This is a genomic window from Cognatundibacterium curvum, from assembly GCF_014284235.1.
In the GTDB taxonomy this organism is placed as follows: Bacteria; Pseudomonadota; Gammaproteobacteria; order Burkholderiales; family Burkholderiaceae_D; genus Undibacterium; species Undibacterium curvum.
In genome coordinates, this window is the sequence record NZ_JACOGD010000007.1 from 115,343 (window position 1) to 173,013 (window position 57,671).

Sequence of the window (57,671 nt, forward strand, 5' to 3'; positions counted from 1 at the left end):
GTTTTACGTGACCGCGCATGAGGTTGCCCATCAATGGTGGGCGCATCAGGTGATTTCAGCCAATACCCAGGGGGCTACCACGCTGGTGGAAACGCTGGCACAGTATTCAGCGCTGATGGTCATGAAGCAGACCTATGGTGAAGCGAAAATGCGTAAGTTCCTGAAGTATGAACTGGATGCCTATTTGCGTGGACGTGGTCAGGAAAGGAAAAAGGAGCAACCGCTGGCATTCAATGAAAACCAGCAGTACATCCACTACAACAAAGGCAGTCTGATCATGTATCTGATGCAGGATCAGTTAGGTGAAGAGCAGGTCAACCGTGCTTTACGTGAAGTGGTTGCACAGTACGCAAACCATGGCGCACCGTATCCGACCAGCCGTGTGCTGGTAGATGCCTTGCGTCGCGTAGCCCCGGCCGACAAGCAAGAGATGATCACCGATGCGTTTGAATCCATCATCCTGTATGAAAGCCGCGCACTGTCCGCTACCGCCAAAGCAATCGGCGCAGACCAGTATGAAATCACGCTCAAAGTCAGCAATAACAAACTGAAGGCGGACGAGTTCGGTGCGGAAAAAGAAGTTGCGCTGAACGACAGCATGGACATAGGCGTCGACGATAAAGATGGCAAACCCTTATTACGCGAACGCCATCTGATACGACAAAAATCCGGCGAGTACAAGTTAATCGTCAGCGGCAAACCGGCCAAAGCCGGGATAGACCCTGACAATAAGTACATCGATCGCAAACCGGACGACAACCTGATACAGATAGAGTTTCAGGATGGCGCTAAATAAGCAGTACACCGCTTAGTTTTTGGCAGCAAAAAGCCGCAAGCATCAAACAGAACACCGTTGATGCTTGCGGCTTTTTTTCGACTGCCAGCATGGACTGTCAGCATGTTCAGTCTATGTCGTCTTCATGGGTAGTCTGTGCAGCAAACAACAGCACAGGATAAACAGGAAAAATCCAAGACCTAAACCCGATGCGCTTCTCCAGCCAAAATGCGGCCAGCAGGCGCATGTATACTCAGTCATCCATTTCACTCAATGACAAAAGCTGACTCTTCGCCTGCGCCGGATTTCACAGTCCCAGTTGCTGCCAGATCTGATCGACCCGGGCTTTTACTTCGGGCGACATGGTGATGGTCGTGCCCCATTCACGATCGGTTTCGCCTGGCCATTTATTGGTCGCATCTATCCCCATTTTTCCGCCCAGACCACTGACAGGCGAGGCGAAATCCAGATAATCGATAGGCGTGTTATCGACCAGCGTGGTGTCCCGCACCGGATCAACGCGGGTGGTGATGGCCCAGATCACTTCTTTCCAGTCACGTACATTCACGTCTTCATCCACCACCACAATGAACTTGGTATACATGAACTGCCGCAGAAAACTCCAAACGCCAAACATCACGCGTTTGGCGTGACCGGGGTAGGCTTTCTTCATCTGCACAACGGCCATGCGGTAGCTGCAACCCTCAGGCGGCAGATAGAAATCGGTGATCTCTGTGAACTGCTTTTGTAGCAAAGGGATGAACACTTCATTGAGTGCCACACCCAATACCGCCGGCTCATCCGGTGGTTTACCGGTATAGGTGGAATGGTAAATCGGATCGCGCCGCATGGTAATGCGATCGATGGTGAATACCGGGAACCAGTCCTGCTCATTGTAATAGCCGGTATGGTCGCCATACGGCCCTTCCAATGCATGCTCATAGCCGGAAGGATGGTTTTCGTCCGGATAGATATGCCCTTCCAGCACAATTTCTGCCGATGCCGGTACCCGTAATTCACTGCCGATTGCCTTGACCAGCTCAGTGCGGCTGCCGCGCAGCAAACCGGCAAACTGGTATTCCGACAGACTGTCCGGCACCGGCGTGACTGCACCCAGAATCGTCGCCGGATCGGCACCCAGCGCCACTGCGATAGGATAAGGCTGGCCCTTGTTGATGATGGCATGTTCACGGAAATCCAGCGCACCGCCACGATGTGCGAGCCAGCGCATGATGACCTTATTCGGCCCCAAGACCTGCTGACGGTAAATACCCAGATTCTGGCGCTTTTTATTGGGACCCTTGGTAATCACCAGTCCCCAGGTAATCAGCGGCGCAATATCGCCCGGCCAGCAATGCTGTATCGGCAGCCGCGCCAAATCCACGTCCTGCCCTTCCCACACAATTTCCTGACATTTCGCGCCGCGTACTTCTTTCGGCGCCATATCCCATACTGCCTTGACCAGCGAGCCCATGCCGAGCAAGTCTTTAAAACCTTTCGGTGGCTCTGGCTCTTTGAGTGCGGATAGCACATGACCGATCTGGCGCAATTCACTCAGATCACTGGCTCCCATGCCCAGCGCCACGCGCTTAGGGGTACCGAATAAATTGCCTAATACCGGAATGCTGTGTCCGGTCGGATGGCGAAATAACAGTGCCGGACCTTCGGCGCGCAGGGTACGGTCACAGATTTCCGTCATCTCCAGATGCGGGGAAACCTGGACATCCACCACTTTTAGTTCATCCAATTGTTGCAACTGAGAAATAAAATCTCTCAAATCCGAATATTTCATCATTTTTCGCTTTTTTCTCTATCTGAATACGCTGGTCAAGCTAAATCCGCTAAGTGCTTGATTTTATTGTTTTTTGCTGCTTTGCAGCAGTTTTCATTATACCTATAAGTTATAGAAATCAATTTTGATAGTATTGACTCGATATAAAACCGCCCCTACAATTCGCCCAACTTGATGAAGAGCTTCTGGCCTACGATACGATTCTGGCACTTTCCATGCGAAGAAAGTTTAGCCACTAACGGTAACATCATTCACGGGGATCGGGCCCCACATAACATTGTAAGGATTGTTTTCGAAAGGCGTCTGCCTTCACCCGAAAAAAGTTGTTGATCACCGGATGCTCCGGTAGCAGGTCAGACAGACCACATGGATCAACAACTCCGGCGTCATCCGATCGCGCCTTGCGACGATGACGATGTTTCTGATACGCGGCTGTTTGAATTGCAGAGTATGAAGTCACTACCTGCGACGCGTAATTTCAGGAGGTAAAAAATGCTTCAACGTATTAACTTAGCTGTTCCTGGTAGTTCAGCTGCGGATGACCAGCGCCCTGCGCCGTCGGCCTCAGCATTCGCATCTGCTCCGGCATTGATGCACGCAGTACGTCAAATCCTGACGATTTCCGGTGTCATCGCGATGCTCGCGCTGGCAACCATGTTTTTCAAACCGGAGTTAGCAGATAAATTTAAAGATCTGTCTCCATTCGCGACCGCCGAAGAAGAAGTGGCCGAAGCGGAAGTGCCTCCCCCAAGCCTGGCGATGCTGATGCAAGCCCCGGGTCAGGCAAAACCGGAAGTTGCTGCACACAATGCGGTCTTTTCCGAAGAAGATGCCAAAATGCTGGGTAATCAACGCCAGCAACAATGGGTAACTAACTGGCTGTCCAAACGCTATCGCATCGCGACCGATGCAACCAATATGCTGGTCTCTGCGGCCTATCTGACCGCGAAAGAAATTAAACTCGACCCGCTGCTGATACTGTCAGTGATGGCGATAGAATCCGGCCTGAATCCTTTTGCTGAAAGCCCGGTCGGTGCTCAGGGCTTGATGCAAGTGATGTCCAAAGTCCATCATGAAAAATTCCAGGAAATGGGTGGCGTCAAAGCTGCTCTCAATCCGGTTGCCAACATCAAAGTCGGCGCACTGATCCTGAAAGACTATGTGTCACGCGGTGGCTCGGTCGAAGCTGGCTTGAAAATGTATGTGGGCGCTGGTGCCATGGATAGCGATTCTGGCTATGGCTCACGCGTACTGACTGAATACAAGCGTCTGAAAGACGTGTCGGCCGGTAAAAACGTTCCTACCGTATTCAGCAATCCTGCTCCGGCTGCCGTTCCTGTGATTCGCAACACAGAAACCGTACCTGTGATCCGTAATGAACAAAACGAAGCTAAGGTAAAAACCGAAGCCAAGGACCAGGTAGCCGCGCTGTAAGCGCAACGCAACAAAACATCCTTACACAAATAAGCCGCCTGCTGCTCATCGCACAGGCGGCTTATTTTTTAGGCTTATTTTTTTTCAGGGTGTAGAAAAGCCTTGAGACGACGCACCGCCTCTTGCAGATTTTCCAATGAATTGGCGTAAGACAAACGTACATAGCGGTGCGCGGTCGCAGGACCAAAATCCTTACCCGGCACGATCACCACCCCGGCTTCACGCAGTATTTGTTTAGCGAAGGCATCGGCATCGTCACTGAAGCGCGAGCAATCGGCATACACATAAAAGGCGCCATCCGGCGTCACTGGCACATCCAGACCTAATTCGCGCAAGGCGGGCACCAGATAATCCCGGCGACGCCGGAATTCTTCTTTACGCGCCGCATAGATTGCCAGGCTGTCCGGCGTAAAACAGGCCAGCGCCGCATGTTGCGCCACGGCCGACGCACAGATAAACAGGTTTTGCGCCAGTTTTTCGACAGCGGGTACGATACTTTCCGGCACCACCAGCCAGCCCAGACGCCAGCCCGTCATATTGAAATACTTACTAAAGCTATTGATCACCACCACGTCGCTATCCAGCGACAGCGCAGAAAACGGTGCACCTTCGTAACTCAGCCCCTGATAAATCTCGTCGACAATGGTGTAACCACCGCGTTGCTTAACAATGTCTATGATCTCGCGCAGCTCCGATTGCGGAATCGAGGTGCCGGTAGGATTCGATGGCGAGGCCAGCAATACCCCGGCAGTCTGTGCACCCCAATGCTCACGCACCATTTGTGCCGACAATTGAAAACGCTCAGCCGGGCCGGATGGGATCAGCCTGGCCTGCCCCTCGAAGGCCGCAACAAAATGGCGGTTACAAGGATAGCTGGGGTCAGGCATCAGCACTTCCTTGCCCGCCTCGACCAACGCTGCACAGGCCAGCAGCAAGGCGGCCGACGCACCGGCCGTGACGATAATCCGCTGCGCTGGCACATCCAGCCCGAACTGATCGCGGTAATGACGCGAAATAGCGCTGCGTAAGGCAGGCAAGCCCAGCGACGAGGTATATTGCAATTTACCCTCGGCCATCGCTGTGGCGGCGGCAGCAATCACATCCGGTGGCGCGGTAAAGTCAGGCTCACCGATACCCATATGTATCAGGTGTCGCCCTTCGGCTTCCAGCTCAGCCGCCATTTTCATGAGTTCCATCACGTGAAACGACGAAATATGGTCGAGCCGGGATGCGAGATGATGTTGCATAGTGTTTTATCCTGAAATGCTGAGCCAGAAAATGTTGGATGACCAGGGCGAGGCAAGCTCTGGTCTGAGCTGCAGTCAATGCTGCACGCTGGCGTGGTGAGCGCAGCGCTACGCGTCCAGTCACCACAAAAAAAAATCCGCCTGCTTCAGTCAGAAGTCAGGCGGACAGATCATACTGTGACCGATACCATCGATATCACTTCGGCAGGCAAATTATTTACCTGCAGCGATCTCGGCAGGACGCAGCTTGGCAGCCAGCTTGTCCAGCACACCATTGACGTATTTATGACCATCGAGACCACCAAATGACTTGGTCAGCTCAACAGCCTCATTAATCACAACGCGATAAGGAATTTCGATATGGTTTTTCAATTCATATGCGCCGATCAGCAGCACAGCGTGCTCAATCGGGGATAACTCAACCAGCGGACGATCAATCAGATCGCCGAAGGCTTCGCGCAACTGTATGGATTGATTAATCGCGCCGTGCAGCAGGATATCGAAGTGCTCGCGATCTGCTTTATCGAAGCCATGAGCCTGGCGGATATGGGCGTCGATCACGCCGGAATCTTCATTGTTCAGCAGCCATTGGTACAGGCCTTGCAAAGCGAATTCACGCGCACGGTGGCGCGGGGAGCGACTCTTACTTGGATTCGCGTGTATGGATTTTGTGGTCATTATTTTCTCTTACTCTTACTTTTACGTTCATTACTGCCGGACAGCGCTGCATGTGCAAAGGCTCACAAAAAGCCTGCGCCTTAAAATTCAAGCGACTGCGTCCCTGGTGCACGATGCCTGCAGGCAGCCGCAGCGGGACGATTATTCGTCGTCGTAGTCCAGATCTTCTGTGGCTTCAGCGAGTTCATCCAGAGCCAGGGTCAGATTCGCCATTTCAACGGCAACCCGCGCTGCGTCCGCACCTTTTTCTTGCATACGCACTTCGGCTTGCTCGTCATTTTCAGTGGTCAGAATTGCATTCGCAATCGGAATGCCCGCATCCAGACCGACGCGGGTGATACCGGCACCAGATTCATTCGAAACCAGTTCAAAGTGATAGGTTTCGCCACGAATCACCGCACCCAGCGCAATCAAGGCATCAAACTGATTGGTTTGCGCCATTTTCTTCAATGCCAGCGGCACTTCTAATGCACCCGGCACGGTCACGTGCAGGATGTCTTCGTCCATCACACCCAGGTTTTTCAATTCAGCCAGACAGGCGTTGAGCAAACCTGCACCCACATTGTCGTTAAAGCGGGCCTGAACGATACCAACGCGTACGCCTGCGCCATCCAGATTTGATTCGTAGTGTCCAACTGTCATGATCTTCCTTTTGCGCTGACGCGCTTAAAACTTATCGATTTGCACCCCGTAGTTACATGGGGTTCAGTGCTGCTTATGTATTGCTTATGTATTGCTTATGTATTGCTTATTTACCACTCATTTACTGCCGGTGAAACGACATTGCCGTGCAAGACACTGCCTGACTCACACCGCAGGCTTATCCAGATAGCCAGTGACTTCCAGGTTAAAGCCTGTCATCGACGGCATTTTACGTGGATTTGCCAGCAACTTCATTTTACCAACGCCGACATCCTTGAGGATTTGCGCGCCTATGCCATAGTTACGCAAATCCATTCTGGCAGCACGGCTGACCGGACGCGTCTCTGGCGTATTGAGTGCGGTGAACTGATCAAACAACTGTTCCGCGCTTTCTTCGCAATTGAGCAACACGATCACGCCGGATTCAGAGGATTTAATGGCCTGCATCGCCGCCGCGATATTCCATGAATGCGTCGTTGCCTGACTTTCCAGCAAATCCAGTATTGATACCGGCTGATGCACACGTACCAGGGCTTCTTTATCGGCAGCGAGTTCGCCGTGAATCAGCGCCAGATGGGCAGAACCGCTGGGTTTGTCACGATAAACGATGGTTCTGAAGCTGCCATGCGCAGTATGCATAGCGCGTTCTGCAACCCGGTCAACGATGCTTTCGGTCTGGCTGCGATAGTGAATCAGATCAGCGATAGTGCCGATTTTGAGCTGATGTTCCTGCGCGAACGCAATCAGATCAGGCAGACGCGCCATGGTGCCGTCGTCTTTCATGATTTCGCAAATCACAGAAGCCGGTGTCAGTCCGGCCAGCTCAGCCAGATCGCAACCTGCCTCAGTATGACCGGCACGCATCAGTACACCACCCTTTTGTGCCTTGAGCGGGAAAACATGGCCAGGCTGCACGATGTCATGCGCCGTGGTTTTTTTATCCACCGCCACACGTACAGTACGCGCGCGGTCAGCCGCTGAAATGCCGGTGGTCACGCCTTCCGCTGCCTCAATCGAGACAGTGAAATTGGTGCCATAGGCAGTGCCGTTACGGCTGGTCATCATCGCCAGATTCAGCTGTTCGCAACGTTCTTCCGTCAGCGTCAGGCAAATCAGGCCACGGCCAAACTTAGCCATAAAATTAATAGCTTCCGGTGTCACGAATTCAGCGGCCATTACCAGGTCGCCTTCGTTTTCACGGTCTTCTTCGTCGACCAGGATCACCATGCGACCGGCACGTAATTCTGCAACGATTTCCTGGGTAGTAGAGATACTCATAGGGAGATAGTCCTGATGCGGCATGGCTGCTGATACTGTATGACCAGAATGACAGCGCAGCCTGCACAAGCTGCAATTGAAAAGAATCCCGCTATTTTAAAGGATTTCGCCTTACTCTTCCTGCGCTTTCTGCGCTTTAGACTGGATTTTCCTCAAATTTGAATGCGGCCACGGCCGATTTCTATGACTTTGCCACCGACCCGTATCTTTTCCTGCCCGGAAATATCCAGATACAAGACGCTGGGACGTCCCATCTGTACACCTTGCTCAACACAGTATTGTTGTTGCGACAGCATATTCTGGTGCCTGAGCCAGGCACCCAGGTTGGCGCAGGCCGAGCCGGTCGCCGGATCTTCACCGACACCACCATCTGCACGTTCGAAGAAATAGCGCGCCTGAATTACAGCCTGCCCTTGCACGCTATGGTCGCTGTTATTTTCCATATAAAAAACAAAGACAGTGCGGCGTCCGAGGCTGCTGCGCGGCCAGCGCGCCAGCAACTCAGCGCGGAATCCCGCCTGCTGCAAAGCAGTTGCGCTGTTCACGGCTATCAGCAACTGATCCGAGCCGGTATTCACCCATAAGGGTTCAGCTACGATATCCTCGGCCCGCAAGCCCAATACCGGCGCCAGTTCTGCCGCACTGAGCGGGCAAGGCGTAATTTGCGCTGCCTTAGGCGCAACGAAAGACCAGACTGCTTCATTGCGCTGCAGAGGAACTATCCCGGCGCGGCACGACAAACTGAGCTGACTACCGGTCTGCAGTAAGTCGCTGACGACTGCTGCAGAACCGACACTGGGATGACCTGCAAACGCCATCTCTGTGCCCGGCGTAAAAATACGCATATGCCTATCCGCCTGATCAGACGGCAGCAAAAACACGGTTTCAGACAAATTAAACTGCCGCGCCAGCGCCTGCATCTCGGCATCAGACAAGCCGCGCCCATCTTCGAACACACAAAGGGGATTGCCGCCAAAAGTCGCTTCGGCAAATACATTCAATAAACGATAGGCATAGTCACGCATAGATTTGAATATTTGGAGTCCATGCCAGCAGTGTAATGGATGGTCTGCGGCCAGAGAGAGAACTTTATGGCAAGTGCAAGGGAATACAGCGCTAATCGCTACAGACGCGGCAATCAGGCATCCTGCGCCAGCCGTGAATACATCAGAAAATCGCCCGCCACACCGCGCACCTGCCGGAAAGAACGCAATAAGCCCTCGCGCTCGAAACCCAGTTTTTCCAACACCCGTATCGAGGCTAAATTTGATGGCAAGACTGTGGCCTGTATGCGCACCCAGCCCATCTGGCTGTAGGCCCATACCAGCAAGGCGCGTGCCGCACTGGCTACGATGCCCTGCCCCCAGTAAGCCGGGTCCAGATCATAGGATAATTCGGCACTGCGATTTGGCACCGATATAGTATGAAAACCTATCGTCCCCAGCAGTCTCCCATCGCGCTCATCGGCGATTGCGAGGCGTATCTGTGATCCTGCCTCTGCGGATGCGAAGAGGTCGAACTGCGGCAGCAAATCCTGCAGATCACGCAAATTCCAGCTGGTGTGCTCTATGGTTTGCGGCAGCTGCAAATAGGCGTACCAGGCAGGGGCATCACTGCGCTGTAAATCGCGCAGAATGATGTGCGGCTGGTCGGTGTGCAATTGCAGATAGGTACGCATAATGTCTTAGCGCGGTGAAGCGTGGATATGCAGCGCCAGCAACTGACAGCTTTGCGCTGAGGCGGCCGAAGTCTGAATCTGCACTGCGCCCAGCTTCTGCGATACCGCATCCGCCCAACTGGCGCTATGCGCATACGAAGCAGGCAAGCCATCTGCCTGCACAGACAGCCGGACACTGCTACCGGATCGCGGTCTGGTCGCCGCTGCGATACCGTCCAGCGTACCCAACTCAATCGCGAGCTTACTGAGTGCCGCCGCAGTGTTCGGGGACGGCGTGTTGAACCAGGTAGCCAGCTCTGTCGCTTTTCCCTGCGCCAGCAGCTGCGCCGCGCGGACCGCGCAGGAAGACTCAGCCAAGGCAGGCAAGGCAGTTGTGAGTAGCAAGGTGAAAATCAGGCGTTTTTTCATACTTTATTTATTGGTCTATTAAAAACCTACCGCTATCAAATATTGAACGATGGATAAAGAGGCAGTCTAACCGACACATCAAAAATTACAAAGATAGTCATAAAAAACGGGGAAGTAACTTCTGAAACTTCCATGTCAACACAAGTCTATGACATGTAACACCGCAAGCCATTCCGGCATGTAGCCACTCACCGCCACTCTGACGGAAGTCGGCGAAAAGCTGATTTCGTACTGGCACAGCATTTGCAATCAGTACCAAGTGTCCGGCTGCCTCGCAGTTGGATGATGTGCGGTAGCCGGGAACCTGTTCAACATCCCGGGGCGATATTCCGAAAAGCCTGACGAGTAGGAAATTCCATTACGATTATGAGGTTATGATGACTACAGCAACATCCCCTATCATCGGCGCTTACCTGGTTAAAGGCACGATCGGCAACACCCAGTTATTAGGCGCTCCGCTGGTCACTTACGCACTGGTCGTGGTACCGGGCCAGCATCATGTATCCGGTCATGTCAATGTGACGCAAGCGACTGAAAACGGCAACTACAGCGGCAATGTGACTGGCAAAATTTTTGCAACGGGTTATGGCAATGTGACCCAAGTGGTCAGCCTGCATGGCCTGATCCACCCGGATGCACCTATGCCACTGGAAATCCCATTCGAGGCCCACCTGGCGATCAATGGTGAATGGGTAGGCACGGGTGGCTTCAGCTATGGCAATGTGCATGTTGAGCATGTACCGGTCAAACATCTGGCTGGCTGATTTCCTGAATCAGATTTACTGAATGTAGCCTTGCGCATGGCTGCCGCGTGCGCAAGGCTGTATTTTTTTCACCTGTCATGCCCGCAGAATCGCTTACACTGACTGATCTTCCTGATAACAAGGCACCTCATGTCAGCTACTGCTCTGCGTCCCCAACATCTGCTGACCGCGCTGGTCGTGGTGGTCTTATGGGGTATGAATTTTGTTGTAATTAAAATCGGCCTGAAAGGCATACCGCCTTTTCTGATGGGCGCGCTGCGCTTCATACTGGTGGCCTTCCCTGCGATACTGTTTCTGCCCCGCCCCAAGGTTCCGCTTCGCCTGTTACTGGCCTATGCACTGACCATCAGCCTGGGGCAATTTGCCTTTTTGTTTTCTGCTATGGCAGTCGGCATGCCGGCTGGACTGGCTTCGCTGGTATTGCAATCGCAGGCATTTTTTACAGTGGCCTTATCGGCTTTGGTGTTTGGGGACAAACTGCATTTGAGTAATCTGTGTGGCATGCTGGTCGCAGCACTGGGTTTATTTATCCTGGGTAGCGCCAGCTTGCAGGGTAGCGCACAACAGGTGACACTGGCCGGTTTCGCCTTGACGATATGCGCTGCTTTTTCCTGGGCCAGCGGCAATGTGATTAATAAAAAAATTGGCCCGACTGCGGTGCTGAGTCTGGTTTCCTGGAGCGCACTGATTCCCATCCTGCCCTTCTTTGCGCTGTCATTCCTGTTCGAAGGCCGCGATAACATCGTTCACAGCCTGACGCATATGTCGCTGTCTTCTGCGCTGACTATCGTTTATCTGGCGGTAGCGGCAACACTGATTGGTTACACGCTGTGGGGACGATTATTGTCCAGCCTTCCTACTCATATGGTGGCACCGATGACGCTGATGGTGCCGGTGATAGGCTTGAGCGCCGCCTGGCTATTATTGGGTGAGGCACTGAGTCAGCTGCAAATCATCGGCGCGCTGACGGTGATGGGTGGCTTGCTGATCAATGTGTTTGGCGCCCGCCTGCTCGCTGCCTGGAATGCACGTTCGCCTGCCGCCTGACCCTTGCTGACCATAAGAAAACGGCGCTGTCTCTGGATCAGAGACAGCGCCGTTTTCTTTTTATGCTTAGTCGCTTACAGGCCGGTATGTTCGGCGATATAGGCTTTCATTGCTTCGACTTGCGGCTGCATCACAATAAAGCGCTGCGGCAGCGCTTCGATCTGTTCAAATCCGGCCGGACGCTGCGCATCTTCACCCAGTGCTTCGCGTATGGTTTCATTGAATTTGGCAGGTAAGGCAGTTTCCAGCACGATCATAGGCACGCCAGGCTGCCAGTGTTCGCGTGCGACCTTAATGCCGTCGGCAGTATGGGTATCGACCGTCAGGCCGTATTGCGCCCTGACCTGGCGTATGGTCTGAATACGGTCTGCATGTACCGATTTACCGGAGACAAAACCAAACTGCTCCACTTTGCTGAATTCGTCACCATCACTGCCTGGCGCGCCGGACAAATCAAAACCGCCTTTGCTTTCGACCTGTGCAAACAAGTGTTTAACGCGCACCGCATCACCATCAAGCAAATCGTAAATGAAACGCTCAAAGTTAGAGGCCTTGGAAATATCCATAGACGGGCTGGTGGTATGCCAGGTCTCGGCGGAAGCACGCACGCGGTAGATACCGGTACGAAAAAACTCATCCAGCACATCATTTTCATTGGTCGCCACTACCAGCTGGGCAATAGGCAAGCCCATCATTCTGGCGATATGACCAGCGCAGATATTGCCGAAATTACCGGATGGCACAGTGAAGGAAACCTGTTGTTCATTGCTGGTGGTCGCGCTCAGATAGCCACGGAAGTAGTACACCACCTGTGCCACTACTCTGGCCCAGTTAATCGAATTCACAGTACCGATGCGCTGCTGCTGTTTAAAGGCGAGATCATTCGACACTGCCTTGACCATGTCCTGACAGTCATCGAATACACCTTCGACCGCAATATTGAAAATATTCGGGTCCTGCAGACTGAACATCTGCGCGGTCTGGAAGGCGCTCATTTTCTGGTGCGGCGACAGCATGAAGACACGGATGCCGCGTTTGCCACGCATCGCATACTCAGCCGCACTGCCGGTATCACCGGAAGTCGCGCCAAAAATATTGAGTTCAGCCTGATTTTTTGCCAGCGCATATTCAAACAGATTGCCGAGCAGCTGCATCGCCATATCTTTGAACGCCAGCGTAGGGCCATTCGACAAGGCTTGCAGGATCAGCTTGCGACCTGCGCCATCTTCCTGCAACACGCGCAAAGGCGTAATCTGTGCCGCATCTTCACCCTCACGCGCATTGCGATAGACCTCAGCGGTATAGGTTTTGGCTGTCATGGCACGCAAATCTGCTTCCGGAATATCGGTGGCGAATTTGCGCAAGACTTCAAATGCAAGCTCGGCATAGCTTAGCTGGCGCCAGGCATTCAGCTCTGCTGCTGTGACCTGAGGATAAGTAGCAGGCAAATATAAGCCGCCGTCCGGGGCCAGCCCACCTAACAGGATTTCGGAAAAACTTTGCGACGCGGCATGTCCGCGGGTTGAGGCGTAATGCATACTTTGAGCAAGGATAGAGAGTCGATGAGGTAAATTTTCACCCCATTATATCGCCCTTACCACCAAATAACCTGCACAAATTTGGCAAAAACTCAGATTTTCTTTCTTATATTCAGATGCATCTAAGGATATATCTTTATTGCATATATTCAGGTCTGGCGCTCACGGCCAGCACCATCATGATCAGGCATCAGGCAGCAAGACTGTTTCGGGATGGGTGTAGATCACCAGTCCGCTTTGCCGCGCAAATCCTATCAGGCAGATACCTGCCTCCTGCGCCATTTGCAAGGCCAGCGCGGTCGGGGCTGACAGACAGACCATGAGACGGATATTGGCGACTGCCGCTTTTTGCACCAGCTCATAGCTGGCGCGGCTGCTCAACAGCAAAAAGCCATCTGGCCGCTGTGCATGCCGCCACTGTTGCGCCAGTGCACCCGTCAGCTTATCGAGTGCATTGTGACGACCCACATCCTCTCGCAACACTGAAATTTTCCCATCCAGATTGGCATAGGCCGCCGCATGCAGCGCACCGGTGACTGCATTTTGTAGCTGCAGCGCCGGCATTTGCCCGAGCGCGGCCTGGATCGCGGCCAGCGGGATGGATGGTCCGGCGCTGACCTGCGCACAGGACTGCGGCAAGGCATCCAGGCTGGCGATGCCACACAGACCGCAACCGGTACGTCCGGCCAGCTGGCGCTTCTGTCGTTTGAGCCGGTCAAAACATTCGGCCGCAATCTGTATCTCCAGCACCAGACCAGCAGGCTGATGCTGCTGCATTATGCGGATATCGTAAATCTGCTGCACCTGGCTGACCACGCCCTCAGACAAACTGAAGCCACGTGCGAAATCCTCGAGATCGGCCGGACTGGCCATCATCACGGCATGCGATATGCCGTTATAGACCAGCGCCACCGGCACTTCCTGCGCCACCTGGTCGGTAACAGCCTGCATACCGGGTTCGCCATAACGTACACGCTGCACCGTCACGGCCAGGCTCAGCGGCAGACTGTCCACGTCTTCTGTGACTGGCTGATCCGGCTTCATCGCGACCTCACCATGATGCGCATGCCGCCAGACCGGTCGCCGTCAGGTTGAGCAGCAGGCGTTCGCCTTGCTGTTCGCTGTGCACCCAGCCTAATCCGGCTTGTCCTGCAATATCCTTCTCACCCAGATAGGCGAGGCAGCGCAGCAAGGTACTCATACGCACATTTAAGCGTTTGCACAGCTTTTGCGCCGATAACGGCTGCGCCTCCTGCCGCAAGGCCAGCATCAGCGCCTCTATCTGCGCCAGCATAGTCAGATCGGCCTGCTCTGCTTCGGGAGCTGTGGTCTCCATCGTCATATGGGTCAGGCCTGATGCGCGGCCAGTGTGACCGGAATCGATTTGGAAGTCGGTGTACGCGCATGGTCGGCCACACTGGACAAGGCCACCAGGCCATTGGTCTCAGGGAAGTAAGCCGCCAGACAGCCACGCGGTATATTGTATTCAACCAGCATGAAGCGTTTGACGCTGCGTTCTGCTTTATCTTCTGAAATGCTGGTGATATCCACCCAGTCACCGGCACTAAAGCCCAATGCACGTATATCTTCTGCATGAATGAACAGCACGCGGCGCTCGCCGAACACCCCCCGATAGCGGTCATTCATGCCATAGATGGTGGTGTTGTACTGATCATGCGAACGTATCGTCGCCAGATTAAATACGGTTTGCTGTTGCGCGCTTCTGGCCTGATGGATAGGCAGATCGGTCGGTACCGCATGCGCAAAGAAGTTGGCCTTACCGCTTGCAGTACGCCATTCCAGTTCACGTGCACTGTTACGCAAATGGAAGCCACCCGGCACCCGCACCCTTGTATTGAAACTGGCAAAGTCGTCAAACACCTCTGCGATTTTGTCGCGGATACGGTCGTAATCGGCGACCAGTCCCATCCAGTCTATGCGAGTTCTGTCCTGCAAGGTCGCCACTGCCATGCGTGCAACAATCGCTGGCTCAGACAATAAATCAGGCGAGGCCGGGACATTCATGCCCGAAGACAGATGCACCATGCTCATAGAATCTTCCACTGTCACCGCCTGCGGGCCTGTGGCCTGCATATCAATTTCAGTACGGCCCAGACAAGGCAGGATCAGCGCATCACGGCCACAGACCAGATGGCTGCGGTTTAACTTGGTTGCCACATGCACCGTGAGTGCACAATTGCGTAAGGCACGGTGCGTGAGTTCGGTATCCGGCGTCGCGGTCGCAAAATTACCGCCCATTGCGAAAAAAACTTTATCCGGTGACGCCAGCATGGCTTCTATCGCGCCCACCGTATCATAGCCGTGCTCACGCGGCACTTCAAAACCAAACACTTGCTGCAATCTGTCGAGGAAGGCCGCTGCCGGTTTTTCATTGATGCCCATGGTGCGGTCGCCCTGCACATTGCTGTGCCCACGCACCGGACAGGCACCGGCACCGGGACGCCCCAGATGGCCACGCAATAACAACAGATTCACAATCATCTGTATCGTTGCGACCGAATGTTTATGCTGAGTGATGCCCATGCCCCAGCAGGCAATCACGCTACGCGCATGCAAATAGGTTTGTGCCGTGCGCTCAATCTGGCTGCGTTCCAGGCCGGATTCACGCACGATGGTATCCCAGGACTCTAGCCCGACTTCATCAGCAAATGCCTCAAAATTTGCAGTGTGCTGCGCAATGAAATCCACATCAATCAAACGTGCCTGGCCCTGCTGCTGCGCCAGCGCATCCGCTTCCAGCACATATTTGATGATGCCTTTGACCGCAGCCAGATCGCCACCTATCTTCAGTTGCAGGTAATCAGAGGAAATGGTGCTGCCATCACCCGATAACATTTCCAACGCATCCTGCGGGTCCTGGAATTTTTCCAGCCCACGCTCACGCAAGGGGTTGAAAGACACGATGGCCGCGCCACGCTTGGACGCGGCCCGCAATTCACCCAGCATACGCGGATGATTAGTACCGGGATTTTGGCCGAAAATGAAGATTGCATCGGCCTGCTGAAAATCTGACAGCAGCACCGTACCCTTACCTATCCCTATCGCTTCGCGCATGGCAAGACCGGATGGCTCGTGGCACATATTCGAACAATCCGGAAAATTATTGGTACCGAATTCACGTACAAATAACTGATACAGAAACGCTGCCTCATTACTGGTGCGGCCTGAGGTATAGAAAATCGCATCATCGGGCCGTGCTAAAGCGCGTAAATGCTGCGCGATCAAGGCAAAGGCTTCATCCCAGGAAACCGCTACATAGCGATCCGTCGCGGTATCGTAGCGCACAGGATGGGTCAGCCTGCCCTGATCTTCCAGCCAGTGATCGCTGTGACGACTCAGTTCCGCCAGCGTATGCGAGGCGAACAAAGCTGGGGTAGCGCGTCTGGCCGTCGATTCCGCCGCTACCGCCTTGGCGCCGTTTTCACAGAATTCAAAAGTCGAGGTATGGTCGGAATCCGGCCAGGCACAACCCGGGCAATCGAAGCCATCCGGCTGATTCGCCGACAGCAAAGTCCGTGCGCCCTTACCCGGTATGCCCTGATTCAACAATTGCTGTGCAACGCTTTTCAATGCGCCCCAGCCACCGGCGGGCCGGTTGTAGACCTGAATCACTTTCTTACTCATGCTTTCCCCTGCAAATTCTGTATTTCCTGTTCCGACAGCATCACCAAGGCCTGCTAGCGCAGCTGACTGCGCTGATCAGCGATGTATGACCACCAGCAAAGCTTTGGCTTCAGTCTTACCGGTATTCCGGATTGCGTGATTTTTATCGGCATCGTAGCGCGCGGTGGCGCCAATTTTGACTTTCTTTTTATGGCCTTCGACTTCGACCTCGATCTGACCGCTCAAAACCGTCAGATGCTCGGATGCGCCCGGGTCATGTGAATTTGACACCAAAGCCCCACCCGCTGCGAGTGTGAGTTCATACCATTCGTACTTGCCTGCCAGCTCCATCGGCCCCAGGATGCGCAACACATATCCGGCATGCTCACCCGGCAAGGTCGGCGTTTCGTGCGCTTCCAGCAAACGTATACTCTCTGCGGCAGGCAATTCAGAAGAGAGCAATTCTGCCATCGTCACTCCCAGCGCATTGGCGAGGCGCCAGGCAACTGCGATGGTCGGATTAGCTTTTTCGCGCTCTATCTGCGACAGCATAGACTTAGAAACGCCGGCAGTTCTGGATAAATCTTCTAAAGTAAGACCACGCTCCAGACGCATTTTCTGCAAAGTCGCACCGACTTCCGGCGGCGTATTCGACAAAACTTTTTTCATAAAGCCTATTGCACCACTAAAAAAGTATGATTAATATTCGATATATTGAACTTTAGTTCTAAATATTGGATTTTTTAAGATTTATTTAACCCGATGTACCTGATTTTTGCGGTCAGCGTATTTGCGAATTGCTTAAACTTATACAGTTTCTTGATTTAGCAGTGTAACAGCTAGCCACTCAGAAACGCCAAAAGAGCATGACAAATATGCTGCAACAATATGATGCAAATCGCAGACTGCAGCAAGATTTTCTCAGGTGCATCAATACACGATGACCCTACACTGGACAGCACCAGATCAAACGGAGACCAGCATGACCCAGAATACTTCCAGACTCGCCTTTATCGATAAACTGGCGGGCAACCTGAACGGCTTACGCGAACAAGGCCTGTTCAAACCTGAGCGTGTGATCGCTTCGCGTCAAGGCGCGGTGGTGACTTGCGACGATGGCCGCGAGCTGATCAATCTGTGCGCGAACAACTATCTGGGTCTGTCTGGTGATGAATCTATGGTGCAGGCATCGATCGCCGCGACCGAGCAATTCGGCTATGGCTTGTCCTCGGTACGTTTTATCTGCGGCACGCAAACTGTCCACAAACAATTAGAAAAAGCGATTGCCGAATTTCTGGGTACCGAAGACTGCATCCTGTATGCAGCCGCCTTCGACGCCAATGGCGGCGTGTTTGAGCCTTTGTTCGATGAAAACGATGCCATCATCTCTGACGCATTGAACCATGCTTCCATCATCGACGGCATCCGTTTATGTAAAGCCGCACGCTATCGCTATGCGCACAATGATATGGTGGATCTGGAAAAACAATTGCAGGCCGCTGCCGACAAACGTCACCGCATCATCGTAACGGACGGTGTGTTCTCTATGGACGGCACCATCGCCCAGCTCGATAAAATCTGCGAACTGGCAGACAAATACGATGCACTGGTGATGATCGATGAATGCCATGCTTCCGGCTTCATGGGCCAGACTGGTCGCGGCACGCACGAACATCACAATGTGCTCGGACGCATAGACATTATTACTGGCACCCTGGGCAAGGCACTGGGCGGTGCGATGGGTGGATTTACTGCCGGACGTAAAGAAGTGATCGATACCCTGCGTCAAAAATCCCGCCCTTACCTGTTTTCTAACACACTGGCACCGTCAATCGCTGGCGCCTCTTTATCGGTATTGCAAAGATTATCTGCGTCTACCGAATTGCGTGATCGCCTGCATGCCAATACTGAACACTTCCGTCGCGAAATCGTCAAACTCGGCTTCACCATTAAGCCAGGTACGCATCCTGTGGTTCCGGTCATGCTGTTCGATGCGCCGGTAGCGCAGAAATTCGCCGCCCGCCTGTATGAACTGGGCGTATTTGTGACCGGCTTCTTCTACCCTGTGGTGCCAATGGGACAAGCCCGGGTCAGGGTGCAACTGTCCGCTGCGCACAGCACAGAACAACTCGATACCGCGCTCGCTGCTTTCGCTCAGGCGGGTCGCGAACTGGGACTGATACAGTAATTCAGCACTGACGAAAACTGAGGCCAGCGTATCAGCCAGCTATCAATTTGCGGCACACTGACTGAACCTGAGTTTTACGTCGATTTAGCTATCTATTCTTAATCTGGAAACAAACATGGAAAAAATTCTTGTAATTGGTGCTAACGGTCAGATCGGCAGCGAACTGGTGGAAGCCCTGGCAGCACAGCATGGTGCAAACAATGTGATTGCAGCGGATATCAGCCCGGCCAGCCTGTATGGCGCGGCCATCTATGAAATCATCGACGTACTGAATGCGGCACGCATTACCGAAGTCATCGAACAATATCAGGTCACGCAGGTGTATCAGCTGGCAGCACTGCTGTCCGCAACTGGCGAAAAAGCGCCGCTGAAGGCCTGGGAACTGAATATGGATGGCTTGCTCAACATCCTGGAAATCGCGCGCATACGCGGCGAAGCTGACAAACCGTTGAAAGTGTTCTGGCCGTCTTCTATTGCTGCGTTTGGCCCAAATACGCCACCGGTCAATACGCCGCAATACACGGTGATGGACCCAAGCACGATTTACGGTATCAGCAAACTGGCTGGCGAACGTCTGTGCGAATACTATTTCGAAAAATATGGCGTGGATGTACGCAGCATACGCTACCCTGGCATCATCAGCTTCAAGTCGCCACCAGGCGGCGGCACCACTGACTATGCAATCGCGATTTTCCATTCTGCTCTGCGTGGTGAAGCATACAGCTGCTTCCTGGAAGCGGAAACAACTTTACCGATGATCTATATGCCGGACGCGATCCGCGCCACGATTTCGCTGATGGATGCAGACGCCGCCAAACTTTCTGTGCGTTCCTCGTATAATGTCGCCGGTTTAAGTTTTAACCCGCGCGAATTAGCAGCTGCAATCAAACAAAATTTGCCTGCATTTGACATACACTACGCTCCCGACAGCCGCCAGGCGATCGCAGCTTCCTGGCCGCAAAGCCTGGATGATGCACAAGCCCGCACAGACTGGGGCTGGCAGGCTCAGGTGGGCTTGCAGGATCTGGTCACCGACATGCTGAAAAATATCCATGTCGATGGCAAGGAGTTAGCAGCATAATTTAATTTCATAATTTCATAATTAGCGCAAAAAAATTCAGGTACCAACATCGCAATGAGCGCATCATGCCTCATTGCGACCAGACTTAGCCTGAGTCATTTTGCGCACACCAAATAAGAGACAAAGAGGTCATACGATGGACATGCGTGTATTCGATTTATTTAAAATAGGCGTGGGTCCATCCAGTTCCCATACCGTAGGCCCCATGCTGGCTGCAAGACGCTTTTTGCTGGAAGCTGGCAATCTGCAGCAAGTCAGTAAGGTTCAGGCTGCGCTGTATGGCTCGCTGGCTCTCACCGGCAGCGGCCATGCGACAGATACCGCTGTATTGCTGGGCCTGATGGGTGAAACACCGCAGGACCTGGCACCGGAAAGCGTGGCCGACAAACTGGCACAATTACACAGCAGCCAGCAACTGCATTTACTCGGCGAATATCCGGTTGCGTTTGATGCTGCCCAGGATATCCTTTGGTTTAAACAGGAAGTCTTGCCCGGCCATCCGAATGGCATGAAATTCATCCTGACCCGTCAGGATGGCAGTACAGAAGAAAAAACTTTTTACTCTACCGGTGGCGGCTTTATCTATTCAGCTGAAGAACTGTCACAACCCGCCTCAGCAGAAACCGCTACAGATAAAGCCGTACCCTATCCTTTTGCCACCATGGCTGAATTGCTGGCACATGGCAAACGTACCGGCCTGAGCGTGACTGCCATGTTGCGCGCCAACGAACTGGTGCATTGTTCCGAACAGGAACTGGATGAAGGCCTTGATAAAATCTGGTCGGTGATGAAAGCCTGTATCTCGCGTGGCCTGCAACTGAGCGGCGAACTGCCGGGCGGCTTACAAGTACAACGCCGCGCCGCCAAGCTGTGGCGTACCGCGAATGAGACGACCGATGTCTTGCCGCACGACGGCATGCACCGTGTGAGTTTATATGCGATGGCTGTGAATGAAGAAAATGCGGCCGGTGGCCGTGTTGTGACAGCACCGACGAATGGCGCCGCCGGAATTATCCCCGCCGTATTACGCTATTACGCCGAAGACTGCAAACCGAGCAACCCAGAACAAGGCGTACGCAGCTTCCTGCTGGCAGCCTCTGCAATCGGCATGCTGTGCAAGAAAAACGCTTCGATTTCCGGCGCTGAGATTGGTTGCCAGGGTGAAGTCGGGGTAGCCTGCGCTATGGCTGCAGCTGGTCTGACAGCAGCACTGGGTGGCACCAATGAACAGATAGAAGCTGCGGCAGAAATCGGTATCGAACACCATCTGGGTATGACTTGCGATCCTATCGGTGGTCTGGTGCAGATCCCCTGCATAGAACGCAATGGCATGGGTGCGGTGAAGGCCATCACCGCAGCTTCTCTGTCACTGCGCAGCGATGGTACGCATAAAGTTACACTGGACGATGCGATAGAAACCATGCGTCAGACTGGCGCCGACATGCAGGCCAAGTACAAAGAAACCTCACTCGGCGGCCTGGCTATCCATGTCGTCAGCGTGAACTACGCTGCCTGCTGATACGTAAATAGTTGAATACGCAGCTCAGGCAGATGCTAACGGGGCGCCAGCGCAAAACGCGGCAGCCCCGCCTTCCATAGAAAAAATGCCCAGGCATTGGCCTTCCACTCCGCGTCATCCATGGTTTTGTCAGCCGATAAGCTAATCAATACCGGTGCCTGCGGGCTACCCGATAATAGCTGCAAAGCCGCAGCCAGCTTGGCTGTCATCACAAAACCCTGCTCTGACTTCGCCTTATCAGCTAACAGCAATACCGGCGGATGCTGCAACCCTTGCTGCAGACGCGATTGAAATGGCAAACGGTCGAGATCGCTGGTGACAGCCGCTTCTGCCTGCTTGCCCTTAGCTTTCACAGGCGCTGCCGTATCCAGCCGCAAATTGCGCAGCGCCACGCCACCAAACAAAGCAGGCCTTTGCAAGGCGGCCTGCATCAGTGCTGCATCACCACTTCCAGTATCGAATAAGAATATTTTGCCCGCTGAGGAAATCGATGTGCTGACCAGATACTCCGCTGCCGCAATCAGGCTATCGGCGGCGCGTTCTTTACCCGACGCTGGCAATACCAGCGTCGCGACTATCGCATCCTGCTCCAGCCAGGCTTGAAACCCGCCAGTAAAACTTTCTGGACGCGCCAGTTCCGGCGCTAACATCAGTAACACCGGGCGTTTGCCATCGACTTCGGCACCACGCGGATACAACAATGTGACCGCACCCGCCTGCCCTGGCAAAGCATGGATAGCGGCACGTTGCTGTAGCGCCGACACGCTGTCTGAGCGTTCTCTTAACAAGGGTGAAAACTCCGTGCCGTCTTGCGCCATATACCAGGCATGCTGGCGATCGGCAGCCTCTATATCGAGCAAAATCCCTTTGCCCTCGCTCGCCAGGCTCAACTGACGCACGCGTCCGGCAAATGGTAACGGTACTTGCTCTGCTTTGGTTTTGCTAAGGATCTGCAGCAATTGATGCGCACCATCACGATAGGCCAGCACAAATACAGCGTCGTTACGCACAGCCAGCCGCTGCAAGTCCAGCTTATCATCCTGATATTCCAGCTTTGCATTGCTGAATTGCGGCGCATTCAGGGGCAGTCTGTATATTGCACTCTGGGCACTCGGAGCACCCTGCTTAGGTGATCCCGCCTGCTTTGCAACTGGCTTAGAGACTTTAGCGCCCGGCTTGCTATCAGCAATCAGTAGCAAGTCCTTACCCTGCAGCGCCAGATCTTTACATTGTTCAGGCAGGCCAGTTAGCACTTGCCAGCGCGCTGAGTTTTTATCGAGTTCAGACCGTCGCGCAACAGCCAGCTGCGTAATTTTCTGCTGTGCATCCCGGCTCACCAGCAGCACTGCATCAGCCTGATCAGCAAACAAGAGCTGCAGGCGTTCATGCGCGCGCAATTGCACGCCTTTGCCACTGCGCAGCGCAGCCTTATCGAGCTGGACTGGCTGCCCAAGCTGGTGCTGCCATAACTCTGTCATCGGCCCCAATGTCGGTTGATAGTAAAGTACCCGACTGTCAGCACGCCAACTCAGCCCGCTGCCAGGCGCGATACGGAGCTCCGGCTCTGACTTCAAATCTTCGAGCCGGATCACCATGGCGAACTCCTGCTCAGACTGACTGACCTGAAGCGCAATCGCGCTGCGGTCTGGTGCCAGCAATAACTGCCGGATACCTGCCTCTGGCGCTGAGACATAGAGCACACGCTCGGCACCCGTCTCCGGATTTTTCTGCAACACCCGCGCGCGGCGATCCGCCCCGCGCTCAGTCCAGATCAGGCCGACCGCACTGCTGAGCGCCGCAGATTCTGGCTCTGGCGCAGGCCCAGTTTTTTGCACTGTTTTCTGCCAGTCTGCCAATTGACTGTAGCGTTGCAGGAATTGCTGGTTTAAAGCATTTTGACGACGCATCCAGAGCTGTACCTGAGGGTCATTACCTTGCTCCAATATGGCCAGCGGATCTGCGACTGAGCCTTCATTTAGCACGGGTAACTTAGGATAGCTGCCCCAGGCCGCCAGCTGCGCCCACGCCGGTGCCGCCATCAAAGCCATCTGCATAACGATAAGCATCAGCAATTGCAAACACCTGATTTGAACGGCAGAGCCGCTCAGAATAGGAAGTAAAACCGTTTGATTCATGGTATCCGCTTTATTTGGGCAAAGTATTTGCCATTCATTTCAAGTTTTTTGAAGTTCATCCCAGACTTTCTGCAATTCATCGCATTTCAATCGTGCAATCTGTGCATTTTATCTACAGTGTTGACATCGCCCCAACAACAGGAAAACCTATCATGTCTAACCAGAAGCTCTCCAAGTTACAATCCATTAGTCTGCTGACACTGGCCAGCCTGAGTGCAGCCACACTGGTAACGCTGGCATTTCTCTCTCCCAAGCCACAAGCAGCAGTACCCAGCGTGATCATTTCAGCACAAAAAATGACAGTTGAACAAAAAATTGCTTACGACATGGAACAATTTCATCCCCAGATGCAAACCGTGGTGATTTCTGCCAAGGCAATGACACTGGCTGAGAAAGCAGCCAGCGATCAACAAGCACGTCAAAAACCTCAGAACACGGTAAAACTCAGAAAAATACCTGCGATTCTTGCTTAAATTGATTTAATTTGGCTTGACCGCGATCGGCTTAGTGTCAGACAATGACCGTTTGCATCGATCACTGGATTCACCAGTAGTTCCGGGAATTGAATGAGCAGTTTGTCTCACCTTACTCTATCAGCAGGCAATCATGTTAAAAAAACCTCTACTCTTTTGTTTGCTTTCAGCAACATTTGTGTCTGGTGCAGTGATCGGAGCTAATGCGTCAGCGATGACCTCCTCTATCGCGATACAACAGAATCAGCAAGAAAAAAATCTGAACGAAAGCGTGCAGGAATCAAGTTCTGCCAGCGCCAGTGCCAGTGTGCAGGCTCAGACTCCTCTGGATCGCAGCGGCCTGGATCGCGCATCTGTGCATTTGCAAATTCTGCAACAGTCTAGCACCCACTTCTCTGAGTCCAACGCAGCAACTGCAGCCAAAAAGACTAATGGCTTTGACAAAAAAGCCCAGCTCAACAGCAAAGCCGGCTCAAGCGCAGGTATCTGAGCACCGCTTCCAAGCCAAATCGGGCGCGCAGCAACCTGCTTGCGCGCTGATTAGCACACTGCCAGATCCGCCATCCCTCAGATAGCGCCACGGTCTATGCGCTTACTCAAAATAATCGAGGTCGCAGTCTGACGTACCCCATCCATCGCACCAATCTGATCCAGTAAGCGATCCAAAGTATCCGTAGAATCGCAACGCAGCGTCAGCATATAGTCTATCGTTCCGCTGACCGCACACAAAGTCTCAGCCTCAGGCAATTGCTGCAGGTATTTAATCAAAGTACTGGCAAACTTCGCATCCACCGACAAACCCACGTAGGCACGTACAGCAGGTTGCACCAGCTTGTGACTCAGGCGCACCCCATAACCGGCAATAATGCCGCGCTTTTCGAGTGCCGCTATCCTGGCAATCACCGTAGTACGCGCAATCCCCACCTGCTTAGCGATACTGGTAACCGGCAACCTGGCGTTATCCATTAACAAGGCCAGTACTTTATTGTCCACTTCATCGAGTTCGGGTCTCATATCGTCATTTTGTTATAAATTTTAGTCAAAATGTATCAGACTCCTGCAGTCTGACGATAATTTTCCCTCTATTATCTGACAAAACTCAGGCTTAGACTCTCTGCGTAAACCTATAAACAACAAACCGGAGACAAAATCATGACAACCAAACTCATCCTGCTGGGCGCTGGCAAAATCGGTGACGCGATCTTAAATTTGCTGTCTCATACCGGCGACTATGAAATCACCGTGGCAGACCGCGATGCTGAGCGCCTCAAATATGTAGAACAGGCAGGCTTCCCTAACACCCGTATCGTACAAGCCGATCTGAGCGACAAAGCTGCCGTCACAGAATTAATCCGTGGACACAAAGTGACCATGTCCGCCTGCCCGTACTTCCTGACACCTATCATCGCCGGTGCAGCTAAAGCGGCCAATTCGCATTACTTTGATCTGACTGAAGACGTGGAAAGTACACGCATCGTCAAACAACTGGCAGAAAACGCCGATTGCGCCTTCGTGCCGCAATGCGGACTGGCGCCGGGCTTTATTTCTATCGTTGCCAACGATGTGGCGAAACGCTTTGAGACCCTGCGCGATGTCAGCATGCGGGTCGGCGCTTTACCGACCTTCCCAAATAATGCACTGAAATACAATCTGACCTGGAGTACCGATGGTCTGATCAATGAATACTGTAATCCCTGCGAGGCGATTGTGGACGGCGAATTGCGCGAAACTGCGGCGTTGGAAGAAATTGAACACTTCTCGCTGGATGGTATCGACTACGAGGCATTCAATACCTCAGGCGGCCTCGGCACGCTGTGCGAAAGCTTGCAAGGCAAGGTACAAAATCTGAACTATAAAACTGTCCGTTATCCTGGTCACCGCGACATCGTCAAAATGCTGATCCGCGATCTGCAACTGGGTAAACTGGAACGCCGTCCTATCCTGAAAGAAGTGATGGAAACAGCGATTCCTATGACCAAGCAAGACGTGGTACTGGTCTTCGTCAGCGTGGTTGGCATGCGCGATGGTCGCCTGGAACAGGAATCTTATGCTAAGAAAATCTATGCGCAGGAAGTGAATGGCCAGTTACTGTCCGCTATCCAGCTGACAACTGCATCCGGCATTTGCGCCATGGTGGATCTGGTAGTAACAGGAAAACTGCCACAGCACGGACTGGTACGTCAGGAACAGACGCTGCTGTCTGACTTCCTGGCGAACCGCTTCGGCCGCTACTATGCAATCTAAGCGCAATTTGAGCACAATTTAGCGCGACCTGATCCGGCGTCAGGCTGACACAGGCACCTCGCTTGTGTCACACTGACGCCGTTTCTGCCTGCCACGCAGGATGAGGATAGCATCACACTCACCCTGCCGATTAACCTATCAAGAGCACATTATGACAAGCCCAACTATTCAAGCACTGCTGAGTGAACTCGGCGTTCAACTTGCCGACTATCAGGGTGAAGCCATTCACAGTATTTCCCCAATAGATGGCAAACCTCTGGCCAGCCTGCGTGCGGATTCTGCCAGCGAAGTGCAGGCACGTATCACTAAAGCGCATGCAGCCTACCTGCAATGGCGTAGCATTCCGGCACCACGCCGTGGCGAACTGGTACGCCTGTTTGGCGAGGAACTGCGCACCCACAAAGCAGCACTCGGTCAGTTAGTCACGATGGAAGCAGGCAAAATCCTGCAAGAAGGCTTAGGCGAAGTACAGGAAATGATCGACATCTGCGATTTCGCAGTCGGTTTGTCGCGCCAGTTATACGGCCTGACGATTGCATCGGAACGTCCAGGCCACCGCATGATGGAACAATGGCATCCGGTCGGTGTGGTTGGCGTCATTTCCGCATTCAACTTCCCGGTCGCAGTGTGGGCGTGGAATGCCGCGCTGGCCTTTGTCTGCGGCGACAGCGTGGTCTGGAAACCGTCTGAAAAAACCCCGTTGACCGCGATTGCGACCCACGCCTTATTCATGAAAGCAGTTGCACGCTTTGGTAGCGACGCACCGGACGGACTGGCCGAAATCATCATAGGCGGCCGCGACAGCGGAGCGCAAATGGTTGAGGATAAACGCATCGCGTTAGTCAGCGCCACCGGCAGCACCCGCATGGGCAAACAAGTAGCTGAAGTTTGCGCACGTCGCCTGACCCGTACCATCCTTGAACTGGGCGGCAATAACGCGATGATCGTGGCACCGAGTGCAGACCTGGAAATGGCCGTACGCGCCATCACCTTCTCTGCAGTTGGCACAGCCGGTCAGCGCTGCACCACCCTGCGTCGACTGTTCGTGCACGACAGCATTTACGACACCCTGGTGCCACGCCTGAAAAAAATCTACGCCGGTCTGCCAGTCGGCAATCCGCTGGAAAAAACTACCCTAGTCGGCCCGCTGGTCGATGCCAGTTCCTACGATGCGATGCAAAGCAGCCTGGCGGTCGCCAAATCGGAACAAGGTCAGGTATTCGGCGGTGACCGTGTGAATGTTGCAGGCTGTGAAGCGGCTTATTATGTGCGTCCGGCACTGGTTGAAATGCCGACCCAGACCACAACCATGCATCATGAAACCTTCGCGCCCATCATGTACATCGTGCGCTACAGCGACCTGGATCAGGCGATAGACTGGAATAACGAAGTACCGCAAGGCTTATCTTCATCTATCTTCACTACCGATATGCGTGAAGCGGAGCGCTTTGTGTCAGCTACAGGCAGCGATTGCGGCATTGCCAACGTCAACATCGGCCCGTCCGGTGCTGAGATTGGTGGCGCATTCGGCGGTGAAAAAGATACCGGCGGTGGCCGTGAATCCGGTTCCGACGCCTGGAAAGCCTATATGCGCCGCACGACAAATACCTTCAATTACAGCCATGCGCTGCCACTGGCTCAGGGCATCAGCTTCGATATCTAAGCAACAAAATACTAATAAAAACGACACTACACAAGTTCAGCCCCCCCCAGGGGGCTTTTTCTTTTTTAGAACCCTGAGATTCTGCATGGACCGCACAAAGCCTCATTGCACGCACACCATCCCGGCGGTATCATGCGACTCCGAAAAAATCAGGGAAGTTTATGCCCAATAACAGCCTCGATGGCATCACACTTGAACAGTTGCTGGTCCGGTTACAGGCGCGCTATGGCTGGCCCGGTCTGGCTCAACATGTGCCCATACGCTGCTTCCAATCTGAGCCCAGCATCAGCTCCAGTCTGAAATTTCTGCGTAAAACGCCCTGGGCCAGAACCAAAGTAGAACAGTTATTTCTGGATACGGACTGGACATAAAGCGCAGACCGAGACCTCTTGCAGAGGTAACTCCACATCCGCGCCGGGGCACTTCGGGTTTTGAGGGCATTCCTGACAGAATCACTCAAGTTTGTTATACTTGATCAAATTGCTCAACAACTCAGGTTATTAGCACGAATGCCTTAGGGCACACCCGGAGCCACATTATGCGCCTCACCACCAAAGGACGATTTGCCGTCACCGCCATGATAGATCTGGCTCTGCGCCAGGACAAAGGACCGGTGACGCTTGCTGCCATCAGTCAGCGGCAAGATATCTCCTTATCCTATCTCGAGCAATTGTTTGGTAAGTTACGCCGCCATGAAATTGTCGAGTCTGTGCGCGGCCCCGGTGGCGGCTATAATCTTGCCCGGAAAGCCCAGCATGTGACCGTCGCCGATATCATCATCGCCGTCGATGAGCCGCTGGATGCCACCCAGTGTGGTGGCAAAGGCAACTGCCACGGCAGTGATCATGCCAATGGCCTGCATTGTATGACCCATGATTTATGGGCAACACTGAATGCAAAAATGGTTGATTACCTCGATTCGGTCTCCTTGCAGGATCTGGTGAATCAGCAAAAACAAAAAACCTCGGAAAACCAAGTCGTTGTCATGCACAGCCAGCATGTCAGCCATACTGCACCCTGATATTTGGAGTCTTGAATGAACGCCCCTCTGGAACAAAGTCTGCTGGACACGCTGAAGTCACCGCACTTCCCTATTTACATGGACTACTCGGCGACCACGCCGGTTGATCCGCGCGTAGCCGATAAGATGATTCCTTTCCTGCGTGCGCAGTTTGGTAATCCGGCTTCACGCAGCCATATGTATGGCTGGGATGCGGAAGCGGCAGTGGAAGAAGCACGTGGCAATGTCGCCGCGCTGGTCAATGCTGATCCGCGTGAAATCATCTGGACGTCGGGCGCAACCGAAAGTAATAACCTGGCGATCAAGGGTGCTGCGCACTTCTACAAAGCCAAGGGCAAGCACATCATTACCGTCAAAACCGAACACAAAGCAGTACTCGATACTGTACGTGAACTGGAACGTCAAGGTTTTGAAGCGACTTATCTGCAACCGCAGGATAACGGCCTGATCACAATAGAACAGTTGAAAGCCGCGATCCGTCCTGACACTATCCTGATCTCGGTCATGTGGGTCAACAACGAGATCGGCGTGATTCAGCCTATCGCAGAAATTGGTGAACTGTGCCGTGAAAAAGGCATCGTATTCCACTCTGACGCGGCGCAGGCAACTGGCAAAGTCGAAATCGACCTCGAAAAAGTCAAAGTCGATCTGGTGTCTTTCTCTGCACATAAATCATATGGCCCGAAAGGCATAGGCGCTTTGTACATACGCCGCAAACCACGTGTGCGCCTGGAAGCGCAAATGCATGGTGGCGGTCATGAACGCGGCTTCCGCTCCGGCACACTGGCACCGCATCAATGCGTAGGCATGGGCGAAGCTTTCCGCATCGCTAAAGAAGAAATGCAAAGCGAACTGGCTCACATCCGCACTATGCGTGACCGCCTGGCAAAAGGCTTGCAACAGATTGAAGAGACTTATGTGAATGGTGATATGGATCACCGCGTACCGCACAATCTGAACGTCAGCTTCAATTACGTAGAAGGCGAATCACTGATCATGGCGATCAAGGATATCGCGGTATCGTCCGGTTCTGCATGTACTTCGGCCAGCCTGGAACCGTCATATGTACTGCGCGCACTGGGCCGCAGCGATGAACTGGCGCACAGCTCTATCCGTTTCACGATAGGCCGCTTCACCACTGAAGAAGACATCGACTTCGCGATTAATCTGCTGAAAACCAAAGTAGAAAAATTGCGTGAATTGTCGCCTTTGTGGGACATGTACAAAGATGGCATCGACATCTCAACCATACAATGGGCCGCGCATTAATGCTCAACCCAGCTACTGACGGGTACGCCCGTCAGGTCTAACGTCAGGAATAAAGGAATAGCATCATGGCTTACTCAGATAAAGTTTTAGATCACTACGAAAATCCACGTAACGTCGGCGCTTTTGAAAAAGGTGACGACAGTGTAGGCACCGGCATGGTTGGTGCACCTGCCTGCGGCGACGTGATGAAATTGCAGATCAAGGTTGGCGCTAACGGCGTGATCGAAGATGCCAAGTTCAAAACCTATGGCTGCGGCTCTGCTATCGCCTCTTCTTCTCTGGTGACAGAGTGGGTCAAGGGTAAAACGCTGGATCAGGCACTGGAAATTAAAAATACTGCGATTGCTGAAGAACTGGCCTTACCACCAGTGAAAATCCATTGCTCCATCCTGGCTGAAGACGCAATCAAAGCTGCGGTCCTGGATTACAAGAACAAGCACAGCGCCGAATAAGTTACGCGGGCAAACCTGGGTTCAGGCTTGCCCCCGCTACGGCATCAGTTACACCTCAGGATAAGAAGCAGTAAAGACGGAAATCACCATGGCTATCACACTCACTGAAAAAGCAGCAAAGCATGTCATTCGTTATATGGAACGCCGTGGCAAAGGCCTGGGCCTGCGCTTTGGCGTACGCACGACCGGCTGCTCCGGCATGGCTTATAAGCTTGAATACGTGGATGAAATGAGTGGTGAAGATCAGGTATTTGAGTCCCATGGTGTGAAGGTTTTTGTCGATGCCAAAAGCCTGCCTTATATCGATGGCACAGAACTCGACTTCGCGCGCGAAGGCCTGAACGAAGGCTTTAAATTCTACAATCCTAACGTGAAAGATGAATGCGGTTGCGGCGAAAGCTTCCGTATCTGAGCCTGGCCAGACTGAATCCTATGCAAAATCATTTTGAGCTGTTTCAGTTGGCGCCGCGCTTTTCGCTGGATATGGCACAACTCGATGCGGCCTATCGCGAAGTCCAGAGCCAGGTGCATCCGGATAAGTTCGTGCAGGCCAGCGAAGCAGAAAAACGGGTTGCCATGCAATGGGCGACGCGTGCCAATGAAGCCTACCAGACCCTGAAAAAGCCCTTGAAGCGTGCCAGCTATCTGTGCGAAATACATGGCGTCGATCTGGAAACAGAATCCAATACCAGTATGCCAGCTGCCTTCCTGATGCAACAAATGGAATGGCGCGAAGCCTTTGATGATGCGCGCCACGGCCAGAATAGCGCAGCGTTGCTGCAGCTGGAAACCGAGTTGCGCAATACGCTCAGACAGCAACTGACTCAGGTTGGTCTCGCACTCGATAACGAACAATATCGCGAAGCGGCCGGACTGATACGTACCTGCATGTTCCTGGAAAAATTTCTGGCTGATATCGCCGCGCTGGATGACTGACGCAGCCGGCTACCGAATAACCGGCGCCACAGCGCGCCACTTTGTTGATGGCCTCCATCCTTAGACACCATGGCATTACTGCAAATTTCTGAACCGGGCATGTCCACCGCACCTCACCAGCACCGGCTGGCGGTAGGCATCGATCTGGGCACGACTAACTCTCTGGTTGCCACAGTACGCAACAGTATTCCTGAAGTGCTCAACGATGAAGAAGGCCGGCCTTTGCTGCCGTCTGTGGTGCGCTATCTGCCGAACGGCCATGCCCATATCGGCTTCAAGGCACAGGCCGAACAAAGTAATGATCCGAAAAATACCATCGCCTCGGTAAAACGCTTCATGGGTCGCGGCCTGAAAGATATCGCCTATGCCGAAAATCTGCCTTACGATTTCCACGATGAACCTGGCATGGTGCAGTTAAAAACCATCGCTGGCATCAAGAGTCCGGTTGAAGTTTCAGCCCAGATTTTGGCCACGCTGCGCCAGCAGGCGGAAGATGCACTCGGCGATGATTTGGTCGGCGCGGTGATTACTGTTCCTGCATATTTCGATGATGCTCAACGCCAGGCCACTAAAGACGCCGCCAAACTGGCAGGCCTGAACGTATTGCGCCTGCTGAACGAACCGACTGCAGCTGCTATCGCCTACGGATTGGATAATGCTTCGGAAGGCACTTACGCCGTGTACGATCTCGGCGGTGGCACCTTTGACATTTCCATACTCAAAATGAGTAAGGGTGTGTTTGAAGTATTATCTACCGGCGGCGATTCTGCACTCGGTGGCGACGACTTTGATCACCGTTTGTTTTGCTGGATCTTGCAGGAAGCCAAATTAGCACCTCTGTCAGACGAAGATACCAGCATGCTGATGATGAAGGCGCGCGAAGCCAAGGAAATTTTATCCAGCAAGCCCAGTACTTTTATCGACGCAAAACTCAATTCCGGCGAAGCCGTGCATCTGCAACTGAGCGCCAGCCAGTTTGCTGAAATGACGCAGAATCTGGTACTCAAAACCATCACACCTTGCCGCAAAGCCTTGCGCGACGCGGACTTATCCGCTGACGACATTGACGGCGTGGTATTGGTGGGTGGCGCGACCCGCATGCCACATGTACGCAAAGCGGTCGGCGAATTTTTCCAGACCACGCCACTCGCAAATATCGACCCTGACAAAGTGGTTGCTCTGGGTGCCGCGATTCAGGCCAATCTGCTGGCAGGTAATCGTGCTCCCGGTGATGACTGGCTGTTACTAGACGTCATCCCATTGTCATTGGGTGTAGAAACCATGGGTGGGCTGGCTGAAAAAGTCATCCCGCGCAATTCCACCATCCCTTGCGCACGCGCCCAGGAATTCACCACTTTCAAAGATGGACAAACCGCGATGGCTATCCATGTGGTACAGGGTGAACGTGAGCTGGTCAGCGATTGCCGTTCCCTGGCGCGCTTTGAATTACGTGGCATTCCGGCGATGGCGGCAGGCGCTGCGAGAATCCGGATTACTTATCAGGTCGATGCCGATGGTTTGCTGTCCGTGTCGGCACGCGAATTACGTTCAGGCGTTGAAGCCAGTATCACGGTCAAACCTTCTTACGGTCTAGCCGACGATGACATCACGCGCATGTTGCAGGATTCGTTTGGCGCCGCCGATGCCGATATGCAGCAACGCGCTTTGCTCGAGGAGCAGGTAGAAGCCGAGCGTATACTGCTGGCGACACAATCTGCTTTTGACGCCGACAGTCAGTTGCTGTCTGCGGCAGAAACAGAAACTATTCAACAATTAATGCAACAAGTCAGGTTGATGATGGCAGGTAGCGACCATCAGGGCTTACATGCTGCCATCAGCGCACTGGCTGAAGGCACTGAAGAATTCGCGGCCCGTCGCATGGATCAGAGTGTACGCTCAGCTCTGGCCGGAAAAAAATTGGACGACATCGCTTAAACTCACCGAATCGGAAATACCATGCCACAAATTATCGTTCTGCCCCACCCTGAACTTTGCCCGGAAGGGACTGTGATTGACGCACCGGAAGGCAAATCACTGTGCGAAGCACTGGTCGAAAGCGATGTAGAAATCGAACATGCCTGTGAAATGTCCTGTGCCTGCACCACTTGCCATGTAGTGATACGTGAAGGATTTCAGTCGTTGAATGCATCGACTGATGATGAAGAAGACTTGCTCGATGCCGCCTGGGGCCTGGAATCGACTTCACGCCTCTCTTGCCAGGTCAAACTCGGCAAGCAAGACATTACGATAGAAATCCCTAAATACACGATCAATCATGCGCGCGAACACCATTGATTGACTGTATCACCTGAAAATTCAATAAAAACAGCTCAGCATACGAATTCCGTTGCCGGGCTGTTTTTACATTTTCGCGACAAATCCTCAGACTACACATTGTTTTTTGTTGCTAACAATAACTAAACTTGCCCTAATGAAAAAAAGCTTTTAGTATGATTGGGCTGCCAATGTAAGGTTAGGGTTAGACTTACGCAAAACCGCCCCAGCGGCGTTATGGCTCCTTGTCGTACTATGCGTACTGCCTGCGTCGCCATGCCTTGCTGGGACAATTTTGAGTAAGTCCTATAGGGAACTGAAATTGCTTTGATTAATGGCATTGCTGATTGGCGCAAGTTGCAACAATAGCAACAAATTCAAATAAAGTAATGCTCACAGGAAGAACAATGAGGTTTCAACAATTGCTTGCCGCGCTACGCAGTCGCATTTCCCTCAGACTGGCCATCATCCTTGCGGTGATATTCGGACTAACTGTACCTGCTGCAGTTCTGGTTCCGTATCAACTCAATACGATAGAGGAAGCGGTACGCAGCAAAAACAAAGACGACCATGAACGCCTGGTTGGCATCCTGTCTGTCATTCTGTCCGAGCCATTGTGGCAAATCACTCCGGAAATTGCCAATATTTCCAGCGAGGTGGTGTACTCCGATCCACGGGTTGCCAGCATAGAAGTCATTACCCTGCCCGACCGCAAAGAATTCATCAAAAACGATACCCGTCGCCACACCCAAAAAGGCCCATTCACCAGCAAAACACGTGAAATCACGCATGGTGGCCAGGTGATCGGCGAAGTCAGACTGACACTGGCAGAGGATCTGCTACAGGAAAGCCTGCGCTCAGATTTTCGCCGCTATATGACGACCGCGGCGCTATCACTGATATTGGCGATTATCTTTATCTTGATGGTATTGCAATGGCGTCTGGTCAAACCGGTCAAAATCCTGATGGAAAAATCAGACCGCCTGGCAAATGGCGAGTTGAATGAACCGATTGCATTAAATCGTGAAGATGAGCTTGGCCATCTGGCCAACAGCCTGGAAGCGACACGTCAGGCTTTGCAACACTCTTTCGGCGAACTGGAAATAAAAAATCAGCAGTTGCTGGAATACTCGGGCACACTGGAATCCAAGGTGCGGCAACGCACCCAGGAGCTGGAAAGCGTGAACCAGAATCTGGAAGCTGCACTCCATAACGTGAACAATGCACAGGCTGAGCTGGCAAGGGTGGAGCGCATGGCAGCACTGGGGTCTATGGTGGCTGGTGTGGCGCATGAACTCAACACGCCTTTAGGTAACTGCCTGCTGGTTGCCAGCACCCTGGAAGAAGAAACCCGCCGTTTGCTGAAAATGGTGGAAGAAGGCCAGATACGCCGTTCAGACCTGACGCGTTATGCGGAAACAGCACTGGATTCAACCAAGTTACTGCTGCGTGGATTACAACAGTCTGCGCATCTGGTCGGCGATTTCAAACAGGTTGCGGTCGATCAGTCCAGCGCGCAAAGGCGCCGCTTCGGCCTACTGGTGATGCTACAGGAACTCAGTGCGCTGTTACACTCCAGCCTGCGCAAGACGCCATTCACACTGGAGCTGGACATACCTGCCGATATAGAAATGGACAGCTATCCTGGTCCTTTAGGCCAGGTATTTACCAACCTGGTCAATAATTCTGTGATTCATGGCCTGGAAGGCAGAAGCTCAGGACTGATGCGCTGCAGTGCAGAGAGAATGGGCGATTACGTGATGCTGATTTTCAGCGATAACGGAAAAGGTATCCCACAAGACATCGTTAACCGTATTTTTGAACCCTTCTTCACGACCAAGTTCGGACAGGGTGGCAGCGGCCTGGGACTGAGTATCACCTTCAATATGATTACCAATGTATTGGGTGGCAACATCAACGTGTCCAGCATTCCGGATAAAGGTACACAATTCGAAATCCGCCTGCCACTGATAGCACCCGGCGACAAAGAAAGTAAAGATCCCTTGCTTAACCCTGATTGAGCAAGGATAGCGGGGAATGCGGGGCGATTTCGGGTGCATTCGGGTGTATACTAGCTCCTCGATTTTTCCTCACATTTTGACTGACTATGCGCCAATACCTCGACTTCATGCGTCATGTGCGTGATCATGGGACCACAAAGACAGACCGGACCGGCACCGGCACTGTTTCGGTGTTTGGCTATCAGATGCGGTTCGACCTGAATCAGGGCTTCCCGCTCGTTACCACCAAAAAGCTACACCTGAAATCCATCGTGCATGAACTGATCTGGTTCCTGCAAGGCTCCACCAATATTCGCTATCTCAAAGAAAATGGCGTATCGATCTGGGATGAATGGGCCGATGAGAACGGTGATCTGGGCCCGGTATACGGCTCGCAATGGCGTAGCTGGCCGACACCGGATGGTCAGCATATCGACCAGATACAGCAACTGCTGGATCAGATTAAAAATAATCCTGATTCGCGTCGGCTGATCGTCTCGGCCTGGAATGTGGCCGATATCCCGCAAATGAAACTGCCACCATGCCACGCGCTGTTCCAGTTTTACGTCGCCGATGGCAAATTGTCGTGTCAGCTGTATCAGCGCAGTGCTGACATCTTCCTGGGTGTGCCGTTCAATATCGCGTCCTATGCATTGCTGACCCATATGGTGGCGCAGCAATGCGGCCTGGGCGTGGGTGACTTTATCTGGACCGGTGGCGACTGCCACTTATATTCCAACCACATGGAGCAGGTAGAGCTGCAGTTATCGCGTGATACCCTGCCCTTGCCACAGCTGGTCATTAAACGACAAGCTGAGTCACTGTTTGATTATCAGTTTGATGACTTCGAATTCAGGGATTATCAATTCCATCCAGCGATCAAAGCACCGGTCGCTGTTTAAAGCTTCTAAGGATTCATTCTCATGTCATCTTTGACTGTTATCGTTGCAACCGATCAGCAATCGGGTATAGGCATCAACAATACCTTGCCCTGGCATTTGCCTGAAGATCTGGCACACTTCAAGAAAACCACCAGTGGTCACCCGATTATCATGGGCCGCAAGACCTTCGAATCAATAGGCCGTCCACTGCCGAACCGACGTAACATCGTCATTTCCGGCAATCCTGAATGGCAGCATGCCGGAGTGGAAGTCTTCGCATCACTGGGACGCGCGCGCGATGCCATAGGCGCAGCGCAGGCTTTCGTGATAGGCGGCTCGCAGATTTATCAGCAAGTGCTGGAGCTCGGGCTGGCTGACAAACTGATCGTTACAGAAATACAATCCAGTTTTCAGTGCGACGCTTTTTTTCCCGTCATAGACAAGCAAACATGGAAAGAAACTGCGCGCGAAAACCACTACTCAGAAACCCAGCAATTGCATTATGCTTTTGTTACTTACGAAAAAAATCAGGCTTGATGCATGGTGAGACCGGCAATATGATCAGCCGCAGCGCACAGAAGCACTAGCCCATATTAAAAAAGGAACGAATATGTCCGGACACGGTTTTCATGTACATGGTCCACATGACCATGAAATTGAACACGTCGCCCAGCATGGCAGCGACGATTTTGCCAGCCGCATCGCAGTGATGACTGCTATTATGGCAACAGTAGGCGCACTGTTTGGCTATGAAGGCGGAGCTACCCAGAATGATGCGGCTATGTTTAAAAACAACGCTGCCATCAAAAAGACTGAGGCTTCCAATCAATGGAATTTTTATCAGTCAAAAAGCAACAAACAAAACCTCGCCGAGCTTGCACTTGTGATCCCTGGCGCCGATACTGAGAAGTACAAAGCAGAAGTCGCACGCTACAAAGCGGAAAAAGAAGAGATTAAAAAGAAAGCCGAGGAATTGGAAGCCGAATCCCATAAGTGGGAAGATGCGTCTGAAAATGCGCTGCACCAGCACCATCGCTGGGCACAAGCCATGACAGCAGTACAGATTGCAATCTCACTGGCAGCGATTACTTTGTTGACCAGGAAAAAATGGCTGCAATTTACTTCTTATGGTGCGGCTGGCATTGGTGTGGTACTGGCAGGCTTAGCCTGGATGCATATTTAAAGAGAACATAATGAAAAAATTACTATGTGCATTGCTACTCGCAGCAGCACTGCCCGCAGTACAGGCACAAACTTCGGAGTTCGTGCAAACCATCCCCGAGTTCTATCTGCCTAAAGATATCAACTACTCGCTGGGAACAGTAGCCTTATCGGTTCCTAAATACCATGGTTCGGATGAGCGTCGTTACGCGCTTTACCCTATGTTTGATGTGCAGTGGAAAAGCGGCGCTTTCTTCAGCTCTGTGAATGGTCTGGGCTATAACTTCTCCAAGAATGCAGCAATGCAGTATGGCTTGCGCATGTCGCTGGAAGCGGCGCGTGATGAATCGCGCTCATCCAAGCTGCGTGGCCTGGGTGATGTGAATACCGCCATTGAGCCTGGTGCGTTTTTTAATTTCTCACTGAGCGAACAATACACCCTGCTGTCTTCTGTGCGTTATGGCTCGGGTGTGGACCATAATGGTGTACAAGTCAGCTTAGGTGGCCGCATTTCGACTGCGATCAACCCTCAGCACAGACTCAGTGCCTCGTTGCGCGCCAACTGGGCTAATAACAGCTATATGCAGTCCTACTATGGCGTGACGCCACAACAGTCGCAGGCCAGCGGTTACGCAACTTTCACACCAAATGCAGGTGTGTCCGATATCAAACTTGGTGCCAGCTGGCACTGGACTATCGATACTAACTGGTCACTGACTACCGGTACCTCCTACAGCCGTTTGTCTGGCGATGCGGCTAAGAGCCCGTTTGTTATAGACAAAAATGCAGTCTCGGTATTTTCTGCGGCGAGCTATCGCTTCTGATCGTCACTCAGGCTACAGGCAAGTTCAAAAATGGGTATCTGAGCATACCCATTTTTCATTTCCGCCACCAAAATTAAGCTACCCAGTGCACAGAGCGTCTCTGGATTTCATGACAGACTCATGAAATTGGTACAGAGCGCAGAAAATGCAACTATTTTTTACATGAGCGGCCTCATATCTGAGAGAATTCGCTTCTTTGAATTTTTCGGCGCGCAAGCGGTTACCAAACTTGCCCAGGCGTCTCCCTTGTAACAAGCTTTTTTGGAGACCTCCATGAAATTCCGCTTCCCCATCGTCATCATCGACGAAGATTTCCGTTCTGAAAACACCTCCGGTCTCGGCATCCGCGCTTTAGCGGAGGCAATCGAGTCTGAAGGCATGGAAGTCCTGGGCGTTACCAGCTATGGTGACTTATCTCAATTCGCACAACAGCAATCGCGTGCCTCGGCGTTCATCCTCTCTATCGATGATGAAGAATTCGGCGATGGCACTGATGAAGAAACCGATCACGCACTGAAGTCCCTGCGTGCCTTCGTCGAAGAGATACGCTACAAAAACGCGGACATCCCGATTTACCTGTACGGTGAAACCCGTACCTCACGTCATATCCCTAACGATATTCTGCGCGAACTGCATGGCTTCATTCATATGTTTGAAGATACGCCGGAGTTTGTGGCACGCCATATCATCCGTGAAGCCAAGTCTTATTTGGACAGCCTGGCGCCGCCGTTTTTCCGCGCGCTGGTGCATTATGCCAATGACGGCTCTTACTCCTGGCACTGCCCTGGTCACTCGGGTGGCGTAGCGTTCCTGAAGTCGCCCATCGGTCAGATGTTCCACCAGTTTTTTGGTGAAAACATGCTGCGCGCCGACGTTTGTAATGCGGTAGAAGAACTCGGTCAGTTGCTCGACCATACCGGTCCGGTTGCGGCATCTGAGCGCAATGCAGCACGTATTTTCAATGCAGATCACTGCTACTTCGTGACCAACGGCACCTCTACCTCGAATAAGATGGTATGGCACTCTACCGTTGCGCCTGGCGATATCGTCGTGGTTGACCGTAACTGCCACAAATCGATTCTGCATTCCATCATCATGTGTGGTGCGATCCCGGTTTTCCTGATGCCTACGCGAAATCACCTGGGCATCATCGGTCCTATCCCGCTGGAAGAATTCAGCATGGAGAGCATACAAAAGAAAATCGAGGCGAATCCGTTTGCACGTGAAGCCAAGAACAAAAAACCACGCATCCTGACCATTACCCAATCGACCTACGACGGCGTGCTGTACAACGTTGAAGTGTTGAAGGATTTGCTGGATGGCGAAATTGACACCCTGCATTTCGATGAGGCCTGGCTGCCACATGCGACTTTCCATGACTTTTACAAAGACATGCATGCGATAGGCAAAGATCGCCCACGCGCTAAAGAGTCGATGATTTTCTCTACGCAATCCACCCATAAACTGTTGGCCGGTATTTCTCAGGCTTCGCAGATTTTGGTGCGTGAATCGGAATCACGCAAACTGGATAAAGACAGCTTCAATGAAGCTTACCTGATGCATACCTCGACCTCGCCGCAGTATTCGATTATCGCTTCCTGCGATATCGCGGCTGCGATGATGGAAGCGCCAGGCGGTACCGCACTGGTCGAGGAATCCATCCTGGAAGCGCTGGACTTCCGCCGCGCCATGCGCAAGGTTGACCAGGAATGGGGTAAAGACTGGTGGTTCCAAGTCTGGGGACCAGAAGAATTTGCCGATGACGGCATAGGCTCACGCGAAGACTGGATCATCCGTGCCGAAGACAACTGGCATGGTTTCGGCAAGCTGGCGAGTGGCTTCAATATGCTCGACCCGATCAAAGCTACTATCGTTACGCCTGGCCTGTCGCTGGAAGGTAAATTCGGTGAAACCGGTATCCCGGCTTCTATCGTGACCAAATACCTGGCTGAACACGGCGTTATCGTTGAAAAATGCGGCCTGTACTCCTTCTTCATCATGTTCACCATCGGCATTACCAAAGGCCGTTGGAATACCTTGCTGACCGCCTTACAGCAATTCAAGGACGATTACGACAAGAACCAGCCTATGTGGCGCATACTGCCGGAATTTGCAGCAGCAAATCCACGCTATGAAGGCATAGGCTTGAAGGATCTGTGCCAGGGCATACATGAAGCGTACAAAGCGCATGATGTGGCGCGCCTGACCACAGAAATGTATTTGTCTGATATGCAGCCAGCGATGAAGCCATCGGACGCATTTGCCATGATGGCCCACCGTGAAATTGAGCGCGTGTCTATCGATGAGCTGGAAGGCCGTGTCACAGCCATTCTGCTCACGCCTTATCCACCTGGCATTCCGCTGTTGATTCCTGGCGAACGCTTCAACCGTACGATCGTTGACTATCTGCGCTTTGTACGTGACTTCAATGAAAAATTCCCTGGCTTCGAAACCGATTGCCATGGCTTGGTGAAAGCTGAAGTCGATGGTAAACGTGGCTATTATGTCGATTGCGTCAAGTCGGACGCAGCGATCAGTAAATAAACACAGCTGCAGTTAGGGCCTGTTAACATTTAAATTACGTGTGCGAAAGGGGTAAAACAGTTGCAGGGCTAGGCGCAGCCCGCGCAGCAGTGTAATCACTGTCAGCGGGATGCAACAACGCCATGCGGCTGTTTTACCCCTTTCCCTCCGGGTTCAAGCCAGAACGCGCGCTGGACTGCGTTGCGTGTCTTGTCAGGGGCACCAGCCCTGACTGCGACACACGCCTTGCCAGCCCACGTTTTGGCTTGAACGCATCTCGCAATTTAAAGGTTAACAGGCCCTAGTCCTGTTGCAAAAGCACCTGCAGTCTGACAAGGACTACAGGTGCTTTTTGCATTTTCGGTGTGTTTTCAGTGCACCTTCAAGTTAAATAAATTATCATTGCACAATTATCTGCGAGTCTAATGCGTCGTTTTCTTTGAAAGTTTTTGCTTAACTAATCGAGTGGAACCATTACATGGGTGATGTACAAGGCCTGATGTCGCTGAAACATGCGGAAATTACTGTGGGTCAGACCCTGGCCTGGCCTGTTTACAATCAGGATGGCGACATGTTGTCTGAAGCAGGCTTACACATAGACAGCCAGCAGCAGCTTGATCACTTACTGGAAGTGGGCTACTGCAGTGCAGACTTTCTTTGGGATAGCATTCCAGCCAAATTGAGCGATCCGCTTACACCTGCCACGGCTACCGTGAGCGCTGCAGCAAGTACTTTGTCTGCTACTGCTGAGCCAGCACTGGCAACTCCTCCTCCGAATCTGCCAGGCAATCCGCCTAAACAAGAAGAGCTGAACAAAGAAAGCGTGATAGAGCTCGACAGTGTACGCTGGCACGTCGGAGAGGTTTTTTTCCTGCAAACTCAGGACAATGTCGGCACACGCTACACAGTCAGGCTGATAGGTTACGCCAAAAACAAATCATTGATGCTGACCGCACCCATGATGGATGGCAGAGCAGCCCTGATACGCGAAGGCCAGGGCTTTATCGTGCGTGCTTTTCCCGGCAAAAAGGCCTATGCATTCACCAGCTCGCTGATCAAATATGTGTACTCGCCCTTCCCTTACCTGCATCTGGCTTACCCAAGAGAAGTTCGCGCCACCACGATACGACAAGCGGCACGCGCGACCGTAAAAATCATTGCCTCTGTGACGGTAGGCAATCCTGAGCAAACGGCTGCTGCAACCCTGGGCGACCTGAGTATGGGCGGCACATCCGGCATCATCAAACGTCAGCTGGGACGCAAAGGCGATACTGGCACCGTGAAATTTCGCGTCAACGCAGCGGGTAGCGATGAGTATCTGTCGCTCAATGTCATCCTGCGCTCAGTGGCACCGACCGAGAACGGTTTGGAATTCCGCCACGGCTTCGAGTTCGTTGACCTGAGCCCACAGGCACGCCTGATACTGTCAGCGTTTGTCCATCAGACGCTGGCTGAAATGGATTGATCCAGAGACGACACAAACATTGGCAGCAAAAAAAATCCCGGTCTGTGCAAGCCGGGATTTTTTATTGAACGCAGAATGAAAATCAGGTCTTAGGCAAAGTCACACCATGCTGGCCCTGATATTTGCCACCGCGATCTTTATAGGAAGTCTCGCACACTTCATCGCTTTCAAAGAACAGCACCTGCGCACAGCCCTCACCCGCGTAAATCTTCGCTGGTAAAGGTGTGGTATTCGAAAACTCCAGCGTCACATAACCTTCCCATTCCGGCTCAAACGGCGTCACATTGACGATAATGCCGCAACGCGCATAGGTGGATTTACCCAGGCAGATCGTCAATACACTGCGCGGTATACGGAAATACTCCATAGTGCGTGCCAGCGCAAACGAATTCGGCGGGATGATACAGACATCACCTTTGAAATCGACAAAAGATTTTTCATCGAAGTTTTTAGGATCAACGATAGTGCTGTTGATATTGGTGAAAATTTTAAATTCATCAGCACAACGGATATCGTAACCATAGGAGGACGTGCCATAACTGACAATACGCTGACCGTCACGCGCGCGCACCTGGCCCGGCTCAAACGGCTCTATCATGCCGTGCTCCTCAGCCATACGACGTATCCACTTATCTGATTTAATACTCATGTGCTTCCCCTGCAGAATTATTTGTCTAGCCGCGATTTTACGCGAAAATACGTTTAAATTTCTGTTTCCCGCTTGGTGTAAGCATTGAATAGTCTTATTTCATGCGCTTTTCAGCGCACATGCGGCGCCTGACATGCTGATCTGCGCACTTTCCTTGGCAAGCGCAACACCTGCACTGTCAGGCAACTCCACACCATTTTTGATCGCCGTCATCTGCGCCAGAATAGAAATCGCAATTTCAGGTGGCGTTTTGCTGCCTATGTAGAGTCCGACTGGCCCATGCAAACGCGCCAGTTGCTGCTCACTCAAATCAAATTCTTTCAAACGTTCACGTCGACGCTGGTTGTTGATGCGTGAACCAATAGCACCCACATAAAATGCCGGCGACTTCAGTGCCTCCATCAACGCCAGGTCATCAAGTTTAGGGTCATGACTCAAGGCCAGCACTGCGCTACGTGCATCCAGCTGCATCTCAATCACCAGATCGTCAGGCATGGCATGCAGCACCGGGACTTCGGGTAAATTCCAGTCACTGCGGTATTCTTCACGCGGATCACAAACCGTAACCTGATAATCGAGCCCGGTCGCAATACTGGCCAGGAAACGCGATAAAGGCCCGGCACCGATGATCAGTAAGCGCCAACGTGGACCATGAATGGTGTCCAACATATCGCCGTGCAAAGTCAGTTGCGCAGACGGCTGCGCTGCACTTAAATGCACAGCACCCGTTTGCAGATTGAGGCTGCGTCTGGTCAGTTGACCAGCAGCCAGTGCACTCAGTAATTCAGCAATCTGACTAAGCGGCGCTATTGGTTCCAGCGCCAGCTGTATGGTGCCACCACAGGGCAAGCCAAAGCGGTGCGCCTCTTCCGCGCTGACACCATAGGTCACCAACTCTGGCACTGTCTGTGTAATACCCAACTGCTGCACCCGCGCAATCAAATCGTCTTCTATGCAGCCGCCGGATACCGAACCCGCCACCTGGCCAAGCGCATTCAGAACCAGCATGGAACCGACCGGGCGTGGACTGGAACCCCAGGTCGTGACCACGGTCACCAGCAGGCAGGACAGCCCCTGCTGCTGCCAGCGTGCACAGGTTTTTAATACATCCAGATCCATGCTATCCATTCTTTTCCCTTTACCCGAATTACTTTGCAGACCAGCTATGTCAGGCAGCATCCGATGTGATGGCCGTAAAACGCTGCACCAGCTTGCCCTCAACCTCGACCATCTCAAAAAATACTGATTTCGGCCGGGTCCAGATACTGCCGTTGGCAGAACGGTAGACGATAACCGGTATCAGATCAGCTTCCTGTGTCGCTTCACAGACGATTTCATAGATACCGCCTTTAAAATGGCGATAGCGTTGTGGCTCAGACATGGGCATTCCTTTGTGTTTCAAAATATTGTTTTAAAAATCCGGGCAATTTGGCGGCAGTCAGCTGATTGAGGCGAACACACAGTTGCGGGTCTATCGCGTCGACCTGGTGGCGTTCACATAATTCACTGGCGATTCTCAGCATCAGTTGTGCAGAAACTTCGGCATCCGCCTCCGCCCTGTGCGCCGCACCTTGAAACCGGATATCAAGGGACGTCGCCAGCTTACCCAGTGAATAGCTGGGCAAACCAGGAAACACGCGGCGCGCCAGTTTGACCGAGCAAATCAGACCATCATGTGCCGGACGCATACCCAGCCGGTCACTTTCCACTTTCAGAAACTGCTCATCGAAACTGGCGTTATGCGCTGCCAGACTGTCATTGCCGATGAAATCGAGCAAAGCTGGCATGACCTCAGACACAGGGGGCGCACGGTCGACCATGCGCTGCGTAATCCCGGTCAGCTCGGTAATAAAGCCGGGTATGCGCACACCACAATTGATCAGGGAAACATAGCGATCTGTAATCGCCCCGCCCTCTATACGTAAGGCGGCGACTTCGGTGACACGCCCGCCCTGTAGCGGACTCATGCCTGAGGTTTCGAAGTCGATCATGACAATAGCTTGTGCGAACATAAATTTACTTTTTTCCGGTCTGTGGAACTTCTGACGAATTTGCGACTCATACATCGCTGAACGTATTTGATCAGCGGCTCGCCTCCCGCAAAATACGCTCCGGCATGATGTGAATTTGCAGCATGACGACAGCTAAGTCATGTTACAGGTGGTGTAAGCTGCAAAGTTAAGTTTACTCCCATCCGCCAGTCAGCCAGTATTGTAAACGCGGATTATCTTTACCGCCGTGTTAACACTGATTACAGCGCGCATCTGCTCCATCTGCACCGATCACGCGGTACAGAATTTTTACCACTATATTCGCCTTAACACCGGGCTTTACTCTTCGCCATCTTCTGTACATCTACACTGAAGATGGCAGTGACCGCTACACTCTCACAGCAGCTGTTTCACACAGTGCGATGCTTGAATCAGTAGCGCAAAAGTCCCAACTGAATGATGTGATCTGCGGATCATGTCACTGCAAATCATGATGAATTATTTTTTCAAACTATGTGGCCTGCCCAATAACGACCTGCTACGCGACAGGATTTATCGTCGCCTCTGGACCTCTATCCTGATCAGCTCCTTCGGCGCACAAATTACGATCCTGGCATTACCGCTGACCGCAGCCGTGATGCTCAACGCCACTGCAAGCCAGATGGGTATTCTGACATTTATGGAGACCCTGCCCTTTGTACTGCTCTCGCTGCCGGCCGGAGTCTGGCTGGACCGCGTCCGGAAATTACCGGTTTATATCGCTGGTGAAACCATGATTGCACTGGCGGTGATCAGTGTCCCCGTTGCCTGGTATTTTGATGTGATCAATATGACCTGGTTGTATGTGGTCGGTTTTATGATAGGTGCCATTAACACCACGGCAGGCACCGCTGCGCAAATCGTACTGACCCAAATTGTGCCGCGCGAGCGCCTGGTCGAAGCCCATGCCAAAAATGCGCTGGCCACCTCCGGCGCAGAAGTATCTGGTCCTGCCGCAGCCGGGGTATTGATTAAATTATTGAGTGCCCCACTGGCACTGATGGCTGACGCTATCCTGTTACTGACCTCAGCCCTGATACTGCGCGGCATACACATAGAAGAACATCGTCCTGAAAAAGCAGACAGTCATTTCTGGCGCGACTTAAAAGAAGGTGTGCGCTTCGTGATAAATAAGCCCTTGCTGGTCGGACTGGCCTGTACCGTCGGTATGTGGCAGCTCTGCTATAACGCTGCCCTGGTCGTGCAGATTCTGTTTGCGACACGCCTGCTCGGCTTATCCGAACAGGCGGTGGGACTCAGTTATATGACGATAGGCGTTGGCAGCATCGCCGCAAGCATCTACGGGCACCGGATCAGCCGCAAACTGGGGCCGGGTCCTTGCATGGTGCTAGGTGTTGCCGTGTGCGGACTAGGCTGGGGTGGACTGGCCCTGGCCCCGGCCGGATGGATAGGTATCGCAGCATTCGGCGCCATGTTGATGGCGTTTGCGGTCGGTGGCGTGCTGATCTTTATTAACTTCCTGGCCCTACGCCAGGCAGTAACACCAGAGCCCATGCTGGGCCGCATGACCAGCACCATGCGCTGGCTGATACTGATACCGGCCGGACCTGGCGCCCTGATCGGTGGCTGGCTGGGCGAGCATCTGGGATTGCGCGTGGCACTGGGTTTTGCCGGCTTTGTGGCACTGGCCGTAGCGTTGATTGCATGGCGCCATCCACTGATACGCGGGATCACGCATTTGCCCACACTGTCAGCGCATAGTGACAACCCAGAGTTGGCAACAGACGCCGAAGGAAAGAACAAGTAAGGCAGTAAAACCTGCAGATGTGGGACATCACAACGATGACTTCAAACAAAATTGTTTTGATAGTAAATCTTCATTGCTGAGGCGGTAAAAAAACGGTGATAATGCGCACATCATTTTTTGCCATCACCGGAGACAGGATGCAAAAAATCAGGCGGGCCTGTGGCATCAAGATCAAGGCCCGGTTTTCCACATAATAAAAGGTAATAACATGCCAAAAGAAACCTCAGCTTCTGCGTTCAGGCCTTATATTCCGGCCAGTGCGAATTTGCCTGAAATGACACCCCGCGCCCTGATCATGGGCGTCATCCTGGGTATGATTTTCGGTGCATCTTCCTTGTATCTGGTGCTGAAAGTAGGTCTGACCGTCAGCGCCTCTATTCCTGTTGCGGTCATCGCTATCACACTGTTCCGTCTGACGAATAAACTCGGCGGAAAAGATTCAACCATACTGGAAAACAGTATCACGCAGACCGCTGGCTCAGCCGGTGAATCGCTGGCATTCGGACTTGGTGTCACCATGCCCGCGATTCTGATTCTGGGCTTTGATCTGGAAATCTCCCGTGTGATGCTGGTAGGCTGTCTGGGCGGCCTGCTCGGTATTTTGCTGATGATCCCAATGCGCCGCACCATGATCGTGGAAAAGCACGGCGAACTCAAATATCCGGAGGGCACAGCCTGTGCCGAAGTATTGAAAGCAGCAGCCACAGATACTTCACGCGAAGCTGCTGGCGAAGGCAGCAACCCGAATGCACAGGCCGATGCCAATCGCCGCGCTGCGATCATCTTTGGTGGATTTGGTTTAGGTCTGTTCTACAAGATTGCCAACGTAGCATTCAAGGGCTGGAAGGATACGCCGGAAACGGTTTTCGGCGCACCACTCAAAGGCGGCTCCATCGGTGCTGAAGTCTCACCGGAATTGCTGGGTGTAGGCTATATCATCGGCCCGCGTATCGCTTCTGTCATGGCAGCTGGCGGCGTGATGTCTTATCTGTTGCTGATACCGATGATTAAATTCTTCGGCGATGCGCTCAGCGTGCCACTGACACCGGGCACCAAACTGATCAGCGAAATGAGTGCGCATGATGTGCGCAGTGCCTACATTCTGTACATAGGCGCCGGTGCTGTTGCTGCGGGTGGCCTGGTCAGCCTGGCACGTGCGATGCCTACCATCTGGCGCAGTTTGTCTGCCGGCCTGGCTGGCATGCGCAGTGGCTCAGCAAATGCTGCCAGCGTCTTGCGCACCGATCAGGATATACCTTTGAAATGGGTCATCATCGGGGCCTTAGCGATTATCGCTATCATCACTTTCGCCACGCCTTTGCACATGAATTTCCTGGGCGCGATACTGATACTGGTGTTTGGCTTTTTGTTTGCCACTGTCTCTTCACGCCTCACCGGTGAAATTGGTTCTTCATCGAACCCGATTTCCGGTATGACGGTCGCCACCTTGTTATTTACCTGCCTGATCTTTCTGGTCATGGGCTGGACCGGTGGTCAGTATTATGTGACCGCTTTATCGGTCGGCGCTATCGTCTGTATCGCATCCAGCAATGCAGGCACCACCTCTCAGGATTTAAAAACCGGCTACCTGGTCGGCTCCACGCCTAAGCTGCAGCAGTACGCCATTCTGGCCGGTGCTTTTTCGTCTGCACTGATACTGGGACCGATTTTACTCAAGCTCAATGATGCGGGTACGGTCTACGTGCCTGCAGCCCAAGTGGCACCTGCATTGAAAACCGATGCAGGCAAACTCACTGAAACTGCACAATTACAAGGCCCACAGGCTGAGCAAGATAAAGCAACTTACAAGGTCTGGCACAAGAATGATGCCGTGGGCGGCCCGGCAGGTAAATATCTGGTCAACAATGAAGGTCAGGCCATGTATCTGGTTGACCCGGGCATCAACGGTACCTACAACAAACGCCCTGACGGTTCAGAAGTGAAGAAATACGATGCACCAAAAGCCGTGCTGATGTCCTACATCATTAAAGGCATACTGGATCAGCAATTGCCATGGACGCTGGTACTGTTCGGCGTCATGATTGCTCTGGTACTGGAAATGGCTGGCATTCCATCGCTCGCATTTGCAGTTGGTGTGTATTTGCCGCTGTCGTCTTCTGCGCCCTTGTTCATAGGCGGCATGATACGCTGGCTGGTGGACAGACGTAACAGCAAACTGGATCAGTACAAAGATCTGAATGAAGAAGAAATGCAGGCAGCTGGTGACCGCAGTTCCGGCGTATTGCTGTCATCCGGTTATATTGCTGGTGGCGCGCTGGCTGGTATCGTGATCGCCTTTACCGCCGGCATTCTGACTGATTTCGATAAAACCATCGGTGACTGGGCAACTGCCCATAACCCTTTCTTCAATGGCCCGAATGCCGATGCCTTATCCCTGCTGCCCTATCTGGCCATTGCAGGAATACTGTATTGGGTGGCCAGAGAAAAGAATAGCGCACGCAGCTGAACCGCTGGCTAAGACTAATCCGGTCCTATGAACGTGGCTGGCGAATCCCGTGATTCGTCAGCCATTTTCTTTTCGGTGGCTTATGTTGCCACCCGGCGCAAGCTTTACAATAGCGGCAATTTACAAAAAACAGGAATACAAAATGACACAACACAGTGTGGTGGACTGCCGTAATCAAGCAGTAGGCTTGGGTGACATCGTCAAAGTCATACAACTTAGTCCGGATTTCATCGCGAGCTTCCCGGAAGAGGAACAGATTTTGATTTCTTCGATGATAGGAAATTTTTTCAAAGTCGTTGCATTGGATGAAGATGGCTATCCCTGCGTAATGCGGGAATGGCACGACGAACGTGGCAACCCGCAATCCCATGTGATTGCGCTCGACTCTGAAGACATGGAAAAAGTCTGATCACTGCGATCACTGTGTTCAAATTATCCAAACTTGGCAGCAACACAGCATACACAGCGGTTTGTCATGAAACGCTTTCAACTTCTGCATTCAGAAATACCGGTTAAAGCACTACGCTACAATTGCTGCGTATATCCCAAGCCGCGTAAAGCGATTTTTTAAACCTGAGATGTCAAGCTGGATTTTTTTGCAACAAAGGCCGCATCAGATCGTCTAACACCATCATTTCCTGCAATATGCGGCCGGAGCGTATATTTGACGCATAGTAGCGCTGAAATACGCGCCCATAAACATCCATTAGCACCACTTGATCTATGTGATCTGTTGGTTTGGGCGATTTGACGCTGGCATCAAAAGCACGAAAACGTCTGAGCACCTGATGAACCGCTTCTTCCCTCCCCGTTACCCAAGTCCAACCAGGCTTATCTGCCTGCATTGCCTTGGCATAAGTTTGCATTTGCGGTACCTGATCAAATTCCGGATTCACGGTAATGGAGACTATGTGCAATTTCTTTCTGTAGCTCGCAGGAATTTGCTTATGCATCTGCACCAGATCTGCCGTATCGCCCGGGCATACTGAAGAACAGGCCGTGTACATAAAGTGCAGTAAGACGGTTTCACCGCGCAGACTGTCCGGATGAAATTCCTTGCCTTCACTATCAGTCAATATAAAAGGCTCCATAGCATGCAGAGTAGGATCGCTTGTTGCTGGCGGCTGCAAGCCCATGTCTAAGCTGGCCGAAGGTAATTGTAAGTCTTGCCTTGACTTTGTAAACATCCCTTCTAAACCTGGCGATAACGTAGTCACTTTAAGAATCAGCCCCAGAGCCGTCACTGACGCCAGCGTCAACCCCAACCTTACAGGACGCGGCCACACACTGCGATTTGGCTTGTTTTGTGAAATCCCAGACATATCATCAGACTCCGGAAAAAAGGCAGAGACTGAATGCTCAGTATCTGCCTGGATTTCCCACGCTCAAATTATTGAATCGTGAAATATTGTTGTACTGGCTGGTTATAACTATCCGCTGTGAATAGCCCAAGCGCATACCTGCCCGGTGCCAGACCTGTTGTATTAATTACGGTCTGACCAGTACCGTTGGTAATATATTGCCAATTCGTTGTACCTGTCGCCGCGTAATTTACATTTACAGAAAAAACACCCATCCAGTTCGTCAATCTGACCTGACTGTTCGGAATAGTGTAATTCACTGTTAATGGCGTCCCTGACTTTACCGTAGCGACAGGCAAACTGAGACTCCACACCGCTGCTGACACAGAGTTCTGAGAAGCGGCCGGAACAGTCACACCAATCACGCCAGTATCCAGCGCGCCTGGAACAGTGGCATTCAGGTTCGCGTCGGCAAAAAGATTGGTGGTTGGCAGCATCACCCATGGCGTCGTTGTTCCAGGTTTTTGCAATTGCCACAACAAACTAACGCGCCCATATCCTGCTGTGTTGTAATATTCCAGCCTGATGTCATATACCGTACCTGCGGTAAAACTGACAGGCATCGCTGTCTGGTTGAAGGTGGTGCCGTGATACGTCCAGTTATTGATAACCTGATTTCCATTCACCCACAAACGCACTCCATCATCAGAATAGGTACCCAACAGGTAGTTCCCTGATACCTCGGGACGGAATTTACCACTGTAGCGTACTGAAAACGTATATGCTGGCATACCACCGACACCACCATATGGAAACTCACGGTCGACATTTTCGATACGTGTCACACTGGGGCTTCCGGATAATGCCGTATTCGGAAAATAATCAGCACGTAAGCCAGCCCCAGACAAATTACTCGCACCTGGTGTGTAGTTCGCCGGATAGAGCTGGGTAACCGGGATCGTCGTGAAGGCAGCACTGTCGGGCAGCATCCATTTCAGGATCATGGCATTTGCATTACCTGCATTATATGTTTCCACGACAATCGGATAAAGCTCCCCTTTCGTCAGATAAACACCTGCGGACGTATCAGTCGTCAAAGCACGGTTATTCCAATTCTCCAGTATCACCTGATTTGCCAAAGTGACACGTATCCCATCAGCGGCAACGGTAGAAAAACGATAGCGCCCCGTTGTACTTGCCTGGAGGTAGCCCGTCCAGCGCACTGAGTAATTGTTCACGCCCACACTCAGGCTAGGATAAAGCGTACCCCAACTGAAATTCAATGTGTCGTTACGAACCATCATCGGAACCCCGGCGAAAGCCTGAGTATTGGCAAAGTAAGATCCGGTCAAACCTACACCGGCACCAATGGCAGGATTTGTTGTATCTGTCTGTGGACCAGACAACACGCCCGGGCCTGCAGGATCACTCCAGAGCTGAGTAACAGGGACAGGAACAAAGCTGGTGTCTTCTGGCGTTTTCCAAAACAACTTCGCCATAGTACCGATCTGTCCATTGAAATATTCTATCGTGACCGGATAACTCTGCCCCGCAACCATGGTCACGTTGATGTCGTTATTTTGTGGCCAGTGATATGTCCAGTTATTGATTATCAGGGTCTTTGCATTACCAAAGTACATGCGTATGCCGTCATCTGACCAAGTGCGTAAGGTATAGGTACCAGAGACAGGAGCAATGATACTGCCGGTCCAGCGTACACTGAAATAGTCATGCGGCACACCCGGTGCAGGCGCCACCGCTGTAGATGGATACAGGTCGGTACGCCCCCAGTCGAAATTGACTGCCTCTATCCGGCTATAGCGGATTGGCCCGGTTAAATAATTAGTATCTCCGGTCGAATAATAGTTACCAAGTAAGCCATTGGTCGCTTCAGTACCATCTATCTGGCGAACATAGGCGGCAAGCAAAGGAATATCCGAAGGATTAAACTTTACGTTTTTAGTATGTGCAAGTATCGCTGCCTCAATAGTTGGTGCTGAACCATCATGCAAATACGGTGCGTGCTGCCACACGTCACGTAATGTAGGCGTATCGATACCAGTCAGAAGTCCATTCAAACGCTTACCTGCGGCAGCGTTGAGTGTGCCTATATCATGCAATACCCCTGATGCACTGTCTGTGAAATCACCACCCGAATGACAAGACGCACACGATTGACGGAACAACGTGCGGCCAGCCAGGCCATCTGCAGTGAGCTTACCTTCAGCACCACGCCATGGACTAGGCGCAAATTTCCCCAACGACTGCAAATAGGCCGCCAACGCATCCAGATCAGGACTAAGCCCTGCCTTAGGATCGCCCAAAGGCTGACTGCGTGTACCCATATTAAATAAGGCATCACTCATCAAGCCTGTACCACCGGCAAAATTTCGTATCTGACCTTCAAAATCCTGCCCTTCGTCAAAATTGCCTGACCAGTGCATACGACCATCGCCGTTACCTGCTCTGCCATTCAAAGGTATTGTTTTCCGCAGCCCTTCCCCCAGAGAACTGAAATCCCAGGTCCGGCCATCTGTTCCTGCCTCACTGTGGCAGGTAGCGCAACTCATATATGCTCCTTTTGCCAGACGCGGGTCTTTAGCGTCATGGAACAGCTGCTTGCCTAACAACACCTGCGCTGACAAGGCTTCGTTGACTACGGTTTTCACATTCGCAACAACAGTGATACCGAAAACACCGTTCTTCGTCAATGGTGTCAGGTCAAGTACGCTGACGCTTCTGTCCATATAGTTTTGTACAAACAGCTTATTCCCATCCGGTGAAATTGCGAGTGATTGCGGCGCCAAACCTACTACTACGCGTTGCAATTCCAGGCCAGTATAGGCATTGACCACTGCAACTTCACGACTGCTTTCTAACGCAGCAAACAAATAGGCGCCACTTGGATGATACACGTCGGCGGTAGCCAATCCGCTGAAGGCATGGTCGACCCGTGCGGCAAGATTCTCCTGCAACAGTCCCAAGTCAATTTTGGATGATGTGGCTCTGACCGTCGATGCAAAATCAAGCGCATTGCCATCGCGCAGACCACCGCGCTCCAGATTATCTTTCTTTGAAGGTATCCAGGCTGTTTTGCCATCCGGACTGATTGCGGCCGCGCCCAGATAATTCGGCACACCACGTCCGTCGCCATCCGCATTTGAGCTGTCACTGCGCATCAGCGCTATTGTTTTCAGCACAGACAGATTAGACGCATTCAAAACAACGACTTCGCCACCTCTTTTACTGACATCAACCTTAGCCGTTCCCTCCCCTGGCAGCGCAGGTGTGATAAAGCGCGAAACCAGGATTTGCTTACTGTCGCCAGTCATCGCAATATGACGGGGATTATTACCGATGAATTGATTTGCAATGACCGTCTGGGTTGTTGCATCGTACTTTATGACTTGCCCAGTCGCCTCCAATGCGACATAAAACGCAGCCCCATCCGGCGAAAACAGGATCCCATGCGGTTGCGAAGCATACGGCAAGGTCAAACTGCCACTGACCAGCAATGTCACAGGATTGATCACGCTGATCGTCGCAGCATCTTTATTGGTTACAAAAATGCGGCCATCAGCACTACGGGCCAGCGCGCGTGGATTCGTTCCAACCGGAATTTCTTTAACCAGTTTATTCGTGACCGGATCTATCACACTGACAGAATTATTATCCGGATTCACTGTCCAGACGCGATAAGTCTTATTTACCTGAGGTTCAATGATAGTTGCCATACTCGATACAGCTGCATTCGTGGTTACAGCAGAGGACACAGTCTGGACAAATGTAGTTCTGACTTCGATACCGGCCACGCCCTTCATCGTCAGTGTGACCAGATACACGCCGGGTGCGGCATACACGTGAGTGACAGGCAAGTTTGGCCCCATCATGGTCGGGGCAGTCCCATCTCCGAAATCCCAGCTTACCTGCGCACTGGGATCATTGACAGAGGCCGTGTAGCTGGCTGTGCCTGCTGGCTGAATAATCGGAGCTGAGATGGTACCGGTCAGCTTAGGCAAATAAGGTGTCACCGGCGTAGGTGGCGGCTTGACGTTTGCACCGATACTCACAATCACGGCCTTCGAAGGCACACCGTTTGTATCAACTGTGAAAAGCTGGTAATAACCAGGAGGCGCATTATTCACATCAGGAATCGTGGCACTCAATACACTGCCATCCTGCGTAAAGCTCAGAGGCACACGTCGCTGACCTTGATGGAATCCATGCGTCGCCACCCCCATTCCTAACAATGCCATCTGTTTGACTGGAGCCGTTCCCGCCATATTGAGCTGTAATTGTGCGCCGTTGGCAAAGGAAAAACCGGTAATTCCGCTCATCACGGGACGAGCAGCCCACCGGACTACACCATTTACTCTGGTGAACAGATATGTAGGATAAAAAATTTCTGCATTTGTATTGAACACTGGACCCGGTGTACCGCTGCCTGCAGTGATGACTGTGCCATTCGTCATTAATGTAGCAGTGTTGTGATACAAGCGTGCCCTGACAGAAGGAGCCATCACCTTCCAGCTACGATCATCGGGATTCCATACTTCGGGATTATAGATGGAAGCACCGAAATCGATACCCTGGGCAGTTCCGCCATGCACAAAAACCTTCCCATCTGGCAAGACCGTCGCATTCACCATACGCCGCGCATACTTCATAGGGGGCACTTCCGTTAATACTGGGGCAACATTACTGATATCAATAATGGTTGCCTTATTACTAGCAGCAAACCCGTCATACACCCAATAACCATTTCCGCCCACTTTTAAGATCTTGCCTGGGGCATACATCACCGCTGTACCCGGCGTGCCAACGTTTGGCTTGGTCGTATTATCAGCACCCGTTTTGAATGGCCCCGCAGAAGTAATTCCGCCCTGCCCTTTGTTGGCATTCGGATCGAGATACCACATTTGTTCAGAGGAAACGCCAAAAACCAAACCATTTGGTGCAACCCAGGCGCGCGGATAAGAGCTACGTAAAAAATCCGGCCCAAATGCCAGACGGCTGTTGGCACCCAACAAGCTACGCCAGATACCGGTGCCTGGCACAGCTGGATTAGGCTCATAAATCTCGGGCGTCATTGACGACAAGCCTGCATTGATTGCCCCCGCCGGATCTTGGTATTGCGGCTCGTTTCCCGGCACCATTCCCCCGATTGCCAACTGACGCCCATCCGGTAAGGCAACCATCGTTGAATACCAGCGTTGAAATGCGTAGGATGAGGTCTGTTTGACTCGCTTGTTACTGGCAGGGTCAAAAATGATACTGGCTTTTGCAGTCGCCCCCATGGTTCCTTCGCCTTGCAACAGACGGCCATCAGGCATCAGAGAACCCGTACCACAAAAACTATCAGGGTTAACTGTGTCATCCCAGACAGTATGTGCACTCATATCTGTCCCGATTGAAGGATCCCACAAGTCATACGTCTGGCCAGATAAGGAATCACCACGTGCCCCCCATGCGAGATACTTACCGTTTGGTAATTGCGCAAGGTGGATGGCATTGATTGCCATCGGTAAAACCGGTGAAAACATACCTTGTGTATCCGCATCGGTAGCCGGTACCACACCATCTATCAAGGGATCTTTGGGCTGGGGAATTGTGACCCAATTGCTGGTCGCCGAAGGATTCACGATCTGATACTTGCCAACCGCTGCAAAACGTTCAGCCATATTATCAACTGGCGCATCCGGGCTTTTTCCACTACCGCCACAAGCAGTGATGAATAATAAAACACTGGCACAACTCAACCCAAGCTTTAATCGTGTCCTTCCGGATATAGATATTGTTTCAGGTATCACAGACACTCTGTCGAATGCCGTTTTCTTAATGGATGGCGCATACATATGAAACCCCCGGAGCATGTCAATATTTCCAGCTACAAATTCAATAGCGTCAACATGATTCGCAAAATGCGGCGCTATCGGTATAGAAACATGATCTGACAAAATTCCCGAAACTGCTGTTAACTATTGTTATTTTTTTATTTCATATTGGCAACAATAAAGTATTGGAACATCACAGTCAGGGTTCGGTGATGGGAGTGCAAGGATAACAAGAGTCAAAGGCAGATTGAATATGCGTGGTTTATCCTTGAGTAATGAACATGGATAACATCCGCATTCAGGCAGGACTCTGTGGGGCAAATGAAACAGCGCTACAAACCAAGATCAGTTAAGCCTGTTAGCGTTGCGCTTAGTCGTATCCGCATTAGATACAGAAGTTGATTTGAATAATCTGCACATAGGATTTTGCACTGACTTTGAAAACAAAAAAAGCAGACGATGTCTGCTTTTTTACTCAGCAAGCGTGAGCAATCCGGGTTAGCTGATATAGCTAAATAAAGACAGCGACGACGCTTTCACAAAAGACTGTTGCGCTGCCTGCAGCACCATTTGGTTCTGACTGAATTCCGAGATAGCTTTGACATAAT

51 protein-coding genes (2 of these 51 running past the window's edge) are annotated in these 57,671 nt (G+C 52.3%); 29 read left to right on the forward strand and 22 right to left on the reverse strand.

The window, feature by feature from the left end; all coding sequences use genetic code 11:
• Positions 1-796, forward strand: partial view of an ABC transporter permease/M1 family aminopeptidase gene (locus H8K43_RS14005; protein WP_186904420.1) — the 3' end only. Its footprint begins 2,780 nt before the window's first position; 796 of the gene's 3,576 nt are visible here — the last part of the coding sequence; its start codon lies beyond the left edge, outside the window; it ends in the stop codon at positions 794-796.
• Between the two features lie 286 nt (positions 797-1,082).
• On the opposite strand, the gene ubiD is transcribed toward H8K43_RS14005, so the two are convergent.
• Complete coding sequence (gene ubiD, locus H8K43_RS14010) at positions 1,083-2,567, reverse strand: 4-hydroxy-3-polyprenylbenzoate decarboxylase (protein WP_162021090.1); 1,485 nt, start codon at positions 2,565-2,567, stop codon at positions 1,083-1,085.
• Positions 2,568-3,059: 492 nt separating this feature from the next.
• Between ubiD and H8K43_RS14015 the strand changes: the two genes are divergently transcribed.
• Complete coding sequence (locus H8K43_RS14015; protein ID WP_186904421.1) at positions 3,060-4,001, forward strand: transglycosylase SLT domain-containing protein; 942 nt, start codon at positions 3,060-3,062, stop codon at positions 3,999-4,001.
• Between the two features lie 74 nt (positions 4,002-4,075).
• Here the strand turns inward: H8K43_RS14015 and H8K43_RS14020 are convergent, their stop codons facing one another.
• From H8K43_RS14020 to H8K43_RS14050, 7 genes are all read right to left on the reverse strand, one after another.
• Positions 4,076-5,248 carry a pyridoxal phosphate-dependent aminotransferase gene (locus H8K43_RS14020; protein ID WP_186904422.1) on the reverse strand — a complete coding sequence of 391 codons (1,173 nt, stop codon included), beginning with the start codon at positions 5,246-5,248 and terminating at the stop codon, positions 4,076-4,078.
• Positions 5,249-5,461: 213 nt separating this feature from the next.
• Entirely contained in the window at positions 5,462-5,926 is a 465-nt protein-coding gene (gene nusB, locus H8K43_RS14025) for a transcription antitermination factor NusB (protein ID WP_186880586.1), read from the reverse strand.
• Positions 5,927-6,067: 141 nt separating this feature from the next.
• Positions 6,068-6,568, reverse strand: coding sequence for a 6,7-dimethyl-8-ribityllumazine synthase (gene ribH, locus H8K43_RS14030; RefSeq protein ID WP_162021005.1), 501 nt, complete (start codon positions 6,566-6,568; stop codon positions 6,068-6,070).
• Positions 6,569-6,733: 165 nt separating this feature from the next.
• Positions 6,734-7,846 (reverse strand): bifunctional 3,4-dihydroxy-2-butanone-4-phosphate synthase/GTP cyclohydrolase II, encoded by a 1,113-nt coding sequence (gene ribBA / locus H8K43_RS14035; protein WP_162021006.1) that lies wholly within the window; start codon positions 7,844-7,846, stop codon positions 6,734-6,736.
• Positions 7,847-7,998: 152 nt separating this feature from the next.
• Complete coding sequence (locus H8K43_RS14040) at positions 7,999-8,871, reverse strand: PhzF family phenazine biosynthesis protein (protein ID WP_186904423.1); 873 nt, start codon at positions 8,869-8,871, stop codon at positions 7,999-8,001.
• 113 nt (positions 8,872-8,984) lie between these two features.
• A complete protein-coding gene (locus H8K43_RS14045; RefSeq protein WP_186904424.1) occupies positions 8,985-9,524 on the reverse strand; it encodes a GNAT family N-acetyltransferase in 540 nt (179 codons plus the stop codon).
• A gap of 6 nt (positions 9,525-9,530) precedes the next feature.
• Entirely contained in the window at positions 9,531-9,932 is a 402-nt protein-coding gene (locus H8K43_RS14050) for a hypothetical protein (protein ID WP_186904425.1), read from the reverse strand.
• A 374-nt stretch (positions 9,933-10,306) separates the two neighbouring features.
• Here H8K43_RS14050 and H8K43_RS14055 point away from each other — a divergent pair, with 374 nt between their 5' ends.
• Entirely contained in the window at positions 10,307-10,696 is a 390-nt protein-coding gene (locus H8K43_RS14055; protein ID WP_230403966.1) for a DUF1842 domain-containing protein, read from the forward strand.
• Positions 10,697-10,840: 144 nt separating this feature from the next.
• Positions 10,841-11,743, forward strand: a complete 903-nt coding sequence (locus H8K43_RS14060; RefSeq protein WP_186904559.1) for an EamA family transporter — start codon at positions 10,841-10,843, stop codon at positions 11,741-11,743.
• 74 nt (positions 11,744-11,817) lie between these two features.
• Here the strand turns inward: H8K43_RS14060 and thrC are convergent, their stop codons facing one another.
• From thrC to H8K43_RS14085, 5 genes are all read right to left on the reverse strand, one after another.
• Positions 11,818-13,281 carry a threonine synthase gene (gene thrC, locus H8K43_RS14065; protein WP_186904426.1) on the reverse strand — a complete coding sequence of 488 codons (1,464 nt, stop codon included), beginning with the start codon at positions 13,279-13,281 and terminating at the stop codon, positions 11,818-11,820.
• A 183-nt stretch (positions 13,282-13,464) separates the two neighbouring features.
• Positions 13,465-14,325 (reverse strand): formate dehydrogenase accessory sulfurtransferase FdhD, encoded by an 861-nt coding sequence (fdhD, locus tag H8K43_RS14070; RefSeq protein WP_186904427.1) that lies wholly within the window; start codon positions 14,323-14,325, stop codon positions 13,465-13,467.
• A gap of 7 nt (positions 14,326-14,332) precedes the next feature.
• Complete coding sequence (locus H8K43_RS14075; protein WP_222611050.1) at positions 14,333-14,623, reverse strand: hypothetical protein; 291 nt, start codon at positions 14,621-14,623, stop codon at positions 14,333-14,335.
• A 5-nt stretch (positions 14,624-14,628) separates the two neighbouring features.
• Positions 14,629-16,926: an FdhF/YdeP family oxidoreductase gene (locus H8K43_RS14080; protein ID WP_186904428.1), complete on the reverse strand. Its 2,298-nt coding sequence runs from the start codon at positions 16,924-16,926 to the stop codon at positions 14,629-14,631.
• A 75-nt stretch (positions 16,927-17,001) separates the two neighbouring features.
• On the reverse strand, positions 17,002-17,574 hold the full coding sequence (locus H8K43_RS14085) for a helix-turn-helix domain-containing protein (RefSeq protein ID WP_162021014.1): 573 nt from the start codon (positions 17,572-17,574) through the stop codon (positions 17,002-17,004).
• Positions 17,575-17,887: 313 nt separating this feature from the next.
• Here H8K43_RS14085 and kbl point away from each other — a divergent pair, with 313 nt between their 5' ends.
• The 3 genes from kbl (at position 17,888) to H8K43_RS14100 (ending at position 21,693) form a co-directional block, all read left to right on the forward strand.
• Positions 17,888-19,093 (forward strand): glycine C-acetyltransferase, encoded by a 1,206-nt coding sequence (gene kbl / locus H8K43_RS14090; RefSeq protein ID WP_186904429.1) that lies wholly within the window; start codon positions 17,888-17,890, stop codon positions 19,091-19,093.
• Positions 19,094-19,208: 115 nt separating this feature from the next.
• The gene (locus tag H8K43_RS14095) at positions 19,209-20,174 is read left to right on the forward strand and encodes an NAD-dependent epimerase/dehydratase family protein (protein WP_186904430.1); all 966 of its coding nucleotides are present in this window, start codon (positions 19,209-19,211) and stop codon (positions 20,172-20,174) included.
• A gap of 136 nt (positions 20,175-20,310) precedes the next feature.
• Positions 20,311-21,693, forward strand: a complete 1,383-nt coding sequence (locus tag H8K43_RS14100; protein WP_186904431.1) for an L-serine ammonia-lyase — start codon at positions 20,311-20,313, stop codon at positions 21,691-21,693.
• A gap of 35 nt (positions 21,694-21,728) precedes the next feature.
• Here H8K43_RS14100 and H8K43_RS14105 read toward each other — a convergent pair whose 3' ends face one another.
• Entirely contained in the window at positions 21,729-23,759 is a 2,031-nt protein-coding gene (locus H8K43_RS14105; RefSeq protein WP_186904432.1) for a prolyl oligopeptidase family protein, read from the reverse strand.
• Between the two features lie 83 nt (positions 23,760-23,842).
• Between H8K43_RS14105 and H8K43_RS14110 the strand changes: the two genes are divergently transcribed.
• Positions 23,843-24,301, forward strand: a complete 459-nt coding sequence (locus tag H8K43_RS14110; protein WP_186904433.1) for a hypothetical protein — start codon at positions 23,843-23,845, stop codon at positions 24,299-24,301.
• A gap of 214 nt (positions 24,302-24,515) precedes the next feature.
• On the forward strand, positions 24,516-24,791 hold the full coding sequence (locus tag H8K43_RS14115) for a hypothetical protein (protein ID WP_186904434.1): 276 nt from the start codon (positions 24,516-24,518) through the stop codon (positions 24,789-24,791).
• Between the two features lie 77 nt (positions 24,792-24,868).
• On the opposite strand, the gene H8K43_RS14120 is transcribed toward H8K43_RS14115, so the two are convergent.
• Positions 24,869-25,315: an Lrp/AsnC family transcriptional regulator gene (locus H8K43_RS14120; protein WP_186904435.1), complete on the reverse strand. Its 447-nt coding sequence runs from the start codon at positions 25,313-25,315 to the stop codon at positions 24,869-24,871.
• Positions 25,316-25,453: 138 nt separating this feature from the next.
• On the opposite strand from H8K43_RS14120, the gene H8K43_RS14125 reads away from it, so the two are divergent.
• From H8K43_RS14125 to H8K43_RS14205, 17 genes are all read left to right on the forward strand, one after another.
• Positions 25,454-26,545, forward strand: a complete 1,092-nt coding sequence (locus H8K43_RS14125) for a saccharopine dehydrogenase family protein (RefSeq protein ID WP_186904436.1) — start codon at positions 25,454-25,456, stop codon at positions 26,543-26,545.
• 151 nt (positions 26,546-26,696) lie between these two features.
• Complete coding sequence (gene amaB, locus H8K43_RS14130; RefSeq protein WP_186904437.1) at positions 26,697-28,208, forward strand: L-piperidine-6-carboxylate dehydrogenase; 1,512 nt, start codon at positions 26,697-26,699, stop codon at positions 28,206-28,208.
• Positions 28,209-28,369: 161 nt separating this feature from the next.
• Entirely contained in the window at positions 28,370-28,579 is a 210-nt protein-coding gene (locus tag H8K43_RS14135; protein ID WP_186904438.1) for a VF530 family protein, read from the forward strand.
• A 167-nt stretch (positions 28,580-28,746) separates the two neighbouring features.
• Entirely contained in the window at positions 28,747-29,229 is a 483-nt protein-coding gene (gene iscR / locus H8K43_RS14140) for a Fe-S cluster assembly transcriptional regulator IscR (RefSeq protein WP_162021025.1), read from the forward strand.
• A gap of 15 nt (positions 29,230-29,244) precedes the next feature.
• Positions 29,245-30,498 (forward strand): IscS subfamily cysteine desulfurase, encoded by a 1,254-nt coding sequence (locus H8K43_RS14145; protein WP_162021026.1) that lies wholly within the window; start codon positions 29,245-29,247, stop codon positions 30,496-30,498.
• A gap of 65 nt (positions 30,499-30,563) precedes the next feature.
• Positions 30,564-30,950 (forward strand): Fe-S cluster assembly scaffold IscU, encoded by a 387-nt coding sequence (gene iscU / locus H8K43_RS14150; protein WP_162021027.1) that lies wholly within the window; start codon positions 30,564-30,566, stop codon positions 30,948-30,950.
• 88 nt (positions 30,951-31,038) lie between these two features.
• Positions 31,039-31,362: an iron-sulfur cluster assembly protein IscA gene (gene iscA, locus H8K43_RS14155; protein ID WP_162021028.1), complete on the forward strand. Its 324-nt coding sequence runs from the start codon at positions 31,039-31,041 to the stop codon at positions 31,360-31,362.
• Between the two features lie 20 nt (positions 31,363-31,382).
• A complete protein-coding gene (gene hscB, locus H8K43_RS14160; protein WP_186904439.1) occupies positions 31,383-31,886 on the forward strand; it encodes a Fe-S protein assembly co-chaperone HscB in 504 nt (167 codons plus the stop codon).
• A gap of 69 nt (positions 31,887-31,955) precedes the next feature.
• Positions 31,956-33,821, forward strand: coding sequence for a Fe-S protein assembly chaperone HscA (gene hscA, locus H8K43_RS14165; RefSeq protein WP_186904440.1), 1,866 nt, complete (start codon positions 31,956-31,958; stop codon positions 33,819-33,821).
• 21 nt (positions 33,822-33,842) lie between these two features.
• Positions 33,843-34,181 (forward strand): ISC system 2Fe-2S type ferredoxin, encoded by a 339-nt coding sequence (gene fdx / locus H8K43_RS14170; RefSeq protein WP_162021031.1) that lies wholly within the window; start codon positions 33,843-33,845, stop codon positions 34,179-34,181.
• A gap of 386 nt (positions 34,182-34,567) precedes the next feature.
• Positions 34,568-36,181: a sensor histidine kinase gene (locus H8K43_RS14175; protein ID WP_186904441.1), complete on the forward strand. Its 1,614-nt coding sequence runs from the start codon at positions 34,568-34,570 to the stop codon at positions 36,179-36,181.
• A gap of 86 nt (positions 36,182-36,267) precedes the next feature.
• Positions 36,268-37,062, forward strand: coding sequence for a thymidylate synthase (locus tag H8K43_RS14180; RefSeq protein ID WP_186904442.1), 795 nt, complete (start codon positions 36,268-36,270; stop codon positions 37,060-37,062).
• 21 nt (positions 37,063-37,083) lie between these two features.
• Positions 37,084-37,578: a dihydrofolate reductase gene (locus H8K43_RS14185; protein ID WP_186904443.1), complete on the forward strand. Its 495-nt coding sequence runs from the start codon at positions 37,084-37,086 to the stop codon at positions 37,576-37,578.
• Positions 37,579-37,651: 73 nt separating this feature from the next.
• Positions 37,652-38,224 carry a DUF4337 domain-containing protein gene (locus H8K43_RS14190; RefSeq protein ID WP_186904444.1) on the forward strand — a complete coding sequence of 191 codons (573 nt, stop codon included), beginning with the start codon at positions 37,652-37,654 and terminating at the stop codon, positions 38,222-38,224.
• 10 nt (positions 38,225-38,234) lie between these two features.
• Positions 38,235-39,026, forward strand: coding sequence for a MipA/OmpV family protein (locus H8K43_RS14195; protein ID WP_186904445.1), 792 nt, complete (start codon positions 38,235-38,237; stop codon positions 39,024-39,026).
• A gap of 273 nt (positions 39,027-39,299) precedes the next feature.
• On the forward strand, positions 39,300-41,570 hold the full coding sequence (locus H8K43_RS14200) for an arginine/lysine/ornithine decarboxylase (RefSeq protein ID WP_186904446.1): 2,271 nt from the start codon (positions 39,300-39,302) through the stop codon (positions 41,568-41,570).
• A gap of 457 nt (positions 41,571-42,027) precedes the next feature.
• Positions 42,028-43,014 carry a flagellar brake protein gene (locus H8K43_RS14205; protein WP_186904447.1) on the forward strand — a complete coding sequence of 329 codons (987 nt, stop codon included), beginning with the start codon at positions 42,028-42,030 and terminating at the stop codon, positions 43,012-43,014.
• Positions 43,015-43,096: 82 nt separating this feature from the next.
• Here the strand turns inward: H8K43_RS14205 and dcd are convergent, their stop codons facing one another.
• From dcd to H8K43_RS14225, 4 genes are all read right to left on the reverse strand, one after another.
• Positions 43,097-43,663: a dCTP deaminase gene (gene dcd, locus H8K43_RS14210; RefSeq protein ID WP_186904448.1), complete on the reverse strand. Its 567-nt coding sequence runs from the start codon at positions 43,661-43,663 to the stop codon at positions 43,097-43,099.
• A gap of 99 nt (positions 43,664-43,762) precedes the next feature.
• Positions 43,763-44,791, reverse strand: a complete 1,029-nt coding sequence (locus H8K43_RS14215; protein ID WP_186904449.1) for an XdhC family protein — start codon at positions 44,789-44,791, stop codon at positions 43,763-43,765.
• Between the two features lie 40 nt (positions 44,792-44,831).
• Positions 44,832-45,044 carry a DUF1653 domain-containing protein gene (locus tag H8K43_RS14220; RefSeq protein WP_186904450.1) on the reverse strand — a complete coding sequence of 71 codons (213 nt, stop codon included), beginning with the start codon at positions 45,042-45,044 and terminating at the stop codon, positions 44,832-44,834.
• Positions 45,037-45,675: a 3'-5' exonuclease gene (locus tag H8K43_RS14225; RefSeq protein ID WP_186904451.1), complete on the reverse strand. Its 639-nt coding sequence runs from the start codon at positions 45,673-45,675 to the stop codon at positions 45,037-45,039. Before H8K43_RS14225 ends, H8K43_RS14220 begins: the two co-directional genes overlap by 8 nt.
• A gap of 469 nt (positions 45,676-46,144) precedes the next feature.
• On the opposite strand from H8K43_RS14225, the gene H8K43_RS14230 reads away from it, so the two are divergent.
• From H8K43_RS14230 to H8K43_RS14240, 3 genes are all read left to right on the forward strand, one after another.
• Complete coding sequence (locus H8K43_RS14230; RefSeq protein WP_186904452.1) at positions 46,145-47,461, forward strand: MFS transporter; 1,317 nt, start codon at positions 46,145-46,147, stop codon at positions 47,459-47,461.
• 208 nt (positions 47,462-47,669) lie between these two features.
• Positions 47,670-49,928: an OPT family oligopeptide transporter gene (locus H8K43_RS14235; protein WP_186904453.1), complete on the forward strand. Its 2,259-nt coding sequence runs from the start codon at positions 47,670-47,672 to the stop codon at positions 49,926-49,928.
• Positions 49,929-50,070: 142 nt separating this feature from the next.
• On the forward strand, positions 50,071-50,337 hold the full coding sequence (locus H8K43_RS14240) for a hypothetical protein (RefSeq protein WP_162021045.1): 267 nt from the start codon (positions 50,071-50,073) through the stop codon (positions 50,335-50,337).
• Between the two features lie 172 nt (positions 50,338-50,509).
• Here the strand turns inward: H8K43_RS14240 and H8K43_RS14245 are convergent, their stop codons facing one another.
• From H8K43_RS14245 to flgL, 3 genes are all read right to left on the reverse strand, one after another.
• Entirely contained in the window at positions 50,510-51,250 is a 741-nt protein-coding gene (locus H8K43_RS14245; RefSeq protein WP_186904454.1) for an SCO family protein, read from the reverse strand.
• A 68-nt stretch (positions 51,251-51,318) separates the two neighbouring features.
• The gene (locus H8K43_RS14250; RefSeq protein ID WP_186904455.1) at positions 51,319-56,910 is read right to left on the reverse strand and encodes a PA14 domain-containing protein; all 5,592 of its coding nucleotides are present in this window, start codon (positions 56,908-56,910) and stop codon (positions 51,319-51,321) included.
• 651 nt (positions 56,911-57,561) lie between these two features.
• Positions 57,562-57,671, reverse strand: the end of a protein-coding gene (gene flgL / locus H8K43_RS14255) for a flagellar hook-associated protein FlgL (protein ID WP_186904456.1). 1,105 nt of this gene lie beyond the right edge of the window; the window shows 110 of its 1,215 coding nt (coding positions 1,106-1,215); the start codon falls outside the window, past its right edge; it ends in the stop codon at positions 57,562-57,564.

What these genes read in the sequence shown, in the direction of transcription:
- ubiD (WP_162021090.1), bottom strand. Translation starts at nt 2,567, where the DNA reads ATGAAATATTCGGATTTGAGAGATTTTATTTCTCAGTTGCAACAATTG.
- H8K43_RS14015 (WP_186904421.1), top strand. Translation starts at nt 3,060, where the DNA reads ATGCTTCAACGTATTAACTTAGCTGTTCCTGGTAGTTCAGCTGCGGAT.
- H8K43_RS14020 (WP_186904422.1), bottom strand. Translation starts at nt 5,248, where the DNA reads ATGCAACATCATCTCGCATCCCGGCTCGACCATATTTCGTCGTTTCAC.
- nusB (WP_186880586.1), bottom strand. Translation starts at nt 5,926, where the DNA reads ATGACCACAAAATCCATACACGCGAATCCAAGTAAGAGTCGCTCCCCG.
- ribH (WP_162021005.1), bottom strand. Translation starts at nt 6,568, where the DNA reads ATGACAGTTGGACACTACGAATCAAATCTGGATGGCGCAGGCGTACGC.
- ribBA (WP_162021006.1), bottom strand. Translation starts at nt 7,846, where the DNA reads ATGAGTATCTCTACTACCCAGGAAATCGTTGCAGAATTACGTGCCGGT.
- H8K43_RS14040 (WP_186904423.1), bottom strand. Translation starts at nt 8,871, where the DNA reads ATGCGTGACTATGCCTATCGTTTATTGAATGTATTTGCCGAAGCGACT.
- H8K43_RS14045 (WP_186904424.1), bottom strand. Translation starts at nt 9,524, where the DNA reads ATGCGTACCTATCTGCAATTGCACACCGACCAGCCGCACATCATTCTG.
- H8K43_RS14050 (WP_186904425.1), bottom strand. Translation starts at nt 9,932, where the DNA reads ATGAAAAAACGCCTGATTTTCACCTTGCTACTCACAACTGCCTTGCCT.
- H8K43_RS14055 (WP_230403966.1), top strand. Translation starts at nt 10,307, where the DNA reads ATGATGACTACAGCAACATCCCCTATCATCGGCGCTTACCTGGTTAAA.
- thrC (WP_186904426.1), bottom strand. Translation starts at nt 13,281, where the DNA reads ATGCATTACGCCTCAACCCGCGGACATGCCGCGTCGCAAAGTTTTTCC.
- fdhD (WP_186904427.1), bottom strand. Translation starts at nt 14,325, where the DNA reads ATGAAGCCGGATCAGCCAGTCACAGAAGACGTGGACAGTCTGCCGCTG.
- H8K43_RS14075 (WP_222611050.1), bottom strand. Translation starts at nt 14,623, where the DNA reads ATGACGATGGAGACCACAGCTCCCGAAGCAGAGCAGGCCGATCTGACT.
- H8K43_RS14080 (WP_186904428.1), bottom strand. Translation starts at nt 16,926, where the DNA reads ATGAGTAAGAAAGTGATTCAGGTCTACAACCGGCCCGCCGGTGGCTGG.
- H8K43_RS14085 (WP_162021014.1), bottom strand. Translation starts at nt 17,574, where the DNA reads ATGAAAAAAGTTTTGTCGAATACGCCGCCGGAAGTCGGTGCGACTTTG.
- kbl (WP_186904429.1), top strand. Translation starts at nt 17,888, where the DNA reads ATGACCCAGAATACTTCCAGACTCGCCTTTATCGATAAACTGGCGGGC.
- H8K43_RS14095 (WP_186904430.1), top strand. Translation starts at nt 19,209, where the DNA reads ATGGAAAAAATTCTTGTAATTGGTGCTAACGGTCAGATCGGCAGCGAA.
- H8K43_RS14100 (WP_186904431.1), top strand. Translation starts at nt 20,311, where the DNA reads ATGGACATGCGTGTATTCGATTTATTTAAAATAGGCGTGGGTCCATCC.
- H8K43_RS14105 (WP_186904432.1), bottom strand. Translation starts at nt 23,759, where the DNA reads ATGCTTATCGTTATGCAGATGGCTTTGATGGCGGCACCGGCGTGGGCG.
- H8K43_RS14115 (WP_186904434.1), top strand. Translation starts at nt 24,516, where the DNA reads ATGACCTCCTCTATCGCGATACAACAGAATCAGCAAGAAAAAAATCTG.
- H8K43_RS14120 (WP_186904435.1), bottom strand. Translation starts at nt 25,315, where the DNA reads ATGAGACCCGAACTCGATGAAGTGGACAATAAAGTACTGGCCTTGTTA.
- H8K43_RS14125 (WP_186904436.1), top strand. Translation starts at nt 25,454, where the DNA reads ATGACAACCAAACTCATCCTGCTGGGCGCTGGCAAAATCGGTGACGCG.
- amaB (WP_186904437.1), top strand. Translation starts at nt 26,697, where the DNA reads ATGACAAGCCCAACTATTCAAGCACTGCTGAGTGAACTCGGCGTTCAA.
- H8K43_RS14135 (WP_186904438.1), top strand. Translation starts at nt 28,370, where the DNA reads ATGCCCAATAACAGCCTCGATGGCATCACACTTGAACAGTTGCTGGTC.
- iscR (WP_162021025.1), top strand. Translation starts at nt 28,747, where the DNA reads ATGCGCCTCACCACCAAAGGACGATTTGCCGTCACCGCCATGATAGAT.
- H8K43_RS14145 (WP_162021026.1), top strand. Translation starts at nt 29,245, where the DNA reads ATGAACGCCCCTCTGGAACAAAGTCTGCTGGACACGCTGAAGTCACCG.
- iscU (WP_162021027.1), top strand. Translation starts at nt 30,564, where the DNA reads ATGGCTTACTCAGATAAAGTTTTAGATCACTACGAAAATCCACGTAAC.
- iscA (WP_162021028.1), top strand. Translation starts at nt 31,039, where the DNA reads ATGGCTATCACACTCACTGAAAAAGCAGCAAAGCATGTCATTCGTTAT.
- hscB (WP_186904439.1), top strand. Translation starts at nt 31,383, where the DNA reads ATGCAAAATCATTTTGAGCTGTTTCAGTTGGCGCCGCGCTTTTCGCTG.
- hscA (WP_186904440.1), top strand. Translation starts at nt 31,956, where the DNA reads ATGGCATTACTGCAAATTTCTGAACCGGGCATGTCCACCGCACCTCAC.
- fdx (WP_162021031.1), top strand. Translation starts at nt 33,843, where the DNA reads ATGCCACAAATTATCGTTCTGCCCCACCCTGAACTTTGCCCGGAAGGG.
- H8K43_RS14175 (WP_186904441.1), top strand. Translation starts at nt 34,568, where the DNA reads ATGAGGTTTCAACAATTGCTTGCCGCGCTACGCAGTCGCATTTCCCTC.
- H8K43_RS14180 (WP_186904442.1), top strand. Translation starts at nt 36,268, where the DNA reads ATGCGCCAATACCTCGACTTCATGCGTCATGTGCGTGATCATGGGACC.
- H8K43_RS14185 (WP_186904443.1), top strand. Translation starts at nt 37,084, where the DNA reads ATGTCATCTTTGACTGTTATCGTTGCAACCGATCAGCAATCGGGTATA.
- H8K43_RS14190 (WP_186904444.1), top strand. Translation starts at nt 37,652, where the DNA reads ATGTCCGGACACGGTTTTCATGTACATGGTCCACATGACCATGAAATT.
- H8K43_RS14195 (WP_186904445.1), top strand. Translation starts at nt 38,235, where the DNA reads ATGAAAAAATTACTATGTGCATTGCTACTCGCAGCAGCACTGCCCGCA.
- H8K43_RS14200 (WP_186904446.1), top strand. Translation starts at nt 39,300, where the DNA reads ATGAAATTCCGCTTCCCCATCGTCATCATCGACGAAGATTTCCGTTCT.
- H8K43_RS14205 (WP_186904447.1), top strand. Translation starts at nt 42,028, where the DNA reads ATGGGTGATGTACAAGGCCTGATGTCGCTGAAACATGCGGAAATTACT.
- dcd (WP_186904448.1), bottom strand. Translation starts at nt 43,663, where the DNA reads ATGAGTATTAAATCAGATAAGTGGATACGTCGTATGGCTGAGGAGCAC.
- H8K43_RS14215 (WP_186904449.1), bottom strand. Translation starts at nt 44,791, where the DNA reads ATGGATAGCATGGATCTGGATGTATTAAAAACCTGTGCACGCTGGCAG.
- H8K43_RS14220 (WP_186904450.1), bottom strand. Translation starts at nt 45,044, where the DNA reads ATGTCTGAGCCACAACGCTATCGCCATTTTAAAGGCGGTATCTATGAA.
- H8K43_RS14225 (WP_186904451.1), bottom strand. Translation starts at nt 45,675, where the DNA reads ATGTTCGCACAAGCTATTGTCATGATCGACTTCGAAACCTCAGGCATG.
- H8K43_RS14230 (WP_186904452.1), top strand. Translation starts at nt 46,145, where the DNA reads ATGATGAATTATTTTTTCAAACTATGTGGCCTGCCCAATAACGACCTG.
- H8K43_RS14235 (WP_186904453.1), top strand. Translation starts at nt 47,670, where the DNA reads ATGCCAAAAGAAACCTCAGCTTCTGCGTTCAGGCCTTATATTCCGGCC.
- H8K43_RS14240 (WP_162021045.1), top strand. Translation starts at nt 50,071, where the DNA reads ATGACACAACACAGTGTGGTGGACTGCCGTAATCAAGCAGTAGGCTTG.
- H8K43_RS14245 (WP_186904454.1), bottom strand. Translation starts at nt 51,250, where the DNA reads ATGTCTGGGATTTCACAAAACAAGCCAAATCGCAGTGTGTGGCCGCGT.
- H8K43_RS14250 (WP_186904455.1), bottom strand. Translation starts at nt 56,910, where the DNA reads ATGGCTGAACGTTTTGCAGCGGTTGGCAAGTATCAGATCGTGAATCCT.